The following is a 55,187-nucleotide window of genomic DNA, read 5'->3' as shown; positions in this document are numbered from 1 at the left end:
CGAGTTGTCTTTGGGATGGAGGGCCGTTCTCGGCGTACGGGATCGTGAGCGCGGTGGTCCTGCTCGGCCGGGTCTCGACGGACGCGTTCTCCACCGCCGTCGCGCTGCCGAAGGGCTTCCTCACACGGCCGAAGCGGCCGACCGCAGCGTCATTCGCTTCCGTTTGTGGCACGGGCGTTCAGCCCGCTACGGGCTACGCAGGCGATCGGGTCGGCGGCGCAGCGGACCATCAGCAAGTCGGCCGCCCATCCGTCGAGTGACACCTGGCTGAGCGCGATGCCCGCCGAGGACCGGGATCACAGGGCGCGTTGCGTTGGCCGCGCGCAAGGACTCAAGGAGCAACTCACCGTCGGTGCCCCACTCCTCCGAGCTCCCGACCTGTGGATCGCAGCCGGGAGCTCGTTCTGCGCAGGCGGCCAAGGGGGCGAGTCGTCAGGCCGTCAACGGCACCGCATGCACCTCGTCCGCCTTGTGCCCCGCCCGCTCGTGGATCCGCTGGACCGCCTCCGCCGACGGTGCCTCGGAGAGGCAGTACACGATCCCGGAGTCCGGATCCGCCCAGGCCTGCTTGAAGTGCACGCCCTCTTCGTTCTCGATGGCGAGGTCGGCCTGGTGGGCCTCGTGGAGCTGGTCCGCCGTGATGCCCCGCATCCCGCGGTGGACGTCCATGAACTGGGCCATGGCCTCGCACCTCCTTCCCTGCTGCCCGGTCGGTCGCTTCCTCCTCCATGCTGCGCCGTATGCCGGGCCGCGGCGACCTTCACGGCCCCGCACCCCCTCCTCGCCCACGCGAAGGGCCCCCGGCACTCTCGCCGGGGGCCCTTCACCGTCGTAAGAACTCCAAGTACGACTTCAGCCGCACTGGCAAGGATTGCCCTGCTGGCAACCGCACGTGCACCCCGAGCCGCAGCCGCACGCGCCGATCAGGGTCAGGCTCCTGATGTCGACGGGCTGCTCGGTGGGGCGTTCCTGCGTGGGGTCGGGCGTGGTCGTACGGGGCGTGCTGGGGGATTCAGCCATGGGTCCCTCCTCAAGGCACTGTGCCTGTGCTCATTCCATGCCCGCTTCTCCGGGCGCATCAACGGCGCACGGAGGCGGAAACGCGCCCCTGACGAACCTCGGAAGCCCCTTTCAGGCTCCTCCGCCCCGCCTTCAGGCCCCCTCCACCCCCGGCACGACGTCCGCCTGGAGCTCGTCCGCGTGCTCGCCCGTCACCAGGAACACCACACGCTTGGCCACCGCCACCGCGTGGTCCGCGAACCGCTCGTAGTAGCGGCCGAGCAGCGTCACGTCGACCGCCGTCTCGATGCCGTGCTTCCAGCGGTCGTCCATCAGGTGCTGGAAGAGCGTGCGGTGCAGCTGGTCCATCTCGTCGTCGTCCTGCTCCAGTTGCATCGCCAGGTCGATGTCCTTGGTGATGATGACCTCGGCCGTCTTCGCCATCAGGCGCTGCGCGAGCTGGCCCATCTCCAGGAGAGTCGCGTGCAGGTCCTGCGGGACCGCGCGCTCGGGGAAGCGCAGCCGGGCGAGCTTGGCGACGTGCTGGGCGAGGTCGCCGGAGCGCTCCAGGTCCGCGCTCATCCGCAGCGAGGTGACCACTATCCGCAGGTCCGTCGCCACCGGCTGCTGGCGGGCCAGCAGGGCTATCGCCCGGGCCTCAAGGTCGTGCTGCAGGTCGTCGACCTTCTTGTCACCCTCGATAACACTTTCGGCCAGCTTCAGGTCGGCGTCGAGCATGGCCGTCGTGGCGCGTCCGATCGCCGACCCGACCAGCCGGGCCATCTCGACCAGGCCGTCGCCGATCGAGTCAAGTTCCTCGTGGTACGCGTCCCGCATCAGGTTTCCCTCTCGTGCGATGTCCTGGGGGATTCATGGGGGCCTGCCGAAGTGCCGGTCGTACCGGAACTCCGTTCGAAGTGCCGGGCAGGCCGATACCCCGTCCGAAGTGCCGGTTGCGCCGGGACCCCGTCGTGAATCGGTGGTGCGAACCCCACGCTCCCACGTTCCGTTCCCTACGCGTCCGTTTCGGCCACCCCAAATGAATCAACACTGGCTCCAAGGTGAACTCTGGGCGACGAGTGTTCGAGGTCCCACTCGGACGGCTGTGGGTAAGGGGTAGCGCATGCCTAACCTGGGTGCATGGACGTGAACGCGGCGGTCGCCGCAGCGGCAGCGATCGCCGGTGTGCTCACCGGTGTCATCGCCATGCTGGCGTTCCGCTGGAGCGAACGCGACCTGAAACGCCCCACCCGAACCTCCCTGCACACCGATCCCGTGCTGCCACCCGGTGTGGACACGGTGCTGTCCGTGCTGCGCTCCTCGGCCGTCGTCCTCGACGAGGCCGACGCGGTGGTCAAGGCCAGCTCCGCCGCCTACGCCCTCGGGCTGGTGCGTGGCGGCAAGCTCGCGGTCGACCCCATGCTCCAGATGGCCCGCGACACCCGGCGCGACGGAGAGATACGCCAGGTCGAGCTGGACCTGCCCCGGCGGGGCTCCGGCCGCGGCGAGGCGCTCGCCGTCTCCGCCCGGGTCGCCCCCCTCGGTTCCCGGCTGGTGCTGCTGCTGGTCGAGGACCTCACCGAGGCCCGCAGGATAGAGGCGGTGCGGCGCGACTTCGTCGCGAATGTCAGCCACGAGCTCAAGACCCCCGTCGGCGCGCTCTCCCTCCTCTCCGAGGCCGTCATGGACGCCTCGGACGACCCGGAGGCGGTGGAGCGCTTCGCGGGCCGGATGCAGATCGAGGCGACCCGGCTGACCAACCTGGTCCAGGAGCTCATCGACCTCTCCCGGGTCCAGAACGACGACCCGCTGGAGGACGCCGAGCCGGTCCGGGTGGACGAACTGGTCGCCGAGGCCATCGACCGGTGCCGGCACCAGGCGGGCACCAAGCAGATCACCATGGCCGCCGGCGGCACCGCCGACCTGCACGTCTGGGGCAACCGCAGCCAGCTGGCCGCGGCTCTCGGCAACCTGGTGGAGAACGCCGTCAACTACTCCCCCGCCCGCACCCGCGTCGGCATCGCCGCCCGCCGGGTCAGCGGCTCCGGCGGGGACACCATCGAGGTCGCCGTGACCGATCAGGGCATCGGCATCTCCGACAAGGACAAGGAGCGCGTCTTCGAGCGCTTCTACCGCGTCGACCCCGCCCGCTCCCGTGCCACCGGCGGCACGGGGCTCGGGCTCGCCATCGTCAAGCACGTGGCCGCCTCGCACGGCGGGGAGGTCACGGTGTGGAGCTCCGAGGGACAGGGCTCCACCTTTACGCTGCGGCTGCCGGAGGCGGGTCTGGCCCGCGACCGGGCGCACCAGCACCCCGCCCTCGACGACGAGGCCGGGCAGTCCGCCGATCCGTCCCCCGCAAGACCACCGTACGAACCGCTTCCCGCCCCGGAGGTCCTTCCGTGACCCGTGTGCTCGTCGTCGAGGACGAGGAGTCCTTCTCCGACGCCCTGTCGTACATGCTCCGCAAGGAGGGCTTCGAGGTCGCGGTCGCGACCACGGGGCCCGACGGACTCGACGAGTTCGAGCGCAACGGCGCCGACCTCGTCCTCCTCGACCTGATGCTGCCCGGCCTGCCGGGCACCGAGGTCTGCCGCCAGCTGCGCGGCCGTTCCAATGTCCCGGTCATCATGGTGACCGCCAAGGACAGCGAGATCGACAAGGTTGTCGGGCTGGAAATAGGAGCCGACGACTACGTCACCAAGCCGTTCTCCTCGCGCGAGCTGGTCGCCCGTATCCGGGCCGTCCTGCGCCGCCGCGGGGAGCCGGAGGAGGTGGCCCCGGCGGCCCTCGAGGCCGGTCCCGTCCGTATGGACGTCGACCGCCACGTCGTCACGGTCGCCGGCTCCAAGGTCGACCTGCCGCTGAAGGAGTTCGACCTCCTGGAGATGCTGCTGCGCAACGCGGGCCGTGTGCTGACCCGTATGCAGCTCATCGACCGCGTCTGGGGTGCCGACTACGTCGGTGACACCAAGACCCTCGACGTCCACGTCAAGCGCCTGCGCGCCAAGATCGAGCCGGACCCGGGCGCGCCGCGCTACCTGGTCACGGTCCGCGGTCTCGGCTACAAGTTCGAGCCGTAAACCGATCACGCACCGGCACTGAAGGGCGGGACCTCCTCGTGAGGTCCCGCCCTTCCGCGTACGAGCTCGGTGTGTACGACCACCGGGTACGGCGCCCGGTGGCGGTCACGAGCCTCAGTGACCGGCGGTGTCGCCCTCGGCGGACCCGGACGCCGAACCGGACGCCGCGTCGGTCGGGGTATCGGCGGCGTCGGACGCCGAGCCCTCCGGAGCGCCTGTCGCGCCCTCGTCCCCGGCCTCCCCGGCCTCATCGGTCTCTCCGGCCTCGGCACCCTCGGCACCCTCGGCGGCCTCACCGGTCGCCGAAGGGGACGGCGACGCGCCGGCCGCCGGGGAGCCGCTCGGGCCCCAGGAGGCGTAGAAGCCCTCAGCCGGGACGATGAACGCCTGCAGGCTCACGTCCCCGGTCTCGCTGAAGGCGAAGGTGACCTTGTGGGCGTCACCGTCGGTGAGGGACTCGGCGTTCTGCAGGACCGCCGAGGCGTTCCCCTTGCCGCCGATGACGACGGAGCCGCCCGCCGGGATGCTCAGCGCGCCCTTGCCCGACGCGGGGGAGAGAGTGACCTGCTGGGCGCCGTCGAGGGTGATGGACTCCAGCGTCTGGGCACGGTCGCTGGAGTTGAAGACGGTGGCGGAGACGACGGCGGGGCCGGTGGCCTCCCGGTCGGCCTGGGTGATCACCAGCGCGTTCTGGATCTTGATGTCGCCGACGCTGGTGGCCGCGTTGTCCGGCACGATCTGCAGGGTCTGCGAGTTGTTGCCGGCGCCGCAGGCGGCGAGCGAGGCGATCGAGAATGCGATGGCGGAAGCGGCGAGGGCGCCGCGTCGAAGGCTGCTGCTCACGGCGGCGGCAACTCCTTGAACGCAGGGGCGGCTTTCCTGGTAAAGCCGCCCTCAGTGGCTGTCAGCGGCCTTAGATTACCGAGCCGTTCCCCGCCGCCCGCACCCGACCCTCCCCCGCGACGGCCCGGCTTCCCTCAGCAGGGGTACGGAGAGCCTCCCTGTTCGGGCGCGTCCCGCGCTCGTACGGCATTCACATAAGCCTTCGCGAAATTTACGTGAAGGAATGCGCGGCCGACCTGGAAATTGATCACCGGAGAGTCGCTCCGGGAGTGTCGTGATCAATTCCGGAAACGTCTCGTACCGGCCGACGCGCGCCGAACGGAGTAGCGGAAGTCGAGCGTCTGGAACCGGACATATGGGGACTTTCGGCCGCCTGGTGGGGGCGTTGGGCGGACGTGACGTGCGCGTTTCAGTCGGGTCGGAGAGCGGCTCCGACCTGCGGATACCTTGTTCCGACGGTTGGTCGAAGCACGTTCCTGTTGCTGTTGTCAAGCCCCGAGATATGCCCTGACCTGCGAAAACGCCATTCAGAAGCCGCCGTTTCCGTGTTACTCTGGATAGCCACGGAAGGGGTACCTGTCACATGACGTTCAAGGTTGGCGACACCGTGGTCTATCCCCATCACGGGGCCGCGCTGATCGAGGCCATCGAAACTCGCCAGATCAAAGGCGTGGACAAGACCTACTTGGTGCTGAAGGTCGCCCAGGGTGACCTGACGGTACGTGTGCCAGCGGACAATGCGGAGTTCGTCGGCGTGCGTGATGTGGTCGGTCAGGACGGGCTGGACCGGGTCTTCGAGGTGCTGCGTGCGCCGTACGCCGAGGAGCCCACGAACTGGTCGCGTCGTTACAAGGCAAACCTGGAGAAGCTCGCCTCCGGCGATGTCATCAAGGTCGCGGAAGTCGTGCGTGACCTGTGGCGTCGTGAGCGCGAGCGCGGACTCTCCGCCGGTGAGAAGCGCATGCTCGCCAAGGCTCGCCAGATTCTGGTGAGCGAGCTCGCTCTCGCGGAGAACACGAACGAGGACAAGGCCGAGGCTCTGCTCGACGAGGTGCTCGCCTCCTGACGCGAGGCAGGCCGCCCCGCTCAGCACATCGAAATGCCGCGGTGCCCGATGCGACAATCCAGTCGCCGGGCGCTGCGGCATGTTCGTACCCGACCACATGGTCGTATGTCAGCCATCCGCGCGTCCCACCCGCCGGGTGGCTTCCGTACGCCCCGTACGTCCGCCCTGCGCCGAGGAAACTCCCCCCGGTACTGTGCGTGCCGTGCCCGGGCGGCCGGCTCGACCAGGGTCACGGAAGGGTCCGGTCAGAGCGGTACGCGCCCGCACTCTTGCACGCTGAGGCCATACCCACGTAGGCCGAGCACACAAACCTGACAGGAAACGATGTCTGACGTTTCGCGCCCTTCGCCCGCAGGAGTCCGTACCGCTGCGGTCATCCCGGCCGCCGGCCGGGGTGTACGCCTCGGCCCGGGCGCCCCCAAGGCGCTCCGCGCGCTGAACGGCACGCCGATGCTGATCCACGCCGTACGCGCGTTGGCCGCGTCCCGTGCCGTCTCCCTCGTGGTCGTCGTCGCCCCGCCCGACGGGGCCGCCGACGTCAAGTCCCTGCTCGACGCCCACGCGCTGCCCGAGCGCACCGACTTCCTGGTCGTCCCCGGGGGCGCGTCGCGGCAGGAGTCGGTCAAACTCGGCCTCGACGCGCTGCCGCCCGGCTACGACATCGTGCTGGTGCACGACGCCGCCCGCCCGCTCGTCCCGGTCGACACCGTCGACGCGGTGATCGAGGCGGTCCGCGACGGCGCGCACGCCGTGGTGCCGGCGCTGCCGCTGGCGGACACCGTCAAGGAGGTCGAGCCCGCGCGGACGCCGGGCGAGCCGGAGCCCGTGCTCGCCACGCCGGAGCGGGCGCGGCTGCGCGCCGTGCAGACGCCGCAGGGCTTCGACCGCGAGACGCTGCTGCGGGCGCACGAGACCGTCACCGACAACGTCACCGACGACGCGAGCATGGTCGAACAGCTCGGCGAGCGTGTCGTCGTCGTGCCCGGGCACGAGGAGGCCTTCAAGGTCACCCGGCCGCTGGACATGGTGCTCGCCGAGGCGGTCCTCGCCCGCAGGAGGCTGAACGATGGCTTCTGAGGCACCCCTTCCGCAGGTCGGCATCGGCACCGACATCCACGCCTTCGAGGAGGGCCGCGAGCTGTGGTGCGCCGGCCTGAAGTGGGAGGGCGAGGGGCCGGGCCTGGCCGGGCACTCGGACGCGGACGTCGTGGCGCACGCCGCGTGCAACGCGCTGTTCTCCGCCGCCGGCCTCGGTGACCTGGGACAGCACTTCGGCACCGGGCGCCCGGAGTGGTCCGGCGCGTCCGGCGTGGCGCTGCTGACCGAGGCCGCCCGGATCGTGCGTGGGGCGGGCTTCCGGATCGGCAACGTGGCGGTGCAGGTCGTCGGGGACCGTCCGAAGGTCGGCAAGCGCCGCGACGAGGCACAGAAGGTCCTGTCCGAGGCGGCCGGGGCCCCGGTCTCCGTCTCCGGCGCCACCACGGACGGGCTCGGCTTCCCGGGTCGCGGCGAAGGCCTGATGGCGGTGGCCACGGCGCTGGTGGTGCGCACCGGCTGACGGCTCCTCGCGGGGCACGTCACGAAGAGGCACACCTTGTCCACAAGGGGCGCGAGGCATTGCCCGCGGCCCACTACCCTGGAGTGGTGACCATTCGCCTGTACGACACCAGCGCCCGGCAGATCCGTGACTTCTCCCCGCTCACGCCGGGTTGTGTCTCGATCTACCTGTGTGGTGCCACCGTGCAGGCGGCCCCGCACATCGGGCACATCCGCTCCGGCCTCAACTTCGACATCCTGCGCCGCTGGTTCGACTACCGCGGCTACGAGGTGACGTTCGTCCGGAACGTCACCGACATCGACGACAAGATCATCGGCAAGGCGGAGGAGCAGAACCGCCCCTGGTGGTCCATCGGCTACGAGAACGAGCGCGCGTTCAACGACGGTTACCGCGCGCTCGGCTGCCTGCCGCCCACGTACGAGCCGCGTGCCACCGGTCACATCACCGAGATGGTCGAGATGATGCGCGGGCTCATGGAGCGCGGGCACGCCTACGAGGCCGACGGCAGCGTCTACTTCGACGTGCGGTCCTGGCCGTCGTACCTGGAGCTGTCCCGGCAGGATCTGGACGAGATGCGCCAGCCCCCCGAGGACGGCATCTCCGGCAAGCGCGACCCGCGCGACTTCGCCATGTGGAAGGCCACCAAGCCGGGCGAGCCCGACTGGGAGACCCCGTGGGGCCGTGGGCGTCCCGGCTGGCACCTGGAGTGCTCGGCCATGGCGCACAAGTACCTGGGCAGCGCCTTCGACATCCACGGCGGCGGCCTGGACCTGATCTTCCCGCACCACGAGAACGAGATCGCCCAGGCAAAGGCCTTCGGTGACGACTTCGCCCAGTACTGGCTGCACAACGCCTGGGTCACCATGAGCGGCGAGAAGATGTCCAAGTCGCTGGGCAACTCGGTGCTGGTGTCCGAGATGGTCAAGCAGTGGCGGCCGATCGTGCTGCGCTACTACCTCGGCACGCCGCACTACCGCTCGACCATCGAGTACAGCGTGGAGGCCCTGCGCGAGGCCGAGTCCGCGTTCGCGCGGATCGAGGGGTTCGTGCAGCGCGTGGTGGAGCTGGCCGGCGGTCCGGTCGAGCCCGCCACCGAGGTGCCGCCCGCCTTCGCCGAGGCGATGGACGACGACCTGGGAGTGCCGCAGGCCCTCGCGGTCGTGCACAACACGGTCCGGCAGGGCAACAGCGCCCTGGCCGCCGACGACAAGGAGAGCGCGGTCGCCCGCCTCGCCGAGGTCCGCGCCATGCTCGGCGTCCTCGGCCTGGACCCGCTGGACGCGCACTGGGCGGGCGAGGGCGACCGCAGCGAGGACCTGCACGGCGTGGTCGACAGCCTCGTACGCCTGGTCCTTGACCAGCGTGAGGCGGCCCGTGCCCGTAAGGACTGGGGCACCGCGGACGCCATCCGCGACCAGCTGGGGCAGTCCGGGCTGGTCATCGAGGACAGCCCGCAGGGGCCACGCTGGAGCCTCGGCCCGCGCTGAGCGGCAGCTGAGGCGACAGCACAACGGTGTCCCGTCCGCGAATCCGGGCGGCACACTTCATAGACGTACTTACTCACCACAGACAGGTAGATCATGGCCGCGAACAACCGCCGCATGTCCGGCAAGAAGGGCGCGCAGGTCGGCAGCGGCGGCAAGCGGCGCCGGTCCCTCGAGGGCAAGGGGCCGACGCCCCCCGCCGAGATGCGCAAGGGCCACGCCAAGCAGCGTGCCGCCGCCGCGAAGACGCGGCGCGCACAGGGGCGTCCGCAGCAGCGGCGTGCCGGGGGCAAGGGGACGTCCGAGCTGGTCGTCGGGCGCAACCCGGTCTTCGAGGCGCTCCGCGAGGGTGTGCCCGCCAGCACGCTGTACGTCCAGCAGTTCATCGACAGCGACGAGCGGGTGCGCGAGGCGCTCCAGCTCGCGGCCGAGCGTGGCGGCATCAACCTCATGGAGGCGCCGCGCCCCGAACTCGACCGGATGACGAACGGGCTCAACCACCAGGGCCTCGTCCTCCAGGTGCCGCCGTACGAGTACGCGCACCCCGAGGACCTCGCCGACGCCGCCGCCGACGAGGGCGAGGACCCGCTGATCGTCGCCCTGGACGGGGTGACCGACCCGCGCAACCTCGGTGCGGTCGTGCGGTCCGTCTCCGCGTTCGGCGGCCACGGTGTCGTCGTACCCGAGCGGCGCGCGGCCGGCATGACGGCCGGTGCCTGGAAGTCGTCCGCCGGTACGGCCGCCCGTACGCCGGTCGCGCGCGCCACCAACCTCACGCGCGCGCTGGAGGCGTACAAGAAGGCCGGGATCGTCGTGGTCGGCCTCGCCGCCGACGGCGAGGCCGAACTCGGGGAGCTGGAAGCCCTGGGCGGGCCGGTCGTCATCGTGGTCGGCAGCGAGGGCAAGGGCCTCTCGCGGCTGGTCGGCGAGACGTGCGACCACCGGGTGCGCATTCCGATGCCGGGCGGCGCGGAGTCGCTCAACGCCGGTGTGGCGGCGGGGATCGTGCTGTACGAGGCGGCGCGCCGGCGCGCCTGAACACTCGTTCGGCATCGTCACCCGCCGGGGGTATTCCGGGCGGTCCGGGCAAGCTTGACGCTGTCCGGACAGATCCGGCGGGTCAAAGCAGTGTCCTAAACACGCGTCACTCGGTTAGATGAGTGTGGACACCAGAACACCCCGCACACCCACGGGGGACCGCTCGTCGGGATTCGACGACGCTCCCGCGCTGAGCATGGTGAAGGTGCCGAGCGACCCGGCGCAGATCATCGTCAATCACGCCAGCTTCCGCGTGCAGTTGGGCGCCTCCTCGCGCCGCGCCCAGTCGCCGCGGGTCGCACGGCACTCGAGCGCCACCGAGGACACCGCCCGCATGCCGGTCGTCGGTACGACGGGCAGAGCCATGCAGGCCGGCGAGGCCCGCCGCCGCCCGGTCGTGTGGAGCGGCCGGTCCGCTCCCGACGACACCGGCGCCCACCGCCTGCTCCAGGCCGTGCGCGGTGCGGGCGTCCGTCATCCGGAGGAAGCCGCCGCCGACACCGGAGCCACCCAGGTCATCCCGCGCGTCGACACCGACCCCGGTTACGGCCGCTACGACGGCTACGACGGCTACGACGGCGGTTACGACGACTTCGACCAGACCGTCGAGACCCCCGTCGTCGGCGCCCAGCGCACCCACGACGGCGCCGGTACCCGACTGCTGCCGTCCATGCGGACCGTCGAGGGCGCGTACGACCAACCGGCCTACGCCGCGGAGCGCTTCGACGACGGCTACGCCGACGACGTGGAGAGCGACGAGCCGGACGACGAGGGCACCGAGACGCGCTCCCGGCGGCACGCCGACGATCCCGCGCGGCACGCCTACTACCCCGGCCGCCGGATGAACCTCGGCGTCGTCCTGCTCCCGCTGCGCATCTTCCTCGGCGCCATCTCCATCTACGCCGGCATGGGCAAGCTCTGCGACCCCGTCTACTTCGACGGCGGCGACCGCGGCTCCATGGTCAAGTGGCTCAACGCCCTGCACCCCTGGGAAGTCGCCGAGCCGCTACGCCAGTTCGCGCTCCAGCACCCCGTCGGCGCCGGACTCGTGATCGCCTTCGCACAGGTCATCGTGGGCGTGCTCACGGTCCTCGGCTGCTGGCAGCGGGTCGCCGCGGTGGGCGGCGCGCTGCTCTCCGCCGCGCTGCTCGTCACCGTCAGCTGGAAGAGCGTCCCCGCCTACGACGCCCCCGACATCATCTACCTGGCCGCCTGGTCGCCGCTGATCATCGCCGGGGCGCCCGTCTACTCCATCGACGGGCGGCTGGCCGGGCTGGCCTGGCGCCGACTCGGCCCCCGCTCCGACATCTGGGAGCTGCGGCGCTTCGTGCTGCGCCGGGGCGCCCTCGTCACCGCGATCGTCACCGGGCTCACGCTGCTGGTCGGCTCGCTGCTCGGCGGCGCGGTGCGGGACTCCGACCGCGTGGTCGTCCCGGGCCCCGGCGAGGCGCCGCGCAACGAACTGCCCGGCTCGCCGCTGCCGTCCACGCCCGGCGAGCGCCGGGAGAGCACCACGCCGTCGGCCTCGGCCGACTCACCGACGCAGGGCGCGACCTCGGCCGCGCCCACCGCGGGCGCCGCGACCACACCGGGCGCCACCCGCGACACCGGCACGGTGACCGGCGGCTCGCCGAGCCAGACGCAGGGGACGGCGGGGCAGGCGCCACCGCAGCAGTCGGCCCCGGTGGAAGAGGCTCCGAGCACCAGCGCCGGTCCCACGTCCGGGGGCGGCGGCACCGGGTCGACGGGCGGTTCGGGATCCACGGGCGGTACGGGGTCCGGGGACGGCGAGTCGACGTCCGGGCAGCCGGGGCTGGTCGGGGGGCTGTTGGGCTAGGCGCTCCACCCCTTGGCTCCTGGGCCGATCCCTTCGGTACGACGACGGGGTCCCGCGCGTGTGAGGCGCGGGACCCCGTCGTCGTACCGGCGCATCGGTGTACCGGCTCACTGGAGGCGGGCGTTCGGCGGCCCCCCTCTCAACGGCCCAGCGCGGCCAGTTCCTTCGCGGCCTCCGTGAGGTCCTTCGCGGTGTCGATGGCGCGCCAGTACGAGCCCTGGGGGAGCGGGAAGCCGGCCAGACGGTGCTCGCGGGCCAGGTGGGGGAACGTGGTGCGCTCGTGGTCGCCGCGCTCCGGGAGCAGCCCGGCGAACTCCGGCGAGAAGACGTAGACGCCCGCGTTGACCTCGTACGTCGTCGGCGGGGCCTCGATGAAGTCCGTGATGTGGCCGAAGCCGTCCGTCTGCACCGCGCCCCAGGGGATGCGGGGGCGGGCCAGGGCGAGGGTCGCTATGGCGTCGCGCTCGGTGTGGAAGTCCGCCATGTCGCGCAGCGAGAAGCGGGTCCAGATGTCGCCGTTGGTGGCGTACCAGGCGCGATCGGGGTGGGGGAGGTGCGAGGCGGCGTACTTGAGGCCGCCGCCCCGGCCGAGGGGTTCCGTCTCGACGACGGTGGTGACGCGGACCGGTAGGTCGGCGGAGTCCAGCCATTCCTGCAGCACCTCGGCGAGGTGGCCGCAGCTGACCACGACGTCGGTGACGCCCTCCTCGGCGAGCCAGGTGAGCTGGTGGCCGATGATCGGCGTGCCCGTGCCGGGGATCTCGACCATCGGCTTGGGACGGTCGTCGGTGTAGGGGCGCAACCGGGAGCCCTGGCCTCCGGCCAGGATGACGGCCTGGACGGGACGGGAGGCGGCGTTCGGATCGGTCATGCCCGGCACTGTACGCGGCGCCGGCATCGGTGATCCCGGGGGCCTGGCGGGCGCCCGGTGGGTTGGCTGAGGGGGCCCGTCACGTGGCCTGGCGCGGGTGGTGTGCTGTCCGTCGGGCGGGGGTGGGGCGTGGTGGCTGGTGCCGGGTCGCGCGGGGTGGTGGAGCGTTGTGCCGGGTCGCCCGGGGTCGTGGTTCGGTCTTTGAGGGGCGCGGCGAATCCGGGCGGGTCGAGGCGGCACGTTGTCGGGCTGACGGTGGCTCGTCTGAGGTCGACGGTGATTCGTGCGGGGCGTGCCGGGTCGGCGGTGGGTCGTGCGGGGGTGCCGGGCGGCGGTGGGTCGGGCGGGATGTGACCGGGGGAAGGAGGCTCGTGGTGGGTCGTGCTGGGGAGTGGGAGCCCCGCCTGCGGCCCGTCGGGGCCGGGGCGGGGCTCACGTGTCGTCCGGCGCCAGGGGGTCAGCCGTGGGCCGCCAGGACGCCCGAGGCGAACGAGGTGTCGCAGACGGGGCGGGAGTAGGACTGGGCGCGCGTGGGGCCGTAGATGCGGACCGCGGCGCGCCCCAGGGCACGGGCGATCGTGGTGCAGTGTCGGGCCAGCGAGGGTCGCTCGTCCACCGCCTGCTGGAGGTGGGTGAGGGCGGTGCCCGGGTCGGTCTCCTGGAGCTCGGTGAGGAGCTGGTCGCGCAGCACCTCGTGGGGAGCGCGGGGCGCGGTGCGGGCGTGGGGTCCGGAGGCCGAGACGTCCGCTGCGGTGAGCACCGAGCTCTCGGAGTCTCCCGACCAGTTGACCCGCGTGACCGCGAGAGTCCCGGAGAGCACCAGGACGACGGGCAGAACGAGGGCGAGGGAACGGCCGATCCGGCGGGCGGGGCCCTGGCCGCGTCGCATCTGTGAGGTGGTGGAGTGCTTCACGCGAGTGAGGGTAGCGCCCGGTAATGATTTGGCGACATTTGGTCACCGGTACGGGTGACGAAGTGGCGGCTTCCTCTGGGTGCCGGGTTGACGCACATTGCTCGAAATGGCCCAGTGTGCCGGGGTATTTGTCGACACGGAAAAGGGCCCCGCGGCCAGGCTGCGGGGCCCCATTCGTCAACCTGGGTGAATTACCCGGGTTGGGTGTTTCGTCGGCCGGTCCGGCCGGACCGCCCGGACCGCCCTGCAGGCGGGTCAGTCGGAGAGACGCTCGCCCGTCGAGGTCGAGAAGACGTGGGTCTCGCCGGAGCGCGGCACGACGTGCAGCGTGCTGCCCTTCTCCGGGACGTCACGGCCGTTGACGCGGACCACCAGGTCCTTGGAGTTGTCGCCGAGCTGGGCGGTGCCGTAGACGTACGCGTCGGCGCCGAGCTCCTCGACGACGTTCACGGTGATCGCGAGGCCCTGCTCGGTCTCCGCGCCGGCCACGTCGAAGTGCTCGGGACGGACGCCGACGGTGACCGTCTTGTCGGTGGTGGCGGAGAGCGCGTCCCGGTCGACCGGCACCACGCTCGTGCCGAACTTCACACCGCCGTCGGCGATCGGCACCTCGACGAGGTTCATCGCGGGGGAGCCGATGAAGCCTGCGACGAAGAGGTTCGCCGGGCGGTCGTACATGTTGCGCGGGGAGTCGACTTGCTGGAGCAGACCGTCCTTGAGCACGGCGACCCGGTCGCCCATGGTCATGGCCTCGACCTGGTCGTGGGTGACGTAGACCGTGGTGATGCCGAGGCGGCGCTGCAGCGAGGCGATCTGCGTGCGGGTGGAGACGCGGAGCTTGGCGTCCAGGTTGGACAGCGGCTCGTCCATGAGGAAGACCTGCGGCTCACGGACGATCGCGCGGCCCATGGCGACGCGCTGGCGCTGACCACCGGAGAGGGCCTTGGGCTTGCGGTCCAGGTACTCGGTGAGGTCGAGGATCTTCGCGGCCTCTTCGACCTTCTGCCGGATCTCCGCCTTGTTGACGCCGGCGATCTTGAGCGCGAAGCCCATGTTGTCGGCGACGCTCATGTGCGGGTAGAGCGCGTAGTTCTGGAACACCATGGCGATGTCCCGGTCCTTCGGCGGCAGGTGCGTGACGTCGCGGTCGCCGATGCGGATGACGCCGGAGTTCACGTCCTCCAGACCGGCCAGCATCCGCAGGGAGGTGGACTTGCCGCAGCCGGACGGACCGACCAGGACGAGGAACTCTCCGTCCTCGATCTCGATGTCGAGTGCGTCGACGGCGGGCTTGTCGGAACCCGGGTAGATCCGGGTCGCCTTGTCGAACGAAACGGTGGCCATGGTGAATGGGCCCCCTTCTACCGGCAGGAACGTGCCGGACGATCCGTTGTAGGAAGGTGGTGGTTTAGTCCACGTGAGTGAACTGGGTCAGGACGGTACCCCGCGTTCACGTGTTCTGTCAGTAGTCCAGCCCCTGTGAACTTCGCGGAAATTTTCGACAGGGCAGCGGTGGGAGCTGGGTACACTGCTCGGGCACGCCGTCACGCGCGCGTGCAGGCCTCCTTAGCTCAGCTGGTCAGAGCGCCGCTCTTGTAAAGCGAAGGTCGTCGGTTCGAATCCGACAGGGGGCTCCGCGCTGAACAGCGCAAACGCCCCGGCCGGTGATCGGTCCGGGGCGTTCGGCATCCATGGGTGACGTCGGCGTGGCACGACGGTCCGGTTCAGTCGCGTCCCGCCACCCGGTTCGCCAATCGGGCCAGGCGGGACGACTCGGTGCCGTGTGTGGTGAGTTCGCGGCGGTCGGCGGTGCGGTAGGTGGCGTACAGGCCGTGGACGCCCAGCCAGCGCAGCGGTTCCGGTTCCCACTTGCGGACCACGTGGTCGACCCAGGGCAGGTCCGTCAGGTCGGTGCGGGTGCCCTCGCCGGAGTCGAGCTGGACCAGGTCGCGCAGGGTGCGGGCGGCGAGGTTGGCGGTGGCGACGCCGGAGCCGACGTAGCCGCCCGCCCAGCCGAGGCCCGTGGCGCGGTCCAGGGTGACCGTGGCGCACCAGTCGCGGGGTACGCCGAGGACGCCCGACCAGGCGTGCTCGATGCGGACGCCGGTCAGCGTCGGGAAGAAGCGCTCCAGGATCTCCCGCAGCGCCACGACGGTGGCCTCCTGGGTGCGGCCGTCGTTGTCCGTGCGTGAGCCGAAGCGGTACGGCGCTCCGCGGCCGCCGAGCGCGATCCGGCCGTCGGCGGTGCGCTGGGCGTACATGTAGGCGTGGGCCATGTCGCCGAGCGTCTCGCGGCCCTCCCAGCCGATCGCCTTCCACTGCTCCGCGCCGAGCGGCACGGTCGCGATCATGGAGGAGTTCATGGGCAGCCAGGTGCGCTTCTGGCCCTTCAGGGACGCCGTGAAGCCCTCCGTGCAGCGCAGCACGTAGGGCGCGCGGACCGTGCCGTACGGAGTGACCGCGCGCTTCGGGCGGATCTCCGTGACCGGCGTCGACTCGTGGATGGTCACGCCGAGGGCCTCGACGGCGCGCGCGAGGCCGCTCACGAGCTTCACCGGGTGGATCCGGGCCCCGTGCAGTGTCCAGGAGGAACCGACCGCGCCCGCCACCCTGATCCGCTCGGCGGTCTCGCGGGCGCCGTACAGCTCGCGGTCCTTCTCGCCGTACGCCAGCTCGTGCGCGTGGAAGGCCTTCAGGCGTGCCAGCTGGGCGGGTGTGCGGGCGACTTCGAGGACGCCGCCCTTGTGGACGCCGGCCTCGATGCCCTCCTCACCGGTGGCCCTGATGACCTCGTCGACGGTGTCGTTCATGGCCCGCTGCAGGCGTACGGCGGCCTCGTGGCCGTGCGCGCGCGTACCGGTCGCGGCCCGCGATGCCGTTGTAGAGCCAGCCGCCGTTGCGGCCGGAGGCGCCGTAGCCGCAGAACTTCTGCTCCAGGACGGTGACACGGAGGAAGGGCGCGGCCTTCTTCAGGTAGTACGCCGTCCACAGTCCCGTGTAGCCGCCGCCGACGATCACGACGTCCGCGGAGGCGTCACCGCCAAGGGGCTCTCGAGGCGCGGGGAAGCCTTCCTGGGCGTACCAGAAGGAGACGCCGCCGTTCACGGCGTTGCTTGCCGAGCTGCTCATGGCGGGGACGTTACCCGTGGGTGCGGGGGCTGTCTCCTTCGGATTTCGTCGATTTCGAGGGTGGTCGGCGCTGGAAGCGTGGTGGGTCGGCAACGAGGTGCGCGGTCCGGTGGGAAATGGGGTCGAGGCGGTCCCGGCCCGTCCATAGGGTCTGTTCCGTGATCGATGTTCCCGGGGAACTGGCCGCGTCCCAGGCGATGTACAACGGCGCGGAGGGCAGCGCCTTCATCGCCGCGCTGCCGCGACTGGCGGCCGGGTTCCTGGACCGCTGGGAGCTGCGGATCGACGGGCCGTCGATGTACGGCGTGTCCGCGCTGGTCCTGCCCGTCGTCCGAGCGGACGGCACGCGCGCGGTGCTGAAGTTGCAGCTGCTCGACGAGGAGAGCGCGGGCGAGCCGGTCGCGCTGCGGGTGTGGAACGGCGACGGGGCGGTACGGCTGCTGGACCACGACCCGGCGACCGGCACGATGCTCCTCGAACGCCTCGACCCCGCCCGGATGCTGTCCCACCTGCCCGATGCACGCGAGGCCGTGCTGGTCCTCGCCCGGCTGCTGGCCCATCTGACCTCCGGACCGGCCCCCGAGGGCATGCGCAGGCTCGGCGACGTCGTGCGGGCGATGCTGGAGCGGACGCCGTGGGCGCTGGAACGGGTCCCGGACCCGGAGGCCCGCCGTCTGATCGCCGACTGCGCCGCCGCCGTACGGGAGGTGGCGGACGAGCCGGGGGACCGGCTCCTGCACTGGGACCTGCACTTCGAGAACGTGCTCGCCTGCGACCGCGCCCCCTGGCTCGCCATCGACCCCAAGCCCCTCGCCGGCGACCCCGGCTTCGACCTGCTGCCCGCCATCGACAACCGCTTCGAGGCCGAGGAGGTCCGCTGGCGGTTCGACGCCATGACGGACGTACTCGGCCTGGAGCGCGCGCGTGCCCGCGCCTGGACCCTCGCGCGCGTGCTGCAGAACACCCTGTGGGAGATCAAGGACGGCCGGCCGGTTCAGGCCGAGCAGCTGGAGATCGCGCGGCGGCTGCGGGACAGCGCGTAAGGGGTTGCCGGTCGCGCGCGGGGCCATGAAGGGGCGGGCGGCGGGGACCGAACGGACGGTGTACCGGCTGACCGGACGGTGTACCGGCCGACCGGCGGTGTACCGGCCGACCGGCGGGGTGCCGGCCGCGCCGCGGTCGGGGCGGCCTGAAGCGCCGCTAGCCGGCCGCCTCCGGGACCGGCGCCTTCGTCGGCGCCGCGCGCCTGGGAGGCTTCACCGTGACCATCACGGCCGTGATCGCGCCGGCCAGCAGCATGAGGCCGGAGGCACACCACAGGGCGACCGTGTAGCCGTGGACGACCGCCTCGCGGGTCACCTCCGCGGGCCGGGCGGAGGCGGTGAGGTGGGCGGTGAGGTAGCCGGCGGTGCTGGTGTTGGCGATGGTGTTCAGCAGCGCCGTACCGATCGAACCGCCCACCTGCTGCGAGGTGTTGAGGGTCGCCGAGGTGACGCCCGAGTCCTGCGGGGCCACCCCGGCCGTCACCGTGGCGAACACCGGCATGTACGTCAGCCCCATGCCGAGGCCCACCAGGAGCAGGCCCGGGAGGATCTCGACGACGTACGCCGAGTCCACGGTGAGCCGGGTGAGGAACGCCATGCCGGTCGCGGACAGGACCATGCCCGGGGCCATCAGGGCGCGCGGCTGGACGTACGGGAGCAGACGGCCCGCGATCTGGGTGGAGCCGATGACAGTCGCGGCCGTGAGGGGGACGAAGGCCAGGCCCGCCCGCGCCGGGGAGTAGCCCAGGACGCTCTGCAGGTAGTAGGTCATGAAGAGGAACAGGCCGAACATGCCCATGATGGCCAGCATCATCGTCAGAAAGCAGCCCGCGCGGTTGCGGTCCTTGACGATGTGCAGCGGCAGCAGCGGCATGGGCGCCCTGGCCTGCCACCAGACGAAGGCCACCAGCAGCGCGAGCCCCACCGCGAGCAGGCCGAGGACGAACGGGTCGGCCCAGCCGTGCGACTCGGCCTCGCTGAACCCGTAGACGATCGCGGCCAGACCCGAGCAGCCGAGCAGCACACCGGGGACGTCGAGGCGGGCTCCCGGGCGTCCGGGGCGGTCGCGAAGGACGACGAAGGCGCCGATCAGCGCGAGGATCGCGATGGGGGTGTTGACGAAGAGGCACCAGCGCCAGTTGAGGTACTCGGTGAAGAGCCCGCCGACGATGAAGCCCATGGCGGAGCCGCTGCCGGCCAGGGCGCCGAAGATGCCGAAGGCCTTGCCGCGCTCCTTGGGGTCGGTGAACGTCGTGGCGAGCAGGCTCAGCGCGGACGGTGCCAGCACGGCCGCGAAGGCGCCCTGCAGCGCCCGCGCGCCGAACAGCATCCCCGGGCTGACGGCGGCGCCGCCCAGCGCGGAGGCGGCGGCGAAGCCGACCAGCCCGAAGGCGAAGGTGCGCCTGCGGCCGACGAGGTCGGCGATCCGGCCGCCGAGCAGCAGCAGACCGCCGAAGGCGAGGGTGTACGCGGTGATCACCCATTGGCGGTTGCCGTCGGACATCCCCAGCTCGTCCTGGGCGGACGGCAGCGCGATGTTGACGATCGTCGAGTCGAGGATGACCATCAGCTGGGCGAGGGCGATCACCACCAGCCCCCACCAGCGGTGGGGGTCGGTCTCCGCGGAAGCTGTGGGGTTACTCGTCCGAGGCTCGGTCACGCGGACAGAAGACCATGAATCATGACCTACCGCACCGGATGCCACGCCCCTCCTGGTCAGGTCTTTGCCGTCGGGCCCGTCCGGTGCGGCAGTCGCGGTCAGGGCTCCAGGACCACCTTGCCGGTGGTGCCCCGGTTCTCCAGCGCGTGATGCGCGGCGGCGGCCTCGGCGAGCGGGAAGCGGTGCACGGCCGGTCTCAGCCGGCCCGCGGCGGCCTCGGCGATGGACCGGAGTTCCAGGGTGCGGATCGGGTTCGGGCCGCCCGCCTTCTCCAGCATCGCCGGGCCCAGGACCTGCACGGTCACCCCCTCCACGACCAGTGGTTCGCCGGCGATGCCCTCGGCGGACCAGCCGAAGACCACGTGCCCGCCGCCGGGGGCGAGCAGACCGACGGCCGTACGGGCGATGTCGCCGCCGACACCGTCGTAGACGATCGTGACCTTGCCGTCGTACGCCCTGACCTTCTCCGGCCAGGAGGGGTCCCGGTAGTCGACGGCGAGATCGGCGCCGTTCGCGGCGACCCGCTCCGTCTTCTCGGGGCCGCCGGCCAGGCCGACGACGGTGGCCCCCGCGTTCTTGGCGTACTGCACGAGGAGGGTGCCGAGACCGCCGGCGGCCGCCGGGATCACGACCACGTCGCCCGGGCCCGGTTCGGCGAACTGCACGATGCCCATCGCCGTACGCCCTGCGCCGATCATGGCGACGGCCTCGGCGAAGCCGAGACCCGCCGGGACCTCGTGCAGACGGCCGGCGTCGGTCACGGCGAGTTCGGCGTAGCCGCCGGGGACGAAGCCCAGGTGCGCGACGACACGCTTGCCGAGCCATGCGTCGTCGGTGCCCTCGCCGAGCGACTCGACGACGCCGGCGACCTCGCGTCCCGGGATCGTGGGCAGGGTGGGCGCCGGGCCGGGCCCGGCGTGGCCGGCGCGGATCGCCGCGTCGAGCAGGTGGACGCCGGCGGCTGCGACGGCGATACGGACCTGGTGGGGGGCCGGTACGGGATCGTCGACCTCCTCGGCGGTGAGGTTCGCGGCGGGGCCGAAGGCGTGGAGGCGGATGGCGTGCATGGGGTCCCCCTGGGGCGGGCGGATGGCTGTCTCCGCCACTGTTCAACCTCAAGCATGCTTGAGGTCAAGTGATCGAGGGCCCTGCTGCCCGAGCGCCAGGGACACGGCGGTCAGCGCGCTGTTGAAGGACACCTCCGACAGGACGCCGGGCGCGGCGACTTGGTCGCCCGCCAGGTACACACCGTCGCCCCGGTCCACGGCGGGCCGGTCGCGCCAGGTGGTGCCGGGCAGGTCGACGGCGCCGGTACGGCCGCCTGCGAGCGCCTCGCGCCGCCAGGTGACGCGGTCGCGCCAGCCGTCGTAGGCGAGATCGAGCAACTGCTCGGCGCGGGCGATGCCGTCGGCGCGGGACTCGTGCGGGGCGATCGGGATCTGGCCCTGGACGAGCTGCTCGCCGGCGGGGGCGAGGGTGCGGTCCTGCGCGGTGAAGCGTTCGAGCCAGCCGGTCGCGTCCAGGTCGCTGACGACGAAGGGGTCGCCGCGGCGGGTGCGTACGGCGAGGTCGATGAGGGTGGTACGACCGCTCGGCCACGTCAGCGAGTCGTCGCCGAGGAGGTGGCGGGCGGCGTCGAGGGAGGTGGCGACGATCACCGGTGCGTCGGTGGGGAGGGTGCTGACGCGGGACAGGGTCTCGATGCGCACGCCCAGGTTCCAGGCGCGGGCGGCCATCCGGTCGACGAGGCTCGCCCAGCCGCCGCGCGGATAGTGCGCCTCGGGCGGCAACGCGGTGGAACGGCGCAGCCGTTCGTGCACGAACGCGGCGGACAGGACGCCGGGGTCGTGGTGGAAGAGGGCGACGGCCGCGTAGTGGGCGGCGGCCCGCGCGCCCTCCTCGCCCACCTGCTCTGTGGCCCAGGTCAGGAAGTCGACGTCGACGGGGGCCCGCCGGGCGGGGCGGCGCAGCAGCTTCAGCATGCCGAGGGGCGGGACGCGGCGCAGAACGCCCTTGTGGCGTAGCCGCAGCCGGGTGGCCTCCAGCGGCGGGAGGGGAGCGAGGGGGCCGATCAGGTCGCGCCGCGCGAGCCAGGTCCAGTGCGGGCCGCCCTTGTAGAGGGCGTGCGGACCCTCGTTCGTCCGGTACGGGCCCTGCGCGGTGCGGGCCCGGCCGCCGAGGGTGTGGTGGGCTTCGTGGACGGTGACCTTGGCGCCCGCTTCGGCGGCGGTGATGGCGGCGGTGAGGCCGGCGAAGCCGCCGCCGACGACGGTGAGGTGGGGCATGGGTCGGTCTCCCTTGCTCGGGTTCGCCTTTCTGTTTCCGGGAGTACGACGGGAGGCCGGGCCCCGAATGTGACATCGAGGGCGGGAGCCGGGGCGCTTGTCCTTGAGGTGAGGGCGTCTTCAGCCCCTGAGGCGGCGCGTCTTCGCAGCTCAGGGCGAGTGTCAGTGGTGGGGTGCAGGATGGTGGGCATGGTGAGGCGAGTGGCGGGCGGCGTGAAGGCGGCACGGCGACCGGAGCTGCGGCTCCCGGGGCTGGAGGCGTACGAGGGGGGTGGTCTGGAGCCGGACGGGGACTACGACGGGCTGGCGTTCCGGGACGCGGAGCTGGGCGGGCAGGACGGCGGGGGCGCCCGCTTCATGGACTGCGCGTTGACGGGGTGCGCGCTGGACGAGACGCGACTGCACCGGGCGCGCTTCCTGGACTCGGTGCTCACCGCTCCGCGCGGCGTGGGGACGAACCTGGCGGAGGCCACCCTGCGCGACGTCGAGCTGCGCGACGCCCGCCTGGGCGGTACGCAACTGCACGGTGCCGTGCTGGAACGCGTCCTGATCCAGGGCGGCAAGCTCGACTATCTGAACCTGCGGGGGGCCCGGCTGAAGGACGTGGTCTTCGAGGGGTGCGTCCTGGTGGAGCCGGACTTCGGAGGCGCGTCGCTGGAGCGCGTCGAGTTCGCGGACTGCGCGCTGAAGGGGGCGGACTTCAGCACGGCGACCCTGACGGACGTGGACCTGCGTGGGGCGGTGCCCCTGGAGATCACGCGGGGGGTGGACCGCCTGTCGGGCGCGGTGATCAGCGCGGGCCAACTGGTGGAACTGGCGCCGGTGCTGGCGGGGGCGTTGGGGATCAGGGTGGAAGTGGGGTAACGGCGTGCGGGGGAGTCGGTGGCCTTCGGGGGTGGGGGACCTGAGAGGGTGACGTGACCTGCGGGGTCGGCCGGGCGGAGGGCGCGTCGGAGGCGCCGCCCCTCCCGGCGTCACGGCACCCTCGGGAACCTCGCCTGCAACGACCAGATCGCCGGGTTCTCCGCCAGGTCCTCGTGCAGGTCGCACAGGTCGGCGACCAGATCGTGCAGGAAGTCGCGTGCCTCGCGCCGGAGTTCGGTGTGGGAGAAGGTGAGCGGCGGCTCCTCGGCCGGCTGCCAGTCGGCCTCCACGTCGACCCAGCCGAAGCGGCGCTCGAAGAGCAGACGGTCGGTGGACTCGGTGAAGTCCAGCTCCGCGTGCTGGGGGCGCGAGGCGCGGGAGCCGGCCGGGTCGCGGTCCAGCTGCTCGACGATGTCGCACAGCGCCCACGCGAAGTCGAGCACCGGCACCCATCCCCAGGCTGTGGACAGCTCCCGGTCCGACTTTGTCTCGGCGAGATAGACGTCACCGCAGAACAGGTCGTGCCGCAGGGCGTGTACGTCCGCGCGGCGGTAGTCGGTCTGGGGCGGGTCCGGGAAGCGGTTGGAGAGGGCGTAGCCGATGTCGAGCACGTACGCGATGGTGTCACGCCACTCGTAGGATCAATGACGTGTTCCGTTTCGCACCGGTTGTCCCCGCCGCCCTCCTCGCGCTCGCCTTGACCGCGTGTGCGAGCACCGGCGTCGAGGGCGGCGCCCCCGGCGGCTCGGGCCTGCACGACCCGTACTTCCCGAAGGCCGGCAACGGCGGCTACGACGTCACCCACTACGACCTGGCCCTGTCCTACACGCCCGGCACCCGCCACCTCACCGCCCGTACGACGATCACCGCCCGTGCCACCCAGGACCTCTCCGCCTTCAACCTCGACCTCCGGGGACTGCGCGTCGAGAAGGTCACCGTCGACGGCACCGCCGCCCGCTGGAACCGCGCCGGGCAGGAACTGACCGTCCGTCCCCACGACGATCTCACCGAGGGCCGTAGCTTCCGTGTGGCGGTCCGCTACTCCGGCAGCCCGGTGACGATCACCGACCCGGACGGTTCGGAGGAGGGCTGGCTGCCGACGGCGGACGGCGCGCTGGCGCTGGGCGAGCCGGTCGGTTCGATGGCGTGGTACCCCGGCAACCACCACCCCTCGGACAAGGCGACGTACGACATCGAGGTCACCGTCCCGAAGGGCCTGCGAGCGGTCTCCAACGGCGAGCTGCGCAGCGAGCGCACCACCGACGGCCGCACGACCACTCACTGGCACACGGACCGGCCCATGGCGAGCTACCTCACCACCCTCGCCGTCGGCCGCTACGACATCGGCCGCACGGCGACCCCGGACGGCCTGCCCGTGTACACGGCGGTCGACCCGGCCGAGGCCGCCGCGAGCCGCGAGGTCCTGGCACGTATCCCCGAGGTGCTCGCCTGGGCGGAGGACCGCTTCGGCCCGTACCCCTTCGCCTCCACCGGCGCGATCGTCGCCCGCCCGGGGGACGCCGCCTACGCCCTGGAGACCCAGACCCGCCCCTTCTTCCCCGGCACCCCCGATGTCCCGCTCCTGGTCCACGAGATCGCCCACCAGTGGTACGGCAACTCCGTCAGCCCCGAGTCCTGGCAGGACATGTGGCTCAACGAGGCCTTCGCGACGTACGCGGAGTGGCTGTGGGCGGAGGACCACGGCGGTGACACCGCCCAGCACACCTTCGACGAGCTCCATGCCGGAACGCGCTACAGCACTCCCGAGGAGAACGCGGCCGTCTGGCTCTTCCCGCCCGCGAATCCCCCGGGCGCCGAGCACATCTCCGGCCGCCCGGTCTACGGCCGCGGCGCGATGGTCCTCCACAGGATCCGCCAGACCCTCGCCGACGACACCGCGTTCGACGCCCTGCTCCGCGACTGGGCCACGGCCCACCGCCACGGAAACGCGAGCACGGAGGACTTCACGAGATACGTCGAGGAACGGGCGCCCGAGAAGAACTTCGACGGCGTCTGGGAGGAGTGGCTGTACGGGGAGGGGAAGCCCGCACGGCGATGAGGCCACGCACGCCCCGGGCCCCCCAGCGCAGTCGCTGGGGGGCCCGGTGGTCAGGCTGTCGGTGTGGCCGTCGCTCAGACGTTCACGCCGAAGTCCTGGGCGATGCCCACCAGACCCGAGGCGTAGCCCTGGCCCACGGCGCGGAACTTCCACTCGGCGCCGTTGCGGTAGAGCTCGCCGAAGACCATGGCGGTCTCGGTGGCCGCGTCCTCCGAGAGGTCGTAGCGGGCGATCTCCGCGTCGCCGGCCTGGTTGATGATGCGGATGTAGGCGTTGCGGACCTGGCCGAAGTTCTGCGAGCGGTTCTCCGCGTCGTAGATCGAGACCGGGAAGACGATCTTGTCGATGTCGGCGGGGAGGCCGACCAGGTTGACGTTGATCTGCTCGTCGTCGCCCGCGCCCTCGCCCGTGCGGTTGTCACCCGTGTGGACGATCGTCTGGTCCGGGGTCTGCTTGTTGTTGAAGAAGACGAAGTGCTGGTCGGAGAAGACCTTGCCCTGCGAGTTGACCGCGATCGCGGACGCGTCGAGGTCGAAGTCGGTACCGGTGGTGCTCCGGACGTCCCAGCCGAGGCCCACGGTGACGGCGGTCAGGCCCGGAGCCTCCTTGGTGAGCGAGACGTTGCCACCCTTGGACAGGCTTACAGCCATGGTCGGGAGTTCCTTCCCTCGAAGCGTGCGCTATGCGGTGCCGTTGCTGAAGCTACAGCTACCCCTATGAACGCCGGGGGTGGTGCCAAGGGTTCCCCGCGCTTTACTTTCTTTACCCGGCTGCCGCGTCCGGTGACGATATTCGGGTGACTCCGACCCCGTCCAGGCGGGAACATGTCAGTCATGTCCGGTCGTCCTCACGTCATCCGCGGCTCCGTCTCACTGCCCGAGACCGAGCTCCAGTGGCGTTTCTCGCGCTCGTCCGGGCCCGGTGGCCAGCACGTCAACACCAGCGACACCAGCGTGGAGCTGCGCTTCGACCTCGCCGCCACCGAGGCCCTGCCCGAGGTGTGGAAGCGGCGCGCCCTGGAGCGGCTGGAGGGCCGGCTCGTCGACGGGGTCGTCACCGTCCGCGCCTCCGAGCACCGTTCCCAGTGGCGCAACCGCGAAGCCGCCGCCGTGCGCCTCGCGGCCCTCCTCGCCGAGGCCACCGCGCCCCCGCCCAAGCCCCGCAGACCGACCCGTGTCCCACGCGGCATCAACGAACGCCGGCTCCGGGAGAAGAAGCAGCGGTCCGATACCAAGCGGGGGCGGACCGGCCGCGACTGGCATTGACCAACGGTCGGTGTGCATTGACCAAAGGTCAGTGTGTAATACGAAACGATCAGTGGTTGTGCGTGTGGCCGAGCAGTCGTTGCGATGGTGAGTGAGCAATGGCTACTAAACAATTGGTCAGCATGTACTGAACAAAAATACAGCGGCGCCCGACCCGCCCGGCGGGAGATTCCGCTCCCTGGCCCGAGGCCTCCCGTCACATTTTCCGCACGCCCTCCGTCATGGTCCCGAGGGCATCCACGACGAGGGCTGGTGAACGGGACCATGAGCGGCGAACACGACTTCCTTGCCGAGCGTTTCGAGGCGCACCGCACGCATCTGAGTGCCGTCGCCCACCGCATGCTCGGCTCCCTCGCCGAGGCGGACGACGCCGTGCAGGAGGCCTGGTTCCGGCTGAGCCGCAGCGACACGCGTGAGGTGGACAACCTCGGGGGATGGCTCACCACCGTCGTCGGACGGATCTGCCTCGACATGCTTCGCTCCCGCAAGTCCCGTGCCGAGGAGTCGCTGGAGCAGTCCCTGGACACCGGCGCCCCCGTCCCCGCCGCCACCCCGGCCGGCGTCCCCGACCCCGAGTACGACGCCCTCCTCGCCGACTCCGTGGGTATCGCCCTGCTGGTCGTGCTCGACACGCTCACCCCCGCCGAACGGCTCGCCTTCGTGCTGCACGACATGTTCGCGGTGCCCTACGAGGAGGTCGCCACCATCGTGGGACGGACGCCGACGGCGGCGCGGCAGCTGGTCAGCAGGGCGCGGCGGCGGGTGCAGGGGGCTCCGGCGCCCGGCGCGGACCTCGCGCGGCAACGGGCGGTCGTCGACGCCTTTCTCGCCGCCTCGCGGGGCGGCGACTTCGACGGGCTGCTGCGAGTGCTCGACCCGGATGTCACGGCCCGGGGCGAGACCGGCGTGACCATCGGGGCCGCCGCGGTCGCGTCCGGCGCCACGCGCTTCGCGCACCTCGCCCGCGTCGCCCGGCACGCCCTGCTCGACGGGGCCCCGGGGCTGGTGGTGTTCTCGGACGACGGGCAGCGGCTGGTGCAGGTGCTGCGCTTCACCTTCGTACGGGAGCGGATCGCCGTCATCGAGATCGTCAGCGACGTCGAACGGCTGTCCCGGATCGACGTCACCGTGGCGTAGCGGCCCGGCCGGCGGCGGGCGAAGGCCGCCGCGGCTCACCCCAGGTGCCGGTACCGCCCCTTGAAGTACATCAGCGGACCGCCGTCCGCACTGGGCACCCGAGCCGTCAGGACCCGCCCGATCACCAGCGTGTGGTCCCCGGCCGGAACCCGCTGCTCCGTCCGGCACTCCAGCGTCGCCAGCGCGCCGCCCACCAGCGGCGCGCCGGTCACCTGGCCGCGGACGTACGGGATGTCCTCGAACAGCAGGCGGTCGCTGATGCGGCCCTTCATGGCGAACCGGCCGGCGATGTGCCGCTGGCTCTCGGAGAGGACGGAGACGGCCCACTGGGGCTGCTCGTCGAGCAGGTCGTCCATGCGGGAGCCGTCCCGGAGGCTGACCATGACCAGGGGCGGGTCGAGGGAGACGGACATGAAGGCCGTCGCCGTCATGCCGACGTCCTCGCCGACCGGCGCCTGCGGGTCGTCGGGGTCGAGCGGGGGCTCGCACGCGGTCACCAGGACCACCCCTGCGGCCAGCCGGGACATCGCGGCACGGAACTCGTCGTCGGTCACCCCCACAGCATGCCCAACGGGCGATGCCGGGGCGGGCTGGGCGGGAACAGTGACGGGCGGCGCGGCTGCGTGTGTGTTCGGCACACCGGAAACGCTAATCTCCGGTGCGTGCGCGCCGCATCGGACCTCGGCCCGAAGGCGGTCCTAGGACCTGCGACGGACCGCGACGGACGGCAATGGTCCCTGCCGGGCGGCGATGGACACTTGATGGACACTCGCACATATTTTGCGTTCGTTAAACGCACGGGAAAAACGCAGAAACTCCACTCAATTGTTCATCTTCTACTGTGACTTGAGTCACAAGGGGCATTAATTGTTGACCCTGTGTACCGAGTGGGCAGCGCGCTGTGATTCAGTGGCGGGAAGCTGTACCGGAAGCTGTAAGGGCACCACTCAGAAAAGGGCGCCGAAGAGAACCCTTGATTCGCTGCGAGAACTCGGGGGGAGGGCGAGCATGGAGACCGAGTCGGAGCCGTACGTCCGCCTTGCGTCCCTGCGGCAACTGCACGAGGTCATGGCCGACATGAACACGGCCCGCAGCCTGGCGGACACACTGCAGACGGTCGCGAACGGGGTCGTCAGCGCTCTCGGCTTCGAGCTGGCGTGCGTCAACCTCGTACGCCCCGACGGCGACCTCGTCGTCGCGGCCTTCTCCGGCAACCCCGCCGCCGAGGCGCTCATCACCGGCCGTGCCGGCTCCCGCGAGTCCTGGGAGCGCCGGCTGGGCATGGGCGAGCAGTGGGGCGACCTCGTCTTCATACCGCACACCGAGGGCTGGGTCCTCGACGACGACGACGTCCCGCAGTGGTACACCGAGGGGCCCGCGCCGCGCTTCGAGGACGAGTGGCACCCCTCCGACCGTCTCTTCGCCCCGATGTACGCGCCCGGCGCCCAGGGCGGCCCCGCGTCCGGCGAGCTGATCGGCGTCCTGTCCGTGGACCGCCCGCGCAACGGCCGCCGGCCCGGCGCCTGGGGCCGCGAGGCGCTCCAGATGTACGCCTTCCAGGCCGCCATCGCGATCAGCAACGCGCGTCTACGCGCGAATATGCAGCGCGCCCTGGTCCGCCTGGAGCGCGAGCAGCAGGCCCTGCGGGCGAGCGAGGAGAGCTTCCGGCAGGCGTTCGAGTACGCCCCCTCCGGCATGGCCATCGCCGAGATGGGCGGCGACCAGCACGGCCGCATACTCCGCACCAACGACGCCCTGTGCCGCCTCCTCGGCCGTCCCGCGTCCGCGATGCGCCGCTACTCCTTCTCCGACCTCGTCCACCCCGAGGACATAGGCACGCTCCTGCGCACCTCCGCCGAGGGCGGCCGGGCCGAGCTGCGCCTGGGCCGGCGGGACGGCACCTACGTCTGGGTCAGCCTGCGCAACTCCGTCGTCGCCGACGCCGCCGACGGCCCCCGCTTCCTGCTCACGCACGTCGAGGACATCGAGGAGCGCAAGCGCCGCGAGCTCCAGCTCGCCCACCGCGCCTCCCACGACTCCCTCACCGGCCTGCCGAACTCCGCCGAGCTGCGCTCCCGCCTCGCGGCCCGGCTCTGCCAGCGCCCGCAGACCGGCTACCACGGCGCCTTCGAGTCGCAGGACGCCGCCTTCGAGCACCCCGTCTACGACGCCGGCGGGCACGGTTTCGACTTCGTGCCGGGCGGCGGGGACTCGTACGAGGTCTACGACCACCATGTGCACACCGTCGCCCCCGAGGGTGAACAGGACGACGGCACCAAGGGGCTCGCGGTGCTCTTCTGCGACCTCGACGGCTTCAAGTCGATCAACGACCGGTTCGGGCACAACGCGGGCGACGCGGTGCTCATCGAGGTCGCCCGGCGGCTCGGCAACGGCGTCCGCGACGGCGACACGGTCGCCCGGCTCGGCGGCGACGAGTTCGTGATCCTCGCCGACGGGCTCGGCCGGGCCGACGCCCAGGACCTCGCCGTACGGCTGCGCAACGAGATCATCCAGCCGATCCGGGCCGAGGGCCGGGCCGTACGGGTCGGGGCGAGTTTCGGCATCGGCTGGGCGCACTGCGGCATGACGGCGGACGAGGTGCTGAAATCCGCCGATGAACGGATGTACGTCGAGAAACGGTCTCGTCCCAAACAACATCGACGCGCGGGATGATCCGCAGGTCGGTGGGGTGATGCGACCCGGGTCACCCGTTTGGGCCACCGGGAGCGGGTAGGCTCGCCATTCTCACCACACGTACGCATCCGTTCCGCACCTGTTGAGGAGTACCAAGGGATGACGCCCGGCAACAACGGCGCGAGCACGCCCGAGGACGACGACCCGTTCGGCTACCTCTACGCCGATGGTCAGGCCAACGGCGCCCAGCCCCCGTCCGGCGGCTACGGCTACCCGAACTCGGTCAGCAGGGTGCGTACGGTCGGCGAGCGGCCGTACGGTCAGCAGGCCTACGGGCAGCCGAACGTGCCGCCGCAGCAGCCGCAGGGCACCTACGGCCGGCCGAACGCGCACTACGCCGCACCCGAGACGTTCCCGGGCGGCGCGCAGACCACCCAGTCGCCGATGCCCGGGCACGGCTCGGGCGGCGGCGGCCGCGGTCGCGGACCCAACACCAAGGGCCTGCTGATCGGCGCGATCGCGGTGGTCGCCGCGGTCGTCATCGGCATCGGCGTGGCCATGCTGGGCGGCGACGACGACAAGAACGCCGGCGACGACCCGACCGTCGCCCCGTCCACCTCGCAGAGCGCGGAGTCCACCCCGTCCGGGGAGAGCAGCGCGGACAGCGAGGTCGACCTGCCGACGATCGACGCCAAGGCCCTCCAGCTCGGCGGCGGCGCCACCACGGCGTCCGACATCGAGGGCGCCAAGGCCGACGGCGGCGTCTACGTGACGGGCTTCAACGCCGTCGGCGCCTCGGTCACCTGGACCGTCAACGGCATCCCCGACTCCGGCAAGTACACCCTGTACGTCGGCTACGGCGTACCGGGCAAGGACGCCGACGCCACCCTCACGGTCAACGGCACCGCCTCGTCCGCGCCGGTCAAGATGAAGAACTACGCGAACGCCGCCGAGGGCGACTACGCCAAGGGCTGGACGCGGACGTACAACTACGTCGAGCTCAACAAGGGCACGAACACCGTCAAGATCTCCTGCGAGCAGGGCAACCAGTGCGACGCCAACCTCGACCAGGTGTGGCTCGTCAAGGGCTGGGTCGAGTAGCCACGCCCGGCGCTCAGGCCGCGCTGACCTCCCCGGTCACCGCGACCCGCCCCAGCAGTTCCTCGTAGGTCCCCAGGTCGAACTCGCCCGCGACCGGGGCGCGCACCGTGGCCGTCGCGAGTGCGACCGCGTGGGCCAGGCGCTCCGGCCACGGTCGGCGTTCGACCAGCCCGGCCAGGAGGCCCGCCGTGACGGAGTCACCGGCTCCGGTCGGATTGCCGTGCACCCGGGCCGGCGGGGTCGCACGCCAGGTGCCCTCCGCGGTGGCCGCCAGCAGGCCCTCCGGGCCCAGTGAGACGACGACCGCGTGGGCCCCGCGCCGGCGGGCGGCCTGGGCGCCGCGCAACGGCTCGTGCGAGCCGGTGAGTTCGGCCAGTTCGTCGGTGTTGGGTTTGACGACGTCGGGCCGGGCGGCGACCCCCCGGCGCAGCGGCTCGCCGCTGGTGTCCAGCAGCACGGGTATGCCCGCCGCGCGGGCGGCGCGTATCAGGCCCGCGTACGCGCCCACCGGCACCCCCGGCGGCAGGCTGCCGCACAGGGCGACCGCCGAGGCCGGCGCGAGCAGGTCCTCGTAGGCCTCCTGGAAGGCGGACCACTCGGGCGGCGTGATCGCCGGGCCGGGTTCGTTGAGCTGCGTCGTGTCGCCGGTGCGCTCGTCGACCACCGCTATCGTGCGCCGGGTCGCGCCGCCGGTCGGGACCAGCGCGTCGACCACGCCGGGCGTGGCCGCGAGCCGCTCCTGGACGATCCTCCCGGTGCCGCCGCCGGTGAACCCGGTGACCGTCACCTCGTGGCCGAGCGCGGCCAGCACACGAGCCACGTTGAGGCCCTTGCCGCCGGGGCGTTCGGTCACCTCCGAGACGCGGTGGGTGGCGTGGGGCCGCAGGGACCGTACGCGGTAGGTGATGTCGAGAGCGGTGTTCAGCGTGACCGTGAGGATCACCCGTGCCGACCTCCCCCGAGGGTGTGTTTCTCGTTTTCCGGAGGGTCGATCATGCCAAACAGACGGCGGACCGCCCAGCCCCCGGGGCGGCCACCGTCTCTCTACTGGCGGAACATTCAGTCCAGTTGGGGACCGACCACCCATTCTCCCCGGCGCATCACGCCCTTGAGTTCGAAGCCGGCGTCCAGGATCACCAGGTCGGCGTCCTTGCCGGGCTCCAGGGAGCCGATCCTGTCGTCCATCCCCAGCAGCCGCGCCGGGTTGGCGGACAGGGCCCGTACGGCGTCCTCGACCGGGATCCGGTCGATCGTCACCGCCCGCTTGAAGGCCCGGTCCAGGGTGAGCGTGGAGCCGGCGATCGAGCCGCCCTCGACCAGCCGGGCCACGCCCTCGCTGACCTCGACCTCCAGCGGGCCCAGCATGTAGCGGCCGTCGCCGAAGCCGGCCGCGTCCATCGCGTCCGTGATGAACGCGACCCGCTCAGCGCCCGCGTGACGGAACGCCAGCTCCAGGGCGGCCGGGTGCAGATGCGTACCGTCGTTGATCAGCTCGACGGTGACGCGCTCGTCCTCCAGCAGGGCGGCGATCGGGCCGGGGGAGCGGTGGCCGAGCGCGGGCATCGCGTTGAAGAGGTGCGTGGCGACCGTCGCGCCAGCGTCGACGGCCTCGACGGTCTGCTCGTACGTCGCGTCCGTGTGCCCGACCGCCGCGATCACGCCGTGCTCCACCAACAGCCGTACGGAGTCGATGCCGCCCGGCAGTTCGGTGGCGAGGGTCAGCATCCTGGCCTGGCCGCGTGCCGCGTCGATCAGCTTGCGCACGTCCGCCGGCTGCGGGTCGCGCAGCAGCTCCTCGGAGTGTGCGCCCTTGCGGCACGGCGAGATGAACGGGCCCTCGAAGTGGATGCCGGCGATCTCGCCCTGCTCGGCCAGCTCGGACAGCAGGCCGGCGCGGTGGGTGAGGAAGTCCATGTCGCCGGTGACCGCGGAGGCGACCAGCGTCGTCGTGCCGTGCAGGCGGTGGGTGCGGATGCCGTGGAGGACCTCGTCGACGGTGCCCGAGGTGAAGGAGGCTCCGCCGCCGCCGTGGTTGTGGATGTCCACGAAGCCGGGCACGATCCAGTGGCCGGCGAGGTCGATCACCTCTGCGCCGGCCGGGGCATGGGCGGCGATGCGACCACCCTGGACGACCACCTGGCCGTCGTCGGCGACTCCCGTGGGGAGAACTACGCGGGCACCTGTGAGGATCGAGACGTCGGGAGGCGTCTGCGGGTGCGTGGGGGCTGGTCGCGCAGTTCCCCGCGCCCCTGGGTCGGCGGCCATCAGGTCGTTACCTCCGTACGGTCGGTGGAGTCGAGGAGATCCCAGGCCAGCAAGCCGGCTCCCAGGCAACCCGCGGTGTCCCCGAGGGCCGCGGGGATGATCGTCGGCAGCTTCTGGAAGGTGACGCGCTGCTGGACCGCGTCGCGCAGTGGTGTGAACAAGGTTTCCCCCGCCTCCGCGAGCCCGCCACCGATGACGAGCGTGCGCGGGTCCAGCAGGGTGAGGGCGGTGACCAGCCCGTCGGCGAGGGCGTCGACGGCCTGCTGCCAGACCTGCGCGGCGCGGGTGTCGCCGGACTCGACCGCCTTCGCGCAGTCCGCGGCGTCCGCCTGGGGGTCGCCGGTCGCTGCGGCCCACGCCTCGCTGACCGCCGACGCCGAGGCGAACCGCTCCAGGCAGCCGTGCTGGCCGCAGGGACAGGGGGTGCCGCCGGGGCGTACGACGACATGGCCGATCTCGCCCGCGAAGCCGTGCGCGCCCGACTCCACCCGGCCGTCGATGCCGATGGCGCCCGCTATGCCGGTGCCGAGCGCCACGAACAGGAAGCGGTCGGCGCCCCGGCCGGCGCCGATCCGGCCCTCGGCGAGGCCGCCGGTGCGCACGTCGTGGCCGAGGGCGACAGGCAGGCCGCCGAGCCGCTCGGTGAGCAGGGCGCGCAGCGGTACGTCACGCCAGCCTAGGTTGGCCGCGTAGGCGGCGATGCCCTGCCGTTCGTCGACGATGCCGGGCACGGCCACCCCGGCGGCGACGGCGGGGGCGCCGAGGCGCCGGTCGCCGTGGGCGTGGAGTTCCGCGGCGAAGTCGAGGATGCCGTCGACGACCGCCTGGGGACCGCGCGCGCGGCCGGTGGCGCGGCGCGCCTGGTGCAGGAGGGTGCCGTCCGCCCCGACCAGGGCGGCCTTCATCCCGGTGCCGCCCACATCGAGGGCGATGACGTGTCTCACGGGGGACAGTGTGGCCCGTGCACCCGGAAGAGGTCTAGTCCACTTGCGTGGTGTAGACCTTAATCCGTAATCCGGACGACGTGAACGACGTATGGACAGGTGGGCCACAGCGTGCAGCGGCGGGGCAGAAGAGGAATGATCGCGGTGATGTCCGCACTGGGCATGACGGCGGTTCTGGGTGGCTGCGGCCTCACCGGAGGTTCCGACGACGTCACGCTGAGACTCGTGGCCGCGGACTACGGCGACACCGCGGCGAACAGCTCCAAGAAGTACTGGGCGAAGCTGGTCGACGCCTACGAGGCCGACCATCCCGGCGTCCAGGTCGAGGTCAGCGTGTACTCCTGGAGCGACGTCGACCGCGAGGTCAAGGAGATGGTCGACGCCGGGAAGGCGCCCGACATGGCGCAGATCGGGGCGTACGCCGACTACGCGGCCGACGATCTGCTCTACACCGCGGACGACCTGCTCTCCATACCCGTCCAGGCCGGTTTCTCCTCCGCCTTCGCGGGAGCCGGACAGGTCAACGGGGTGCAGTACGGCATGCCGTTCGCCGCCTCCACCCGGCTGCTCTTCTACAACAAGGACCTCTTCGAGGAGGCCGGCCTCACCCCGCCGACCACCTGGGCGGAGCTGGCCGACGCCGCCGAGGCGCTGAAGGCGGACGGCGTGAAGTACCCGTACGCGCTGCCGCTCGGCTCGGAGGAGGCGCAGGCCGAGACCATGCTGTGGCTGCTCAGCGGGGGCGGCGGCTACACCGACCCGGTCGGCAGGTACACCATCGACTCCGCGGAGAACGTCGCGACCTTCACCTGGCTGCGCGACGAACTGGTCGGCGAGCAGCTCACCGGGCCGGTCGCCCCGGGCAAGCTCGACCGGGCCGACGCCTTCGCCGCCTTCGCCAAGGGCGAGGTCGGCATGCTGAACGGCCATCCCTCGCTGATGAAGATGGCCGAGAAGCACGGCGTGAGGTACGGCATGGTGCCGCTGCCCGGCGTGGAAGGCGAGTCCAAGGCCACCATGGGCGTCGCCGACTGGATGCTCGCCTTCAAGCAGAACGGCCACAAGGAACAGGTCGGCGAGTTCCTCGACTTCGTCTACAGCGAGCGGAACGTCCTCGACTTCTCCCGCGAGTACGACCTGCTGCCGGTCACCAACCCCGCCTCCGAGGCGATGAGCGGCGCGGCGCAGGACCGGGACCTCAAGCCCTTCCTGGACGAACTCGCCCTTGCCGAGATCTACCCCGTGGGCAAGACGTCCTGGGCGTCGATCAGCGCGGAGGTCAAGAAGCGGATCGGCTCCGCCGTGGCTCCGGGCGGGAGCCCGGCGGCGATCCTGGGCCAGCTGCAGTCGACGGCCACGACGGCGGAGAGCTCGGCGGCGGGGTAGCGCCGTTGTCGGTGGGGGCGGCTACCGTGCGGAGCATGGACCGGGAGCAGCTCGCGCGACGGGAACAGGACATCCTCGCCCTGGAGCGCCGTGGCTTCCCGGGCCCCGGCGCCAAGGAGCGCGCGATACGCGAGGAGCTGGGCCTGGCCCCCGTCCGCTACTACCAGCTGCTCAACGCCCTGCTCGACGACCCCCGCGCGCTGGCGCACGACCCGGTGACGGTCAACCGGCTGCGGCGGATACGGGAGCGACGCCGTGCGGAGCGCCAGGCCGACGGCGCCTAGGGCCGCCCGGCGTGCACCGCCGGGCGGGCACCGGGTCGATAAGGTCGCCGTATGGGCAGCCACGAGACCGAAACCGGCAAGACTCTCCCGACGCCCGCCACCTCCGCCGGGCGGGCCGGGCTCGACGCGATCCTCGCGCGGCCCGGCAAGGCGGTGATCGCGCTCGACTTCGACGGGACCCTCGCCCCGATCGTGCCCGACCCCGAGCAGGCCCGAGCCCACCCGGACGCCGTACCGGCGCTCGCCGCCCTCGCCCCGAAGGTGGCCGCCGTCGCGGTGGTCACCGGCCGCCCGGCCGACGTCGCCGTACGCCACGGCGGCTTCGCGGGCGTCCCCGGCCTGGAGCACCTCGTCGTCCTCGGCCACTACGGGGCCGAGCGCTGGGACGCGGTCAGCGGCGAGGTCAGCGCCCCCGCCCCGCACCCCGGCGTCGCCGCCGTCCGTGAGGAACTGCCCGGACTGCTCGACCGCTCCGGCGCCGGGCCGGGCACGTGGACCGAGGACAAGGGCCGCGCGATCGCCGTCCACACCCGCCGTGCCGGGGACCCGCAGGCCGCGTTCGAGGCCCTGCGCACCCCCCTGACGGACCTCGCCACCCGGCACGGCCTGATCGTCGAGCCCGGCCGCCTGGTCCTCGAACTGCGCCCGCCCGGCATGGACAAGGGCGTGGCCCTGCTCGACTACGTCCGGGAGCTGGGCGCCGAGTCCGTCCTCTATGCCGGCGACGACCTCGGCGACCTCCCCGCCTACGCGGCGGTCGGCACGCTCCGCTCCGACGGCACCCCCGGCCTGCTGGTGTGCAGCGGCAGCGACGAGGTGACCGAACTGCGGGAGCGCGCCGACCTGGTGGTCGCGGGCCCGGAGGGCGTCGTGGAACTGCTCGCGGGACTCGCGGCCCATCTGAAGACGTGACCGCGCCCTGAGGCCCGCGGGGTCAGTCCGTCGGCCGGTCCCGCAGGGCGTGGAGCTGGTCGAGGAACCACTGGGACGGGGGCAGCGCCGTGGCGGTCGCCGCGAGCCGCTTGGCCCGTTCGGTGCGTTCGGCGGGGCGCATCGTCAGGGCCTCGTGGAGCGCTTCGGCCGTGCCGGTGACGTCGTACGGGTTCACCCCGATCGCGTCCTCGCGCAGCTCCTCGTAGGCCCCCGCCTCCCGGGACAGGACCAGCGCGCACCCCTCGTCGGAGACGACGGGCACCTCCTTGGCGACCAGGTTCATGCCGTCGCGGATCGGGTTCACCAGTGCCACGTCCGCGAGCCGGTAGGCGGCCAGCGAGCGGGCGAAGTCGTCCTTCACGTGCAGCACGACCGGCGTCCAGCCCGGCGTCCCGTACCGCTCGTTGATCTCCTCGGCCACCCGCTGCACCTCGGCCGTGTAGTCGCGGTACACGGCGAGGTCCTGCCGCGAGGGGTAGGCGAAGGCGACGTGCACCACCCGTTCGCGCCACTCGGGGCGGTCGTCGAGGAGCTGCCGGTAGGCCAGCAGCCCGCGCACGATGTTCTTGGACAGCTCCGTCCGGTCGACACGGACGATTGTCTTCCGGCCCTCGCCGACCTCCGTGCGCAGTGCGGTCATCCGTTCCTCGACGTCCGGCTCGTGCGACCGCTGCCGCAGGAAGTCGGCGTCGGCCCCGAGCCCGTGCACGCCGACCCGGGTCTCGCCGAGCCCGTCGGCGAACGCCTCGCAGCACGCCGTGAAGGCGTCCGCCCACCGCCGGGTGAGGAAGCCGAGCCGGTCCGCGCCCAGCATGCCCCGCAGCACCTGCCCGGCGATGTCGTCCGGCAGCAACCGGAAGTACTCCGGCGGCGCCCACGGCGTGTGCGAGAAGTGGCTGATCCGCACGTCCGGCCGCAGCTCGCGCAGCATTCCCGGCACCAGCGTCAGGTGGTAGTCCTGCACCAGCACCGCCGCACCCTCGGCGGCCTCCTGGGCCAGCGCCTCGGCGAACGAGCGGTTGTAGGCCTCGTACGACGCCCACTGCCGCCGGAACTCCGCGTCGAAGACCGGCTCCAGCGGCGTCTGGTACAGCATGTGGTGCACGAACCACAGCACGGAGTTGGCGACGCCGTTGTACGCGTCGGCGTGCACGTCGGCCGCGATGTCCAGCATCCGCACGCCGGACTCCCCGACGCCGCGCCGCACCGCCTCGCGGTCGCCGTCGCCGAGGGCGGAGCACACCCACAGCGCGCCGGCGTCCGGGCCGATCGCGGAGAGGCCGGAGACGAGCCCGCCGCCACCACGTCTGGCGTGCAGCGAGCCGTCGTCACGCACCTCGTACGAGACCGGGCCCCGGTTGGAGGCGACCAGTACCTGCGCAGGACCGTACGTCGAAGCCATACGCCTCAACCTAGCCCTCTCCTGATCCGCTCAAACGTACGGTTCGAGCCCGAAACGGGACCGTATACAGCCGTATCCCACGGTCAGGCCACCTTCCGGGCCGCGTACTCCGCGATCTCCACCATCGGCGGCCGCTCCTCCGTGTCCACGGAGTACGTCCGCGGCTCGAACCCGTCCTCCACCCGCTCGAACTGGGTGAGGCAGGGGCGGACGAGCTGGCCGCGGGCCAGCCGCAGCTGGGCCGTGCGGTAGATCGCCGCCGCCATCCGGCCCAGCGCCTGTCCGTCCTGGTGCCGGTGCTTGCGCACTCCGACGTCCACCTGGGCGAGGGCGTCGAGCCCGACCAGATGCAAGGAGTCCACCAGCATGCCCAGCTCCACGCCGTACCCGACCGGGAACGGCAGTTGCTCCAGCAGCGAGCGCCGGGCCGCGTACTCGCCGCCGAGCGGCTGGACGAAGCCGGCCAGCTGCGGCCAGTGCAGGTTCAGCAGCGGGCGGGCCATCAGCTCGGTCACCCGGCCGCCCTGCCCGGCCGCGTTGCCCAGGGGACGGTCGTACATCCCCTTCACGAGGGCGATGTCGGGGTCGGTGAGCAGCGGGCCGACGATGCCCGTGACGAAGTCCGAGGAGAACTCCCTCAGGTCCGCGTCGATGAAGCAGACGATGTCGCCGCGGGTGACGAGCAGGGAGCGCCACAGCACCTCGCCCTTGCCGGGGACGGGCGGGATGCGCGCGAGTATCGCGTCGCGGTGCGCCACCCGGGCGCCCGCAGCGGCGGCCACCTCGGAGGTGCGGTCGGTCGAGCCGGAGTCGACCACGACGATCTCGTCGACCAGCGGGACCTGTTCCATGAGGTCGTGCCGGATCGCGGCGACGATGTCGCCGACGGTCTCCTCCTCGTTGAGCGCGGGCAGCACGACACTGATCGACTGGCCCGTGCCGCGCTTCGCGGCCAGGATCTTGTGGAGCGGACGGTCGGCCAGCGACCAGGAGCGGGTGCTCAGCCAGCGCTCGACTTCCTCCAGCACAGTCCGGTGCTCCTCTGCGTTCTCTCGGCGAGCGGACGTTTTCTGTGATCCATCTCGCGGTTCGGACGACTATCTCAACTGTCCTGGCCTTCGGTTACAGTCTTGAACAACGCTGGTGACCATCGCATGTCGGGGGTCGTCGGCTCTCACCACCGCACAACAACCACATACAGCTCATCCAGAGGGGCAGAGGGAAACGGCCCGTTGAAGCCCCGGCAACCCTCCAGTCGGTTCTCGTAGATCGTTCTCGATCGTTCCGCGAGGCTCCCGGCTAGGGAAGGTGCCAATTCCGTCTCACGGCGAGATGCGTCGTGAGGAAGATGAGGAGAAAGGGCCTCGCCTCACATGGCTGTGCAGACTGTCGAAAGCAGCACCAGCAACCCCACCGTCGACCTCGGTCCCGCCGCGGCGCTGTCCTGCCGCGAATGCGGCCACCGTGTTCCGCTCGGCCCGGTCTTCGCCTGCGAGGAGTGTTTCGGCCCGCTGGAGATCGCATACGACTTCTCCGCGTACGACGCCGAGGAGCTCCGCAAGCGCATCGAGGCGGGCCCGGCGAACATCTGGCGTTACGCGCCGCTGCTGCCCGTCCCGGCCGACGTGGCCGGCAAGCCGAACCTGAACCCCGGCTGGACCGAGCTGGTCCAGGCCGACCGCCTCGCCGGTGAACTCGGCGTCGAGCCCGGCAAGCTGTTCGTCAAGGACGACTCCGGCAACCCGACCCACTCCTTCAAGGACCGGGTGGTCGCCCAGGCACTGGAGGCCGCGCGGGCCTTCGGTTTCACCACCCTCTCCTGCTCGTCCACCGGCAACCTCGCGGGCGCCGTGGGCGCCGCCGCCGCCCGGGCCGGCTTCCGCTCCTGCGTGTTCATCCCGCACGACCTGGAGCAGGGCAAGGTCGTCATGGCCGCGGTCTACGGCGGCGAACTCGTCGGCATCGAGGGCAACTACGACGACGTGAACCGTTTCTGCTCCGAGCTGATCGGCGACCCGGCCGGCGAGGGCTGGGGTTTCGTCAACGTCAACCTGCGGCCGTACTACGCGGAGGGGTCCAAGACCCTGGCGTACGAGATCTGCGAGCAGCTCGGCTGGCGGCTGCCCGACCAGATCGTGGTGCCGATCGCCTCCGGCTCCCAGCTCACGAAGATCGACAAGGGACTGCAGGAGCTGATCGAGCTCGGGCTCGTCGAGGACCGGCCGTACAAGATCTTCGGGGCGCAGGCGGAAGGCTGCTCGCCGGTGTCGACCGCGTTCAAGTCGGGGCACGACGTCGTCCGGCCGCAGAAGCCGCACACCATCGCCAAGTCGCTGGCCATCGGTAACCCGGCCGACGGACCGTACGTGCTGGACATCGCGCGGCGCACCGGCGGCGCGGTGGAGGACGTGACGGACGAGCAGGTCGTGGACGCGATCAAGCTGCTCGCGCGGACCGAAGGGATCTTCGCCGAGACGGCGGGCGGGGTGACCGTCGGGGTCACGCGCAAGCTGGTCGAACTCGGTGTGCTGGACCCGTCGCTGACGACCGTCGTGCTGAACACCGGGGACGGCCTGAAGACGCTGGACGCGGTGGCGGGTACGGGTCTGACGGCCACCATCCGGCCCAGCCTGGAGTCGTTCCGCGAGGCTGGACTCGTCTGAACCGTCATGCTGCGGGCCGGTGGGGGCCGGCCGCGCAGTTCCCCCGTGCCCCAGGTCCGTCATTCCACCGGAGGTCTCAACGTGAGCGTCACCGTCCGCATCCCCACGATCCTGCGCACCTACACCGGCGGCCAGGCCGAGGTCCCCGCCGAGGGGGCGAACCTCGGTGAGGTGATCGCCGATCTGGAGAAGAACCACACCGGTATCGCCGCCCGGGTCCTGGACGACCAGGGCAAGCTGCGGCGTTTCGTCAACGTGTACGTCGACGACGACGACGTCCGCTTCGAGCAGGGCCTGGAGACGGCCACTCCGGACGGCGTCGGCGTGTCCATCATTCCGGCGGTCGCCGGCGGCTGAACGGCCCGCTGAAACCGCCCGCGCATTACCGTGAGTAACTCCGATTACTCAATGTTCATCGAACTGCCCCCTCCGTGAGAGAAGCGGAGGGGGCAATTCAGTGTGGTTGAGCGCGGTAGAGTTGGGGAACGCGTCGCGGCCCCACATGCCGGGCGCATATGAGTTCCGGCTCCGATGCGATGAGAAGTAGCCAAAGTGTGTGGCTCTTTTGCGTCTTTCATTCCTTTTATGGAGCCCGACTTGCCCTGAATCCGGGCGAATTCTCCGCAAATTACCGACCGTCGACGCCCAGATTTCTCGTCCGATTGACCTGTTGCAGACGGCAGTTGGACAGATACATTCAGCCGCGGTCGACGCGTTCCGGCGCACGCCCCTCAGCAAATGGCGGGCGAGGTCTGACCCGGATCCGCGAAGTGTGGATCTGTGCAAGGGCCAGTAATAGGGGAGTTAGGCATGGCTCAGGGCACCGTCAAGTGGTTCAACGCGGAGAAGGGGTACGGCTTCATCGCGGTCGACGGTGGTGCGGACGTCTTCGTCCACTACAGCGCGATCCAGATGGACGGCTACCGGACCCTCGAAGAGGGTCAGCGGGTCGAGTTCGAGATCTCGCAGGGCCAGAAGGGCCCGCAGGCCGACATGGTTCGTCTCACCGCTTAAGCGCGCGACCACCGTATGTGACATTTCTGTTCGAAGGGCCCGTGCCTCCCCGGAGGCGCGGGCCCTTCGGCGTGCGTGGCCGGGGCGTGTCCGCGGGCGGCGCAGACCTCGCCCGGATCCGGGGAGGCGCTTGCACTCGGCAGGGGCGAGTGCTAATCATTGGCGTTAGCACTCTGAAGGTGAGAGTGACAAAGAAGGACCGGGTCGGTGAGGCCGCAAGCCGTGTGGGGCAAGGAACCACGGGGCAGGCGAGCCGTCCGTCGCGGGCGCGGGCGCGGTCCGAAGGAATCACCCCCAGTCCTGGAGGGACCACTTCACATGGCCAAGATCATCGCGTTCGACGAGGAGGCGCGGCGCGGCCTCGAGCGCGGCATGAACCAGCTCGCGGACGCCGTGAAGGTGACGCTCGGCCCCAAGGGCCGCAACGTCGTCCTCGAGAAGAAGTGGGGCGCCCCCACGATCACCAACGATGGTGTCTCCATCGCCAAGGAGATCGAGCTCGAGGACCCGTACGAGAAGATCGGCGCCGAGCTGGTCAAGGAAGTCGCCAAGAAGACGGACGACGTCGCCGGCGACGGTACGACCACCGCCACCGTTCTCGCCCAGGCGCTGGTCCGCGAGGGCCTGCGCAACGTGGCCGCCGGTGCCAACCCGATGGCTCTGAAGCGCGGTATCGAGAAGGCCGTCGAGGCCGTCTCCGGTGCGCTGCTCGACCAGGCCAAGGAGGTCGAGACCAAGGAGCAGATCGCCTCCACGGCCTCCATCTCCGCCGCCGACACCCAGATCGGCGAGCTCATCGCCGAGGCGATGGACAAGGTCGGCAAGGAAGGCGTCATCACCGTCGAGGAGTCCCAGACTTTCGGTCTGGAGCTGGAGCTCACCGAGGGTATGCGCTTCGACAAGGGCTACATCTCGGCGTACTTCGCCACCGACATGGAGCGCATGGAGGCGGTGCTGGAGGACCCGTACATCCTCATCGCCAACTCCAAGGTCTCCAACGTCAAGGACCTGCTCCCGCTCCTGGAGAAGGTCATGCAGTCGGGCAAGCCGCTGCTGATCATCGCCGAGGACGTCGAGGGCGAGGCCCTGTCGACCCTGGTCGTCAACAAGATCCGTGGCACCTTCAAGTCCGTCGCCGTCAAGGCCCCGGGCTTCGGTGACCGCCGCAAGGCCATGCTCGGCGACATCGCCATCCTCACGGGCGGCGAGGTCATCTCCGAGGAGGTCGGCCTCAAGCTGGAGAACGCGACCCTGGACCTCCTGGGCCGCGCCCGCAAGGTCGTCATCACCAAGGACGAGACCACCATCGTCGACGGCGCCGGCTCCGCCGACCAGGTCGCCGGCCGGGTCAACCAGATCCGCGCCGAGATCGAGAACAGCGACTCGGACTACGACCGCGAGAAGCTCCAGGAGCGTCTGGCGAAGCTGGCCGGCGGCGTGGCCGTCATCAAGGCCGGTGCCGCCACCGAGGTCGAGCTCAAGGAGCGCAAGCACCGCATCGAGGACGCCGTTCGCAACGCGAAGGCGGCCGTCGAGGAGGGCATCGTCGCCGGTGGTGGCGTGGCCCTGCTCCAGGCCTCCACGGTCTTCGAGAAGCTGGACCTCGAGGGTGACGAGGCGACCGGCGCCAACGCCGTGAAGCTCGCCCTGGAGGCCCCGCTCAAGCAGATCGCCGTCAACGGTGGTCTCGAGGGTGGCGTCATCGTCGAGAAGGTGCGCAACCTGCCCGTCGGCCACGGTCTGAACGCCGCGACCGGCGAGTACGTCGACATGATCGCCGAGGGCATCATCGACCCGGCGAAGGTGACCCGCTCTGCCCTGCAGAACGCCGCCTCCATCGCCGCGCTCTTCCTCACCACCGAGGCCGTCATCGCCGACAAGCCGGAGAAGGCCGCGGCCCCGGCCGGCGGCGGCATGCCGGGCGGTGACATGGACTTCTGATCCCTCAGAGGATCGGACCCGTCCGTAAGTACCGAGGGCGGCACTCCCTGGAGACAGGGGGTGCCGCCCTCGGGCGTTCTCAGTCCGCGGGGGCGTAGTGCGAGGCGACGGCGGGCTGGCCGGTCCAGTTCGGCCCCGCCGCCGGGTCGGCGCCCAGGTAACGGAACGGCAGCCGCACCGCGCGCCCGCCGCGCAGGGTGAGCCGGTGGTGCCGGGGGCCGTAGCCGAATCCGGCCCGCCGCAGCGCCGCGACCGCCGCCCGGCCGGCCGGTGAGCCGTCCGCGTCGCGTATCGAGTCCGGGTCGAAGTGCGCGATCAGCAGCCCGTCCGGGGCGAGCCAGGAGGCGGCGCGGGCGAGCAGCCCGACCTGGTCGCCGACGTAGTGCAGCCCGTGCACACAGGTGATCAGGTCGTACGTCCGTACCGGCGTCCAGGTCGCGACCGAGGCGACGACCTCCCGCACGGTGGGCGGGGCCGGCGCGGGGACGAGTGGACCCACCAGGTCGACGCCGGTGAGCACGGCGTCGGAGGGCAGGACCGAGGCCGCCTCGCGCAGGGCGCGGCCCTCGCCGCTGCACAGGTCCAGCCAGGACGGCGCGGGACGGCCGGTCAGCCGGCGCAGGGGGTCGAGGCCCAGCTCGCGGGTGTAGCTGTTGACGCCGGCGAGGCCGCGCTCCCGGTTCATCGTGTTGTTGGCCACCACGGCGGATCGCCCCAGCTCCTGCGGGGGCACCAGGGCGGCGGGCTTCGTCATACGGGCATTCTTCCGCCCGGACGTGCTGCCTGTGAGTGGCCCGGATCACATGAAGTCGTGCGGGACGGCCCGGAATGGCGGGCGGCGGAGGGCGGTTGTCGCGGAAGTGTGCTTCTATGCATACGCATAATTCGCATACGCATGAGTCTCCCGTGAAGCACGTGCGTGTGCCCGACCGCCGACCGGCAACCCCGAGGAGCCCCCACGTGACCGTCACCGCCTCCCCCGACATCTCCCGAGCGGCCCAGGTCCTCGCCCGGCCCTTCACCGTGGGCGGCCTGACCGTCCCCAACCGGATCGTGATGGCGCCGATGACCCGCAAGTTCTCGCCGGGCGGCATCCCCGGCGCGGACGTGGCCTCGTACTACTCCCGGCGCGCCGGCGCGGGCGTGGGTCTGATCGTCACCGAGGGCACCTACGTCGGGCACGAGTCGGCCGGGGAGAGCGACGACGTGCCGCGCTTCCACGGCGAGGAGCAGCTGGCGGGGTGGGCGAAGGTCGCCGAGGAGGTGCACGCGGCGGGCGGGAAGATCGTGCCGCAGCTGTGGCACATCGGCATGGTGCGCCGTCAGGGTCAGCCTCCGTACCCCGAGGCGCCCGCGGTCGGTCCGTCCGGCGTGCGGACGGACGGCACCGAGGGGACCGGCCGGGTGATGACCCAGCAGGACCTGGACGACGTCGTCCTGGCCTTCGCCGAGGCGGCCGCGGCGGCCGAGCGGATCGGCTTCGACGGCGTCGAGCTGCACGGGGCCCACGGCTATCTCATCGACCAGTTCCTGTGGGCCGGCACCAACCGGCGTGTGGACGCCTACGGGGGTGACCCGGTGGCCCGTACGAAGTTCGCGGCGGAGATCGTGGCCGCCGTGCGCGCCTCCGTCTCGCCGGACTTCCCGATCTTCTTCCGTTACTCGCAGTGGAAGCAGGACGCCTACGACGCGCGGCTCGCCGGGACCCCGCAGGAGCTGGAGGCGATCCTCGCCCCGCTGGCGGCGGCCGGCGTCGACGGCTTCCACGCCTCGACCCGCCGCTACTGGCTGCCGGAGTTCGAGGGCTCGGACCTCAATCTCGCGGGCTGGACCAAGAAGCTCACCGGCAAGGCCGCCGTCACGGTGGGGTCGGTCGGCCTGGACGGGGAGTTCCTGAGGGCGTTCGCGGGCGAGGGGGCCGGGGTGGGAAGCATCGACAACCTGCTGGACCGGCTGGAGCGTGACGAGTTCGACCTGGTGGCCGTGGGACGGGCGCTGCTCCAGGATCCGCGGTGGGCCCAGAAGGTGCTGGCGGGGCGTTTCGACGAGCTGACGGCGTGGGACGCGGGGGCGCTCGGCTCGCTGAGCTGAGACCACGTGTGAGGGGCGGTACCTGGGACGACCTGGGTTCCGCCCCTCTTTGCGTGACCTTGACCTGTCTTTCTTGAGTAAGTCAATCAACTGACTTAAGGTTGCCTGAGTCAAGTACTTCGCATGTCCGCGACGGAGGCCATCCATGCCCGACACCCCTGCCCGCCCCGCCCCGACCGGGGGTTCCGCCCCGCCGAGGCCGAACGCCGTGGTGGCGGTGCTGGCCTTCGCCGGAATCGTCGTGTCCCTGATGCAGACACTGGTCATCCCGATCGTCCCGGAGCTGCCGCGGCTGCTGTACGCCTCGTCCTCGAACACCGCCTGGGCCGTCACGGCCACCCTGCTCGCCGCCGCCGTGGCCACGCCCGTGATGGGCCGGCTCGGCGACATGTACGGCAAGCGGCGGATGCTGCTGGTCAGCGTGGTGATGCTGGTGGCGGGCTCGGTCACCGCCGCCCTCAGCGACAACCTCGGCCCGATGATCGTCGGCCGGGTCCTCCAGGGGCTGGCGTCGGGCGTGATCCCGCTCGGCATCAGCATCATGCGCGACGAACTCCCCGCCGAACGCCTCGGCTCCGCCACCGCCCTGATGAGTGCCTCCCTCGGCGTCGGCGGCGCCCTCGGCCTGCCCGCCGCCGCGCTGATCGCCGACAACTTCGACTGGCACACCCTGTTCTGGACCTCGGCCGTGCTGGGCGTCGTGGCCGGCGTCCTCGTTCTCGCCCTGGTGCCCGAGTCCCAGGTCCGCACGGGTGGCCGCTTCGACCTGGTCGGCGGCCTGGGCATGGCGGTCGGCCTGGTCTGCCTGCTGCTGGGCATCTCCAAGGGCGCCGACTGGGGCTGGACCAGCGGCACCACGCTCGGCCTGTTCGGCGTGGCCGTCGTGGTCCTTCTCGTCTGGGGCTGGTGGGAGCTGCGCGTCGGGCAGCCGCTGGTGGACCTCCGCGCCACGGTCCGCCGCCAGGTCCTGGTCACGAACCTCGCCTCGGTGGCCGTCGGCTTCGCGATGTTCGCGATGTCCCTCGTCATTCCGCAGCTGCTGCAACTGCCGTCGGCGACGGGCTACGGCCTCGGCCAGTCGATGCTCGCGGCGGGCCTGGTCATGGCCCCGTCCGGCCTGGTCATGATGGCCACGGCGCCTGTGTCGGCGGCGGTCTCCAAGGCGAAGGGCCCCAAGGTCACCCTGATGATCGGCGCCCTGATCGTCGCGGCGGGCTACGTCCTCGACATCGCCCTCATGGACCAGGTGTGGCACTTCGTCCTGGTCTCCTGCGTCATCGGCGCCGGCATCGGCTTCACGTACGGCTCGATGCCCGCGCTCATCATGGGCGCCGTACCGGCGTCGGAGACGGCCGCGGCGAACAGCCTCAACACGCTGATGCGGTCCATCGGTACGTCGGTGGCGAGCGCCGTCGCGGGTGTGATCCTGGCCCAGATGACGACGACGTTCGGCTCGTTCGCGCTGCCGTCGCGGGAGGGCTTCCGCACGGTGCTGGCGGTCGGCGCGGGAGCCGCGCTCCTCGCGTTCGTGGTCGCGTCGTTCCTGCCCCGACAGAACCCGGGGGGTCAGGCGTCCGGGGCGGCACCCTCGGGGATGCCGAGGCCGCTGCCGGAGTCCGCGAAGGCGTGAGCGCCGTCGCTCAAAGATTTCCCATCGGCTCGATGTCGACCCGCACCGGCGTGCCCCAGACCCGGAGCACCTCGTAGTCGGTGAACTCGTGCACGAGCCGGTAGGCCATCGCGGGCCGCGAACCCCGCCGCTGGGCTGCCAGGTACAGCTCGGCCTCCCGGCGGTCCCGGCGCGGGGTGCCGCACAACTGCCACTCCTGTCCGTTCCACAGCTCCGGCAGCCACCGCTGCTGGGGCTGCGGCCGGTCACCGCGCACGCCGTACCGGGACGGCGTGGACCCGGTGGAGGCGGCGGGCGCGGCGGGCCCGTTGAACTCGGCCCGCCGGGCGGCCCGGCGCCGGGTCTCGCACAGCAGACACCGGTCGGGCGCGCTCTCGTCGACGGGTCCCGTCGGATGTTCGGCGCAGCGGGTGCTGGGCGCGGCGGTGGTGACGCTCTCCTCCAGCAGATCGAGAGCCCGCCGCAGATCGGCCTTGACCTCGTGCAACCGCGCGTCCGGGGTGTCCCCGCCGAGAGCCTCCCCATGCTCCCCGAGCAACCGGAGAGCGCGCCCCAGAGCGGTGAGCTGAGCGTGATTCATGATCGGTCGCCTGTGGTCCTTCCTGAATGACGCGGGCTTGCGATGGTACGAGCCCATGACGGACTCGTACACCACCGGCTTCCCACCCCATCGTGTTCCGCAGCCGGCCGGAGAAGGCTGCCGTGCGGTCAGCGGGAGCTCGCTTCGAGGGCCGCGCGGAGATGGCCGGCGGAGTCCTCCAGGAGGCGGGCGGCCGTGTCGCCGTCCACCCCGCCGACGATCGTCAGGATGGCGGCCTTGACCTCGCCGTCGGTGGCGGCCAGGGCCCGCTCGATCTCCTCGTCCGACGCGCCCGTGGCCAGGGCGACGATACGGCGGGAGCGGGCGCGCAGCTTCTCGTTGGAGGCGCGGACGTCGACCATGAGGTTCCCGTAGGTCTTGCCCAGCCGGATCATGGTGATCGTCGAGAGCATGTTGAGGACCAGCTTCTGTGCCGTGCCGGCCTTCAGACGGGTGGAGCCGGTGAGCAGCTCGGGGCCGACGACGATCTCGATGCCGTGGTCGGCGGCGGCCGCGAGGGCGCTGTGCGCGTTGCAGGCGAGGCCGACGGTCAGGGCGCCCTGCGCACGGGCATGCTCGACGGCGCTCACGGCGTACGGGGTGCGGCCGGAGGCGGAGATCCCGACCACGGTGTCGTCGGGAGTCAGCCGCAGCGCGTCCAGGTCCTGCCGGGCCAGGTCACCCGAGTCCTCGGCACCCTCGACCGAGGTGACCAGGGCCTCGGGGCCGCCCGCGATCAGGCCCACGACCCTGGTGGGGTCGGTGTTGAAGGTGGGCGGGCACTCGGAGGCGTCCAGCACGCCGAGGCGGCCCGCGGTACCGGCGCCGGCGTAGACGAGCCGGCCGCCGCGGGCCATCCGGGCGGCGATGTCGTCGATCGCCGCGGCGATCCGGGGCAGCCGCTCGGCGACCGCGGCCGGCACCAGGGTGTCCTCGCCGTTCATCAACTGCGCGATCTCCAGCGTGGGCAGCCTGTCGATCTCGGCGAGCTCGGGCCGGAACGCCTCGGTGGTCAGGGTCTCCAACTGCGCTTGCACATCACGGGGGTCGGAGGTCGAGGTCATGGAGAAGCGGCTCTCTTCGATGTCTGGTCGGCGACTTTTCGGTACGGGCCGGGCGCGCCGGGAGCCAGAGGCCCGGCGCGCCCGGCGTCACGAGCTACCGCGGCCCACTGCGATGCCGATGCGCCAGCGCCTCGTACGACGCCGACAGCGCCGGTGCCGCCGTCTCGTACGTGCGCTGCGCCACCCCCACGAACAGGCAGTCCACGACCAGCAGCTGACTGGTCCGGGACGACATCGCCGCGGGCCGCAGCTCGCTCTCGCGAGCCGTGGACGTCGTCAGGACGTGGTCGGCGTACTGCGCCACGGCCCCGTCCGGGCGGCCGGTGATCGCCACGGTCGTGGCCCCGCCCTCGAAGGCCACCCGCAGCGGCTCGATGACGTCCGTCGTCGACCCGGAGTGGGTGATCGCGATGGCGACGTCCCCGGCGCGCAGCTGCACGGCGTTGGTCACGGCAAGGTGCGGATCACTGTGCGCGTGGGCTATGAGCCCTATGCGCAGCAGCTTCTGGGTGAGGTCCTGCGCGACCAGCCCGGACGCGCCGATGCCGTACACGTCGGTGCGCCGGGCGGCGGCGAGCGCGGTGACCGCCGCGCCGAGCTGCGCGGTGTCGAGTCCGGCCGCCGTGTCGGCGAGGGTCTGCTGCTCGTCGTAGGCGAGTTTGGCGACGACGTCGGCGATCGGGTCGTCGACCGCGATGTCGGTCGTGATGGCGGGGGCGCGCCCGGACTGCTGCTGGGCGGCGAGGCCGGCGAGGGCGAGGCGCAGATCGCGGTAGCCGGGGTAGCCGAGGAGGCGGGCGGTGCGCACGACGGTCGCCTCGCTGGTGCCGGTGAGCTCGGCGAGGCCGGTGACCGTGAGGGCCGCGCAGCCGGCCGGGTCGTTCGCCACGGCCTCGGCGACGCGCTGCATGGAGCGGGTCATGGAGGGGGCCAGGGTGCGCACCTTGGCGGCGAGGGCGGCGGGCGCGGGCGGACTCGTCCGGGGCGCCGCGCCGGGCCCGGAGGCCGCGCCGGGCCGGGCCCGGCCGCCGTTGCCGAAAGTTTCCTTCACTTCACGGGTCACAGGTGAAAGATATTTTCGGCTCGGCGTTGTGGTCAAGAGTGCGCACAATGGGGGCATGGACCCCATCAGCCCCCTGGAGCAGGCGCTGCACGCCGCCCGCGCCCTCGTGCTGGCCGACCTCGTCGCGGGCCAGGTCGCCGAGGCGGACGTCGTCTCGCTGGTCGAGGAGTCCGTCGTACAGCGGCGCTGGTGGGTGGAACAGTGGCCGGACGGCGCGGAGTACGTCGCCGGGCTGATCGCCCAGGACGTGCAGGACGCGCTGCTCGACCGCTACGGCCGCTGGCCCCTGTGCCCGGTCTGCGGCTCCGGCGACCCGCACGCCCTGGACGTCGAACCCGAACTCGGACCCGACCCGCACTGGGTGTGCCACAAGGCCGGTGTGAAGGTCGCGGCGGTCGGTTCCCTGGGGGCGGCCACGGGTGGTGCCTCCGCCTCTTGACGATCTACATCGACCCGCCGACCTGGCCCGGCCACGGACGCATGTGGTCCCACCTCGTCAGCGATCTCTCCTACGACGAACTGCACACGTTCGCCGACGGGTTGGGCGTCCCCCGCCGCGCCTTCGAACGGGACCACTACGACATCCCGTCCCACCGCTACGCCGACGCGGTGGCCGCCGGCGCGGTGGAGGTCAGCAGCAGGGAAGTGGTGCGCCTGCTGCACGGGGCGGGACTGCGCAGACCCAAGGGCCGGTAGGCCGACTGGCCGGTGAGCAGTCGGACCGGGGAGTCGGTGAGTCGAGGGGCCGGTGAGTCGATGGGCCGTACGGCCGTGCTCAGGCCCGCCGCAGCTCGTAGGCGACCTGCTCGTCCTCGCCCTCGCTCACCCGTACGAACCCGGCCCGCTCCACCACCCGCTGCGACGGCACGTTGTCCAGGTCCACCGTCGCGAACAGGGACCGTACGTCCTCCCGGGCCAGGGCCCAGTCCGCCAGGGCGCGCAGGGCCTCCGTGGCGTAGCCGAGGCCGCGGGCCCGCTCGGCGAGGTCGTAGCCGATCTCGGCGCGGGCGTCCTCGTCGGGAGCGCCGTGGAAGCCCATGCCGCCGATCGCGCGGCCGTCCTCGTGGCGTACCAGGACGAAGAGCCCGAACTCCGGGCGGTGGACGCCCGCCTCGTACGCCTTCGCCGTCATCCCCGCGGCCTCGCGGGTGCCCTCGAAGGGACCGCCCTCGACCCACTCGAACCCGCCGTCGCCGCCCGCGGCGAGGTCGGCGGCCGCGAGCGGGGTGACGCCTTCCAGGGTGAGGCGGCCGGCCGGGATCACGAGGTTGTTGCTCCAGCGCCAGTCGGTGACCGGGGCGCGGCCCGGGAGGTCGCCGCGGCCGGTGGCCCACAGGAGGGTGCGCCAGGGGTCCGTGGCGGGCTGGACGTGCGGGAAGATCGTGCCGAGGACGTAGGTGCACAGCTCGGCCGGCGGCTCGTAGGCCAGGCCGAGTCCCTGGGCGATGTCGTGGGTGTGGAGCAGGACCTCCGCGACGCCCATGGCGGCGAAGCCCTCGCGGTTGGCGCTGCGGAAGGGGTACGGGTGGAAGGCGCGCACCTCGCGGGGCGTGGTGCGGATCGCCGCCGTGAGCAACGCGCCCGTGGTCTCGGTGACTTGGAGCACGCCCTCGTTGTCGGCCGGGTCGAGGCCGTCCTCGTCGCCGTCGAGCGTGATCTCGAAGGGCACGTACGCGTCCCGCGCGCGTCCGGCGAGTTGTCCCGCGTAGGCCAGCAGGCAGCCCGCGACGTGCTCGGCCGTCCTACGGCAACTCCACGTCGTACTGCCCGCGTCGACCGCACGCCAGTCGCGGTCCGTCGCCGTCCGCAGCACCGCGACGGCGCCGGCGACGGCCTGCCGCACCTTTTCCCCACCCGTGTCTGCCATGCGGCGCAGAGTAGGCGACGGCACCTCCTCAGGACGACAGGATTTCCAGCTCGGAGGTGACGTTGTAGCGGGCCGTCGCCTCCCAGTGCTCCGCGCCGTACGGGGTGCGGTACAGGCGAGGCAGGGCGAGCAGGTCGCGCAGGACGGCGGCGCGGCCCGCGCGGAAGGCGTCGGACGGGACGAAGCCGTACTCCTCACGGACGGCGGCCGTGTAGGCGGCGTACACCGACGGAGGCGAGCCGAGGATCGCGAGGTCGGCGTCGCAGAGGACCTGGCCGTTGCGGTCGCCGTCGGCCGCGGCGTGACCCGCCGTGAGGCGGACCAGGCGGGCGACCTCGGCGGTCCCCGCCTCGGACAGGCCGGCCTCGGGCAGCGCGCGTTCGGCCAGCCGGGCCGAGCGTTCCTCGTTCTCGGAGCGGTCCGGGAGATAGACCGCGTCGTGGAACCAGGCGGCGAGACGGACGAGGGCGGGGTCGTCGGCGTACTTCTCCAGTACGTCGATGTGGTCGAGGACCGCGGTGAGGTGGGTCAGCGTGTGGTAGTGCCGCTGCGGCTCCTGCCAGCGGGCGATCAGATCGTCGGCGTACGGAACCGGGTCGGGGCCGCCCTCGGGGCCCCGGGCGGCCTCCAGCGCCTGACGGAAGCGGACGCGAAGCGTGCTGGGTTCGGGCATGCCGTCAATTCTGCGCCTAGCGTGGGTGCATGACTTCTGCTGACATGCACGGCGAGGTACGGGACCCGGAGCTGCCGGGGCGGCTGCTGGTGGTGGAGCGGGATCAGCTGATCCCGTGGTTGCGGGGGCGGGCGGAGGGGGACTTCGCGACACCGGCGGACGCGTGCCCCGGGTGGACGGTGCGCGATGTGCTGGCGCACAGCTCGGCGGTGCTGACGCGCGCGGTCCAGGGGCGGTTCGAGGAGGGCGTGTTCTCGCCCGAGTCGAACGACCGGGACATCGCCGAGCGCGCCGGCTGGACCGACGCGCAGGTCGTCGACGAGTTGGAGCGCGGGATGACCGAGGCGGGGCCGGTGATCGCCCAGGCGGGCGGCGCGCTGGACGGGCTCGCGCTGGGGGAGTGGGTGCACGCGGGTGATGTGCGCGCGGCGCTCGGGGAGCCGGAGGCGTACGCCGGGAAGGGCCTGCCGCACGCGCTCGAACTGCTGGTGCGGATCACGCGGGAGCGGGGACACGTGGCGTTGCACGCCGACCTCGACGACCTGGACGAGCCGCTGCGGCTCGGTGAGGTGAGCGGGGACCGGCCGCCGGGACGGTACATCGGCGACGCGTCGACGCTCGTACGGCTGTACTCGGGGCGGTCGGTGGAGGCGGCCGGTTTCGAGCTGGCGGGCGTGCAGGTGGGCGAGCTGAACATCTTCGGCTGAGCGGCGCGGCGCCGGCGCCGGTTCGGCCCCGGTACCGGCGCGACGCCGTCTCGCGAGCTCGATCCCCGCGGGCGTACCCTGATATTGGACTAGACCTGTAGCCGCTTCGGGGAATGCCCAAGAAAGGGGTGCCATGAGCACGCGTGCAGTCCTGGAGGTGATCGCCCTCGACGCCGAGGACGCGATCGCCGCCCAGGCCGGAGGTGCGGATCGCCTCGAACTGGTCACCGACATGGCGGCGGACGGGCTCACGCCGTCCGTCGAGACCTTCGTCGCGATCCGGGCCGCCGTCGACATTCCGCTGCGCGTGATGCTGCGACTGGCGGACGGGTTCGCGGCCGGGGAGATCGCGCGACTCGTCGAGGTGGCCGGGCGGATGCGGAAGGCCGGGGCCGAGGAGTTCGTCCTCGGGTTCCTCGACCCCGACGGTGGGGTGGACCTCGACGCCGTGGAACGCGTGGTCGGCGTGCTGGAGGGGTGCCGGTGGACGTTCCACCGGGCGATCGACCGGGCGGCGGACCGGGACGCGCTGCGCAAGGCGCTGGACGGCCTGCCCGGGCTGGACACCTATCTGACGGCCGGGGCGGCCGCCGGCGTGGACGAGGGGCTGCCCGTACTGCTCGCCGAGGCGGGGCGGCGCGGCGAGCCGGGGTACGAGCAGCAGATCCTGGTGGGCGGCGGCCTGCGGTTGGAGCACGTGCCCAGGCTGGTGGCCGCCGGGGCCGACGCGTTCCACATCGGCGGCGCGGCGCGCCCCGACGGCTGGGAGGGCCCGGTGTCGGTGGCGGCGGTCGCCGAGTGGCGGGGCGTGCTGGACGGCGGGTGATACGTGCCGCCCCGGGCTGCCGGCCGGCCGGCACCGAGGTGACCGGCGCCGGCATCGGGCGGCACGGAGGCCCGCGTCGGGGCCGGACTCAGCTGAGCTGGGCAGGCAGCGGCGCCGCATGCGTCACCGTCAGCCCCGACACGGCGCGGGTCAGCGCCACGTACAGCCGGCGCAGGCCCGTCCGCTCGTCCGGCTCGCCGTCGACCACGGCCTGGGGTTCGTCCAGGACCACGTAGTCGTACTCCAGGCCCTTGGCCAGGGAGGCCGGGACCAGGGTCAGCCGGGTCTCGTTCGACGTCTCCTCGCCGGGGGCGAGGTGGTCGATCCCCGCCGACCTGAGCGCCTGCGCGAGCGCCGGGATCCGGGCGTCCGCGGCGATCAGGCCGATGGAGCCCTCGTGCGTGAGCGACTCGGCGCAGGCCGCCACCACGTCCGTGTCGCCCCGGATCTGACGCACCTCGAACGCCCCGGGGTTCTCCCGCACCGACGCCACCGGCGTCAGCCCGGGCGCGATGTGCGGCAGCAGCCGTGAGGCGTAGGCGATCACGTCCGTCGGGACACGGAAACCGGCCGTCAGCTCCTCGACCACCGCGTCGTCCTTGCCCAGGTGGGCCAGCGCCTCATGCCAGCTGCGCGTCGCCCACGGCGTGGTGCCCTGCGCCAGGTCGCCGAGGACGGTCGCGGAGCCGGTGGTGCAGCGGCGGCCGACGGCCCGGTACTGCATGGGGGAGAGGTCCTGCGCCTCGTCGAGCACGACATGGCCGAGGGACGGCGTGCGGTCGATCAGGTCCTTCACCTCGTCGATCAGCACGGCGTCCGCCGCCGACCACCTGGCCGCCTTCACCGACCGCACCGCCCGCGCCCACAGGACCGTCTTCCGCTCGTCCTCGTCCAGCACGCCCTCCGCGTGCGCGGCCAGGTAGTCCGCGTCGGTCAGCAGCCGCAGCACCAGCTTCGCCGGCTCCACCGCCGGCCAGATCGCCTT

53 protein-coding genes, 1 tRNA gene, 1 pseudogene and 1 riboswitch (1 of these 56 cut by a window edge) are annotated in these 55,187 nt (G+C 71.8%); of the genes and pseudogenes, 29 read left to right on the top strand and 26 right to left on the bottom strand.

Annotated features, from left to right (window positions below; genetic code table 11):
• Window positions 1–432 precede the first annotated feature (432 nt).
• From ACFV6X_RS08895 to phoU, 3 genes are all read right to left on the bottom strand, one after another.
• Complete coding sequence (locus tag ACFV6X_RS08895) at window positions 433–681, bottom strand: SCO4226 family nickel-binding protein (protein ID WP_385379711.1); 249 nt, start codon at window positions 679–681, stop codon at window positions 433–435.
• Between the two features lie 171 nt (window positions 682–852).
• Window positions 853–1,020: a hypothetical protein gene (locus ACFV6X_RS08890; RefSeq protein ID WP_385379708.1), complete on the bottom strand. Its 168-nt coding sequence runs from the start codon at window positions 1,018–1,020 to the stop codon at window positions 853–855.
• A 132-nt stretch (window positions 1,021–1,152) separates the two neighbouring features.
• Window positions 1,153–1,836 (bottom strand): phosphate signaling complex protein PhoU, encoded by a 684-nt coding sequence (gene phoU, locus ACFV6X_RS08885; RefSeq protein ID WP_385379706.1) that lies wholly within the window; start codon window positions 1,834–1,836, stop codon window positions 1,153–1,155.
• Window positions 1,837–2,139: 303 nt separating this feature from the next.
• Here phoU and ACFV6X_RS08880 point away from each other — a divergent pair, with 303 nt between their 5' ends.
• Together ACFV6X_RS08880 and ACFV6X_RS08875 are read left to right on the top strand one after the other, a co-directional pair.
• Window positions 2,140–3,405, top strand: a complete 1,266-nt coding sequence (locus ACFV6X_RS08880) for a sensor histidine kinase (RefSeq protein ID WP_385379703.1) — start codon at window positions 2,140–2,142, stop codon at window positions 3,403–3,405.
• Window positions 3,402–4,082, top strand: coding sequence for a response regulator transcription factor (locus ACFV6X_RS08875; RefSeq protein WP_362754850.1), 681 nt, complete (start codon window positions 3,402–3,404; stop codon window positions 4,080–4,082). The genes ACFV6X_RS08880 and ACFV6X_RS08875 overlap by 4 nt, the downstream gene beginning before the upstream one ends.
• Before the next feature lie 114 nt (window positions 4,083–4,196).
• Here the strand turns inward: ACFV6X_RS08875 and ACFV6X_RS08870 are convergent, their stop codons facing one another.
• Window positions 4,197–4,925: a DUF461 domain-containing protein gene (locus ACFV6X_RS08870; RefSeq protein WP_385379700.1), complete on the bottom strand. Its 729-nt coding sequence runs from the start codon at window positions 4,923–4,925 to the stop codon at window positions 4,197–4,199.
• A 583-nt stretch (window positions 4,926–5,508) separates the two neighbouring features.
• Here ACFV6X_RS08870 and ACFV6X_RS08865 point away from each other — a divergent pair.
• The 6 genes from ACFV6X_RS08865 (at window position 5,509) to ACFV6X_RS08840 (ending at window position 11,908) form a co-directional block, all read left to right on the top strand.
• Complete coding sequence (locus ACFV6X_RS08865; RefSeq protein WP_003953493.1) at window positions 5,509–5,991, top strand: CarD family transcriptional regulator; 483 nt, start codon at window positions 5,509–5,511, stop codon at window positions 5,989–5,991.
• Between the two features lie 324 nt (window positions 5,992–6,315).
• Window positions 6,316–7,068 (top strand): 2-C-methyl-D-erythritol 4-phosphate cytidylyltransferase, encoded by a 753-nt coding sequence (gene ispD, locus ACFV6X_RS08860; protein ID WP_385379698.1) that lies wholly within the window; start codon window positions 6,316–6,318, stop codon window positions 7,066–7,068.
• The gene (gene ispF, locus ACFV6X_RS08855; protein WP_385379695.1) at window positions 7,058–7,549 is read left to right on the top strand and encodes a 2-C-methyl-D-erythritol 2,4-cyclodiphosphate synthase; all 492 of its coding nucleotides are present in this window, start codon (window positions 7,058–7,060) and stop codon (window positions 7,547–7,549) included. The genes ispD and ispF overlap by 11 nt, the downstream gene beginning before the upstream one ends.
• Before the next feature lie 86 nt (window positions 7,550–7,635).
• On the top strand, window positions 7,636–9,036 hold the full coding sequence (gene cysS / locus ACFV6X_RS08850; protein WP_385379693.1) for a cysteine--tRNA ligase: 1,401 nt from the start codon (window positions 7,636–7,638) through the stop codon (window positions 9,034–9,036).
• Between the two features lie 93 nt (window positions 9,037–9,129).
• Window positions 9,130–10,071, top strand: coding sequence for a 23S rRNA (guanosine(2251)-2'-O)-methyltransferase RlmB (gene rlmB / locus ACFV6X_RS08845; RefSeq protein WP_385379691.1), 942 nt, complete (start codon window positions 9,130–9,132; stop codon window positions 10,069–10,071).
• 118 nt (window positions 10,072–10,189) lie between these two features.
• The gene (locus tag ACFV6X_RS08840; RefSeq protein ID WP_385379688.1) at window positions 10,190–11,908 is read left to right on the top strand and encodes a DoxX family protein; all 1,719 of its coding nucleotides are present in this window, start codon (window positions 10,190–10,192) and stop codon (window positions 11,906–11,908) included.
• 139 nt (window positions 11,909–12,047) lie between these two features.
• On the opposite strand, the gene ACFV6X_RS08835 is transcribed toward ACFV6X_RS08840, so the two are convergent.
• The 3 genes from ACFV6X_RS08835 to ACFV6X_RS08825 form a co-directional block, all read right to left on the bottom strand.
• Window positions 12,048–12,779 (bottom strand): NDP-sugar synthase, encoded by a 732-nt coding sequence (locus ACFV6X_RS08835; RefSeq protein WP_385379685.1) that lies wholly within the window; start codon window positions 12,777–12,779, stop codon window positions 12,048–12,050.
• A 457-nt stretch (window positions 12,780–13,236) separates the two neighbouring features.
• Complete coding sequence (locus ACFV6X_RS08830) at window positions 13,237–13,692, bottom strand: hypothetical protein (RefSeq protein ID WP_385379682.1); 456 nt, start codon at window positions 13,690–13,692, stop codon at window positions 13,237–13,239.
• 255 nt (window positions 13,693–13,947) lie between these two features.
• Window positions 13,948–15,036: an ABC transporter ATP-binding protein gene (locus ACFV6X_RS08825; protein ID WP_385379679.1), complete on the bottom strand. Its 1,089-nt coding sequence runs from the start codon at window positions 15,034–15,036 to the stop codon at window positions 13,948–13,950.
• Between the two features lie 216 nt (window positions 15,037–15,252).
• On the opposite strand from ACFV6X_RS08825, the gene ACFV6X_RS08820 reads away from it, so the two are divergent.
• Window positions 15,253–15,326, top strand: a tRNA-Thr gene (locus ACFV6X_RS08820).
• A 90-nt stretch (window positions 15,327–15,416) separates the two neighbouring features.
• Here ACFV6X_RS08820 and ACFV6X_RS08815 read toward each other — a convergent pair.
• A pseudogene (locus tag ACFV6X_RS08815) lies at window positions 15,417–16,821 on the bottom strand (NAD(P)/FAD-dependent oxidoreductase).
• 116 nt (window positions 16,822–16,937) lie between these two features.
• Between ACFV6X_RS08815 and ACFV6X_RS08810 the strand changes: the two are divergent.
• Window positions 16,938–17,864: an aminoglycoside phosphotransferase family protein gene (locus ACFV6X_RS08810; protein ID WP_385379677.1), complete on the top strand. Its 927-nt coding sequence runs from the start codon at window positions 16,938–16,940 to the stop codon at window positions 17,862–17,864.
• A 157-nt stretch (window positions 17,865–18,021) separates the two neighbouring features.
• Here ACFV6X_RS08810 and ACFV6X_RS08805 read toward each other — a convergent pair whose 3' ends face one another.
• The 3 genes from ACFV6X_RS08805 to ACFV6X_RS08795 form a co-directional block, all read right to left on the bottom strand.
• Window positions 18,022–19,524, bottom strand: coding sequence for an MFS transporter (locus ACFV6X_RS08805; RefSeq protein ID WP_385379674.1), 1,503 nt, complete (start codon window positions 19,522–19,524; stop codon window positions 18,022–18,024).
• Window positions 19,525–19,622: 98 nt separating this feature from the next.
• Window positions 19,623–20,591: a zinc-binding dehydrogenase gene (locus ACFV6X_RS08800; protein ID WP_385379671.1), complete on the bottom strand. Its 969-nt coding sequence runs from the start codon at window positions 20,589–20,591 to the stop codon at window positions 19,623–19,625.
• 48 nt (window positions 20,592–20,639) lie between these two features.
• On the bottom strand, window positions 20,640–21,809 hold the full coding sequence (locus tag ACFV6X_RS08795; protein ID WP_385379668.1) for an FAD-dependent oxidoreductase: 1,170 nt from the start codon (window positions 21,807–21,809) through the stop codon (window positions 20,640–20,642).
• A 189-nt stretch (window positions 21,810–21,998) separates the two neighbouring features.
• On the opposite strand from ACFV6X_RS08795, the gene ACFV6X_RS08790 reads away from it, so the two are divergent.
• A complete protein-coding gene (locus ACFV6X_RS08790) occupies window positions 21,999–22,673 on the top strand; it encodes a pentapeptide repeat-containing protein (protein ID WP_385379665.1) in 675 nt (224 codons plus the stop codon).
• Window positions 22,674–22,783: 110 nt separating this feature from the next.
• Here the strand turns inward: ACFV6X_RS08790 and ACFV6X_RS08785 are convergent, their stop codons facing one another.
• On the bottom strand, window positions 22,784–23,284 hold the full coding sequence (locus ACFV6X_RS08785) for a hypothetical protein (RefSeq protein ID WP_385379662.1): 501 nt from the start codon (window positions 23,282–23,284) through the stop codon (window positions 22,784–22,786).
• 38 nt (window positions 23,285–23,322) lie between these two features.
• On the opposite strand from ACFV6X_RS08785, the gene ACFV6X_RS08780 reads away from it, so the two are divergent.
• Entirely contained in the window at window positions 23,323–24,732 is a 1,410-nt protein-coding gene (locus tag ACFV6X_RS08780; protein WP_385379660.1) for a M1 family metallopeptidase, read from the top strand.
• A gap of 74 nt (window positions 24,733–24,806) precedes the next feature.
• On the opposite strand, the gene ACFV6X_RS08775 is transcribed toward ACFV6X_RS08780, so the two are convergent.
• Entirely contained in the window at window positions 24,807–25,382 is a 576-nt protein-coding gene (locus ACFV6X_RS08775; RefSeq protein WP_385379658.1) for a TerD family protein, read from the bottom strand.
• A gap of 174 nt (window positions 25,383–25,556) precedes the next feature.
• On the opposite strand from ACFV6X_RS08775, the gene arfB reads away from it, so the two are divergent.
• Both arfB and ACFV6X_RS08765 read left to right on the top strand, forming a co-directional pair.
• A complete protein-coding gene (arfB, locus tag ACFV6X_RS08770) occupies window positions 25,557–25,997 on the top strand; it encodes an alternative ribosome rescue aminoacyl-tRNA hydrolase ArfB (protein ID WP_385379655.1) in 441 nt (146 codons plus the stop codon).
• A 264-nt stretch (window positions 25,998–26,261) separates the two neighbouring features.
• Complete coding sequence (locus ACFV6X_RS08765) at window positions 26,262–27,134, top strand: sigma-70 family RNA polymerase sigma factor (protein ID WP_385379652.1); 873 nt, start codon at window positions 26,262–26,264, stop codon at window positions 27,132–27,134.
• 35 nt (window positions 27,135–27,169) lie between these two features.
• Here the strand turns inward: ACFV6X_RS08765 and ACFV6X_RS08760 are convergent, their stop codons facing one another.
• Entirely contained in the window at window positions 27,170–27,772 is a 603-nt protein-coding gene (locus tag ACFV6X_RS08760; RefSeq protein WP_385379649.1) for a flavin reductase family protein, read from the bottom strand.
• A gap of 370 nt (window positions 27,773–28,142) precedes the next feature.
• Between ACFV6X_RS08760 and cdgB the strand changes: the two genes are divergently transcribed.
• On the top strand, window positions 28,143–29,807 hold the full coding sequence (gene cdgB, locus ACFV6X_RS08755; RefSeq protein ID WP_385379646.1) for a diguanylate cyclase CdgB: 1,665 nt from the start codon (window positions 28,143–28,145) through the stop codon (window positions 29,805–29,807).
• 120 nt (window positions 29,808–29,927) lie between these two features.
• Window positions 29,928–30,869, top strand: coding sequence for a CBM35 domain-containing protein (locus ACFV6X_RS08750; protein ID WP_385379643.1), 942 nt, complete (start codon window positions 29,928–29,930; stop codon window positions 30,867–30,869).
• A gap of 13 nt (window positions 30,870–30,882) precedes the next feature.
• On the opposite strand, the gene ACFV6X_RS08745 is transcribed toward ACFV6X_RS08750, so the two are convergent.
• From ACFV6X_RS08745 to ACFV6X_RS08735, 3 genes are all read right to left on the bottom strand, one after another.
• A complete protein-coding gene (locus ACFV6X_RS08745) occupies window positions 30,883–31,812 on the bottom strand; it encodes a 1-phosphofructokinase family hexose kinase (protein WP_385379640.1) in 930 nt (309 codons plus the stop codon).
• A gap of 116 nt (window positions 31,813–31,928) precedes the next feature.
• Window positions 31,929–33,134 carry an N-acetylglucosamine-6-phosphate deacetylase gene (gene nagA, locus ACFV6X_RS08740; protein ID WP_385379637.1) on the bottom strand — a complete coding sequence of 402 codons (1,206 nt, stop codon included), beginning with the start codon at window positions 33,132–33,134 and terminating at the stop codon, window positions 31,929–31,931.
• Window positions 33,134–34,078 (bottom strand): ROK family protein, encoded by a 945-nt coding sequence (locus ACFV6X_RS08735; protein WP_385379634.1) that lies wholly within the window; start codon window positions 34,076–34,078, stop codon window positions 33,134–33,136. Before ACFV6X_RS08735 ends, nagA begins: the two co-directional genes overlap by 1 nt.
• Window positions 34,079–34,225: 147 nt before the next feature.
• Here ACFV6X_RS08735 and ACFV6X_RS08730 point away from each other — a divergent pair, with 147 nt between their 5' ends.
• Genes ACFV6X_RS08730 through otsB form a run of 3 tightly spaced genes read left to right on the top strand, consistent with a single transcriptional unit; the run spans window position 34,226 to window position 36,660 of the window.
• Window positions 34,226–35,464 (top strand): extracellular solute-binding protein, encoded by a 1,239-nt coding sequence (locus tag ACFV6X_RS08730; protein WP_385379632.1) that lies wholly within the window; start codon window positions 34,226–34,228, stop codon window positions 35,462–35,464.
• A 35-nt stretch (window positions 35,465–35,499) separates the two neighbouring features.
• Complete coding sequence (locus tag ACFV6X_RS08725; protein ID WP_385379629.1) at window positions 35,500–35,748, top strand: DUF3263 domain-containing protein; 249 nt, start codon at window positions 35,500–35,502, stop codon at window positions 35,746–35,748.
• A gap of 51 nt (window positions 35,749–35,799) precedes the next feature.
• Window positions 35,800–36,660, top strand: a complete 861-nt coding sequence (otsB, locus tag ACFV6X_RS08720) for a trehalose-phosphatase (protein ID WP_385379626.1) — start codon at window positions 35,800–35,802, stop codon at window positions 36,658–36,660.
• Window positions 36,661–36,682: 22 nt separating this feature from the next.
• Here the strand turns inward: otsB and ACFV6X_RS08715 are convergent, their stop codons facing one another.
• Both ACFV6X_RS08715 and ACFV6X_RS08710 read right to left on the bottom strand, forming a co-directional pair.
• On the bottom strand, window positions 36,683–38,083 hold the full coding sequence (locus ACFV6X_RS08715) for a trehalose-6-phosphate synthase (RefSeq protein WP_385379623.1): 1,401 nt from the start codon (window positions 38,081–38,083) through the stop codon (window positions 36,683–36,685).
• A gap of 83 nt (window positions 38,084–38,166) precedes the next feature.
• Window positions 38,167–39,111 (bottom strand): glucosyl-3-phosphoglycerate synthase, encoded by a 945-nt coding sequence (locus ACFV6X_RS08710; protein WP_385379620.1) that lies wholly within the window; start codon window positions 39,109–39,111, stop codon window positions 38,167–38,169.
• A 171-nt stretch (window positions 39,112–39,282) separates the two neighbouring features.
• Window positions 39,283–39,438, top strand: a riboswitch (SAM riboswitch).
• 18 nt (window positions 39,439–39,456) lie between these two features.
• Here ACFV6X_RS08710 and thrC point away from each other — a divergent pair.
• From thrC to groL, 4 genes are all read left to right on the top strand, one after another.
• Entirely contained in the window at window positions 39,457–40,746 is a 1,290-nt protein-coding gene (gene thrC / locus ACFV6X_RS08705) for a threonine synthase (protein ID WP_385379617.1), read from the top strand.
• Between the two features lie 81 nt (window positions 40,747–40,827).
• Window positions 40,828–41,103, top strand: coding sequence for a MoaD/ThiS family protein (locus tag ACFV6X_RS08700; RefSeq protein WP_385379614.1), 276 nt, complete (start codon window positions 40,828–40,830; stop codon window positions 41,101–41,103).
• 453 nt (window positions 41,104–41,556) lie between these two features.
• Window positions 41,557–41,760, top strand: a complete 204-nt coding sequence (locus ACFV6X_RS08695) for a cold-shock protein (RefSeq protein WP_219092312.1) — start codon at window positions 41,557–41,559, stop codon at window positions 41,758–41,760.
• 318 nt (window positions 41,761–42,078) lie between these two features.
• A complete protein-coding gene (groL, locus tag ACFV6X_RS08690; RefSeq protein WP_365451703.1) occupies window positions 42,079–43,701 on the top strand; it encodes a chaperonin GroEL in 1,623 nt (540 codons plus the stop codon).
• Window positions 43,702–43,780: 79 nt separating this feature from the next.
• Here groL and ACFV6X_RS08685 read toward each other — a convergent pair whose 3' ends face one another.
• Window positions 43,781–44,455, bottom strand: a complete 675-nt coding sequence (locus tag ACFV6X_RS08685) for a class I SAM-dependent methyltransferase (RefSeq protein WP_385379610.1) — start codon at window positions 44,453–44,455, stop codon at window positions 43,781–43,783.
• 206 nt (window positions 44,456–44,661) lie between these two features.
• On the opposite strand from ACFV6X_RS08685, the gene ACFV6X_RS08680 reads away from it, so the two are divergent.
• Both ACFV6X_RS08680 and ACFV6X_RS08675 read left to right on the top strand, forming a co-directional pair.
• A complete protein-coding gene (locus ACFV6X_RS08680) occupies window positions 44,662–45,792 on the top strand; it encodes an NADH:flavin oxidoreductase (protein ID WP_385379607.1) in 1,131 nt (376 codons plus the stop codon).
• A gap of 145 nt (window positions 45,793–45,937) precedes the next feature.
• Window positions 45,938–47,422, top strand: a complete 1,485-nt coding sequence (locus ACFV6X_RS08675; protein ID WP_385379604.1) for an MFS transporter — start codon at window positions 45,938–45,940, stop codon at window positions 47,420–47,422.
• A 10-nt stretch (window positions 47,423–47,432) separates the two neighbouring features.
• On the opposite strand, the gene ACFV6X_RS08670 is transcribed toward ACFV6X_RS08675, so the two are convergent.
• From ACFV6X_RS08670 to ACFV6X_RS08660, 3 genes are all read right to left on the bottom strand, one after another.
• The gene (locus ACFV6X_RS08670) at window positions 47,433–48,002 is read right to left on the bottom strand and encodes a hypothetical protein (protein WP_385379601.1); all 570 of its coding nucleotides are present in this window, start codon (window positions 48,000–48,002) and stop codon (window positions 47,433–47,435) included.
• Between the two features lie 128 nt (window positions 48,003–48,130).
• Window positions 48,131–49,066: an N-acetylmuramic acid 6-phosphate etherase gene (murQ, locus tag ACFV6X_RS08665; protein WP_385379598.1), complete on the bottom strand. Its 936-nt coding sequence runs from the start codon at window positions 49,064–49,066 to the stop codon at window positions 48,131–48,133.
• Between the two features lie 94 nt (window positions 49,067–49,160).
• A complete protein-coding gene (locus ACFV6X_RS08660; protein WP_385379595.1) occupies window positions 49,161–50,129 on the bottom strand; it encodes a MurR/RpiR family transcriptional regulator in 969 nt (322 codons plus the stop codon).
• Between the two features lie 55 nt (window positions 50,130–50,184).
• Between ACFV6X_RS08660 and ACFV6X_RS08655 the strand changes: the two genes are divergently transcribed.
• Entirely contained in the window at window positions 50,185–50,568 is a 384-nt protein-coding gene (locus ACFV6X_RS08655) for a hypothetical protein (RefSeq protein WP_385379592.1), read from the top strand.
• Window positions 50,565–50,825, top strand: coding sequence for a DUF4031 domain-containing protein (locus tag ACFV6X_RS08650; protein ID WP_385379589.1), 261 nt, complete (start codon window positions 50,565–50,567; stop codon window positions 50,823–50,825). The genes ACFV6X_RS08655 and ACFV6X_RS08650 overlap by 4 nt, the downstream gene beginning before the upstream one ends.
• Window positions 50,826–50,904: 79 nt before the next feature.
• On the opposite strand, the gene ACFV6X_RS08645 is transcribed toward ACFV6X_RS08650, so the two are convergent.
• Window positions 50,905–51,996 (bottom strand): GNAT family N-acetyltransferase, encoded by a 1,092-nt coding sequence (locus ACFV6X_RS08645; protein WP_385379587.1) that lies wholly within the window; start codon window positions 51,994–51,996, stop codon window positions 50,905–50,907.
• A gap of 28 nt (window positions 51,997–52,024) precedes the next feature.
• Window positions 52,025–52,669: a hypothetical protein gene (locus ACFV6X_RS08640; protein WP_385379584.1), complete on the bottom strand. Its 645-nt coding sequence runs from the start codon at window positions 52,667–52,669 to the stop codon at window positions 52,025–52,027.
• 29 nt (window positions 52,670–52,698) lie between these two features.
• On the opposite strand from ACFV6X_RS08640, the gene ACFV6X_RS08635 reads away from it, so the two are divergent.
• Together ACFV6X_RS08635 and ACFV6X_RS08630 are read left to right on the top strand one after the other, a co-directional pair.
• A complete protein-coding gene (locus ACFV6X_RS08635; RefSeq protein WP_385379582.1) occupies window positions 52,699–53,376 on the top strand; it encodes a maleylpyruvate isomerase family mycothiol-dependent enzyme in 678 nt (225 codons plus the stop codon).
• 133 nt (window positions 53,377–53,509) lie between these two features.
• Complete coding sequence (locus ACFV6X_RS08630; protein ID WP_385379578.1) at window positions 53,510–54,202, top strand: copper homeostasis protein CutC; 693 nt, start codon at window positions 53,510–53,512, stop codon at window positions 54,200–54,202.
• Between the two features lie 88 nt (window positions 54,203–54,290).
• Here the strand turns inward: ACFV6X_RS08630 and ACFV6X_RS08625 are convergent, their stop codons facing one another.
• A protein-coding gene (locus ACFV6X_RS08625) for a HelD family protein (protein WP_385379575.1) crosses the window boundary here: on the bottom strand, window positions 54,291–55,187 show its end. It continues 1,170 nt past the right edge of the window; only the last 897 of its 2,067 coding nucleotides appear in the window; the start codon falls outside the window, past its right edge; it ends in the stop codon at window positions 54,291–54,293.

Source organism: Streptomyces sp. NPDC059861 (assembly GCF_042731435.1).
Taxonomy (GTDB): domain Bacteria; phylum Actinomycetota; class Actinomycetes; order Streptomycetales; family Streptomycetaceae; genus Streptomyces.
Note: the sequence above shows the minus strand (reverse complement) of the source record. Positions and strands in the feature narration are given on the sequence as shown.

What these genes read in the sequence shown, in the direction of transcription:
- ACFV6X_RS08895 (WP_385379711.1), bottom strand. Translation starts at nt 681, where the DNA reads ATGGCCCAGTTCATGGACGTCCACCGCGGGATGCGGGGCATCACGGCG.
- ACFV6X_RS08890 (WP_385379708.1), bottom strand. Translation starts at nt 1,020, where the DNA reads ATGGCTGAATCCCCCAGCACGCCCCGTACGACCACGCCCGACCCCACG.
- phoU (WP_385379706.1), bottom strand. Translation starts at nt 1,836, where the DNA reads ATGCGGGACGCGTACCACGAGGAACTTGACTCGATCGGCGACGGCCTG.
- ACFV6X_RS08880 (WP_385379703.1), top strand. Translation starts at nt 2,140, where the DNA reads ATGGACGTGAACGCGGCGGTCGCCGCAGCGGCAGCGATCGCCGGTGTG.
- ACFV6X_RS08865 (WP_003953493.1), top strand. Translation starts at nt 5,509, where the DNA reads ATGACGTTCAAGGTTGGCGACACCGTGGTCTATCCCCATCACGGGGCC.
- ispD (WP_385379698.1), top strand. Translation starts at nt 6,316, where the DNA reads ATGTCTGACGTTTCGCGCCCTTCGCCCGCAGGAGTCCGTACCGCTGCG.
- ispF (WP_385379695.1), top strand. Translation starts at nt 7,058, where the DNA reads ATGGCTTCTGAGGCACCCCTTCCGCAGGTCGGCATCGGCACCGACATC.
- rlmB (WP_385379691.1), top strand. Translation starts at nt 9,130, where the DNA reads ATGGCCGCGAACAACCGCCGCATGTCCGGCAAGAAGGGCGCGCAGGTC.
- ACFV6X_RS08840 (WP_385379688.1), top strand. Translation starts at nt 10,190, where the DNA reads ATGAGTGTGGACACCAGAACACCCCGCACACCCACGGGGGACCGCTCG.
- ACFV6X_RS08835 (WP_385379685.1), bottom strand. Translation starts at nt 12,779, where the DNA reads ATGACCGATCCGAACGCCGCCTCCCGTCCCGTCCAGGCCGTCATCCTG.
- ACFV6X_RS08825 (WP_385379679.1), bottom strand. Translation starts at nt 15,036, where the DNA reads ATGGCCACCGTTTCGTTCGACAAGGCGACCCGGATCTACCCGGGTTCC.
- ACFV6X_RS08810 (WP_385379677.1), top strand. Translation starts at nt 16,938, where the DNA reads ATGGGGTCGAGGCGGTCCCGGCCCGTCCATAGGGTCTGTTCCGTGATC.
- ACFV6X_RS08800 (WP_385379671.1), bottom strand. Translation starts at nt 20,591, where the DNA reads ATGCACGCCATCCGCCTCCACGCCTTCGGCCCCGCCGCGAACCTCACC.
- ACFV6X_RS08795 (WP_385379668.1), bottom strand. Translation starts at nt 21,809, where the DNA reads ATGCCCCACCTCACCGTCGTCGGCGGCGGCTTCGCCGGCCTCACCGCC.
- ACFV6X_RS08790 (WP_385379665.1), top strand. Translation starts at nt 21,999, where the DNA reads ATGGTGAGGCGAGTGGCGGGCGGCGTGAAGGCGGCACGGCGACCGGAG.
- ACFV6X_RS08775 (WP_385379658.1), bottom strand. Translation starts at nt 25,382, where the DNA reads ATGGCTGTAAGCCTGTCCAAGGGTGGCAACGTCTCGCTCACCAAGGAG.
- arfB (WP_385379655.1), top strand. Translation starts at nt 25,557, where the DNA reads ATGTCAGTCATGTCCGGTCGTCCTCACGTCATCCGCGGCTCCGTCTCA.
- ACFV6X_RS08765 (WP_385379652.1), top strand. Translation starts at nt 26,262, where the DNA reads ATGAGCGGCGAACACGACTTCCTTGCCGAGCGTTTCGAGGCGCACCGC.
- cdgB (WP_385379646.1), top strand. Translation starts at nt 28,143, where the DNA reads ATGGAGACCGAGTCGGAGCCGTACGTCCGCCTTGCGTCCCTGCGGCAA.
- ACFV6X_RS08750 (WP_385379643.1), top strand. Translation starts at nt 29,928, where the DNA reads ATGACGCCCGGCAACAACGGCGCGAGCACGCCCGAGGACGACGACCCG.
- nagA (WP_385379637.1), bottom strand. Translation starts at nt 33,134, where the DNA reads ATGGCCGCCGACCCAGGGGCGCGGGGAACTGCGCGACCAGCCCCCACG.
- ACFV6X_RS08730 (WP_385379632.1), top strand. Translation starts at nt 34,226, where the DNA reads ATGTCCGCACTGGGCATGACGGCGGTTCTGGGTGGCTGCGGCCTCACC.
- ACFV6X_RS08725 (WP_385379629.1), top strand. Translation starts at nt 35,500, where the DNA reads ATGGACCGGGAGCAGCTCGCGCGACGGGAACAGGACATCCTCGCCCTG.
- otsB (WP_385379626.1), top strand. Translation starts at nt 35,800, where the DNA reads ATGGGCAGCCACGAGACCGAAACCGGCAAGACTCTCCCGACGCCCGCC.
- ACFV6X_RS08715 (WP_385379623.1), bottom strand. Translation starts at nt 38,083, where the DNA reads ATGGCTTCGACGTACGGTCCTGCGCAGGTACTGGTCGCCTCCAACCGG.
- thrC (WP_385379617.1), top strand. Translation starts at nt 39,457, where the DNA reads ATGGCTGTGCAGACTGTCGAAAGCAGCACCAGCAACCCCACCGTCGAC.
- ACFV6X_RS08695 (WP_219092312.1), top strand. Translation starts at nt 41,557, where the DNA reads ATGGCTCAGGGCACCGTCAAGTGGTTCAACGCGGAGAAGGGGTACGGC.
- groL (WP_365451703.1), top strand. Translation starts at nt 42,079, where the DNA reads ATGGCCAAGATCATCGCGTTCGACGAGGAGGCGCGGCGCGGCCTCGAG.
- ACFV6X_RS08685 (WP_385379610.1), bottom strand. Translation starts at nt 44,455, where the DNA reads ATGACGAAGCCCGCCGCCCTGGTGCCCCCGCAGGAGCTGGGGCGATCC.
- ACFV6X_RS08675 (WP_385379604.1), top strand. Translation starts at nt 45,938, where the DNA reads ATGCCCGACACCCCTGCCCGCCCCGCCCCGACCGGGGGTTCCGCCCCG.
- ACFV6X_RS08670 (WP_385379601.1), bottom strand. Translation starts at nt 48,002, where the DNA reads ATGAATCACGCTCAGCTCACCGCTCTGGGGCGCGCTCTCCGGTTGCTC.
- murQ (WP_385379598.1), bottom strand. Translation starts at nt 49,066, where the DNA reads ATGACCTCGACCTCCGACCCCCGTGATGTGCAAGCGCAGTTGGAGACC.
- ACFV6X_RS08655 (WP_385379592.1), top strand. Translation starts at nt 50,185, where the DNA reads ATGGACCCCATCAGCCCCCTGGAGCAGGCGCTGCACGCCGCCCGCGCC.
- ACFV6X_RS08645 (WP_385379587.1), bottom strand. Translation starts at nt 51,996, where the DNA reads ATGGCAGACACGGGTGGGGAAAAGGTGCGGCAGGCCGTCGCCGGCGCC.
- ACFV6X_RS08640 (WP_385379584.1), bottom strand. Translation starts at nt 52,669, where the DNA reads ATGCCCGAACCCAGCACGCTTCGCGTCCGCTTCCGTCAGGCGCTGGAG.
- ACFV6X_RS08635 (WP_385379582.1), top strand. Translation starts at nt 52,699, where the DNA reads ATGACTTCTGCTGACATGCACGGCGAGGTACGGGACCCGGAGCTGCCG.
- ACFV6X_RS08630 (WP_385379578.1), top strand. Translation starts at nt 53,510, where the DNA reads ATGAGCACGCGTGCAGTCCTGGAGGTGATCGCCCTCGACGCCGAGGAC.